This is a genomic window from Arthrobacter sp. Sr24, from assembly GCF_054511175.1.
Genome location: NZ_JBTNDB010000003.1, coordinates 115,343 through 172,841, shown reverse-complemented (window position 1 = coordinate 172,841; position 57,499 = coordinate 115,343). Strand labels below are relative to the sequence as shown.

The 57,499-nt window shown below is 59.2% G+C and carries 52 protein-coding genes, 3 tRNA genes and 1 riboswitch (2 of these 56 cut by a window edge); of the genes, 19 read left to right on the top strand and 36 right to left on the bottom strand.

Annotation, left to right across the window (positions count from 1 at the left end; genetic code table 11):
- Window positions 1-1,336 carry the 3' portion of a sodium/solute symporter gene (locus ACX80D_RS03765; protein ID WP_459321288.1) on the top strand. 152 nt of this gene lie to the left of the window's left edge, so 1,336 of the gene's 1,488 nt are visible here — the last part of the coding sequence; the start codon falls outside the window, past its left edge; its stop codon occupies window positions 1,334-1,336.
- A gap of 143 nt (window positions 1,337-1,479) precedes the next feature.
- On the opposite strand, the gene ACX80D_RS03760 is transcribed toward ACX80D_RS03765, so the two are convergent.
- The 6 genes from ACX80D_RS03760 to rpsB all read right to left on the bottom strand — a co-directional run bounded on the left by ACX80D_RS03760 (window position 1,480) and on the right by rpsB (window position 7,218).
- On the bottom strand, window positions 1,480-2,079 hold the full coding sequence (locus tag ACX80D_RS03760; protein WP_459321342.1) for a DivIVA domain-containing protein: 600 nt from the start codon (window positions 2,077-2,079) through the stop codon (window positions 1,480-1,482).
- A gap of 64 nt (window positions 2,080-2,143) precedes the next feature.
- Window positions 2,144-3,682: a phosphatidate cytidylyltransferase gene (locus ACX80D_RS03755; protein ID WP_459321287.1), complete on the bottom strand. Its 1,539-nt coding sequence runs from the start codon at window positions 3,680-3,682 to the stop codon at window positions 2,144-2,146.
- Window positions 3,682-4,239 carry a ribosome recycling factor gene (gene frr, locus ACX80D_RS03750; RefSeq protein WP_459321286.1) on the bottom strand — a complete coding sequence of 186 codons (558 nt, stop codon included), beginning with the start codon at window positions 4,237-4,239 and terminating at the stop codon, window positions 3,682-3,684. The genes ACX80D_RS03755 and frr overlap by 1 nt, the downstream gene beginning before the upstream one ends.
- Before the next feature lie 122 nt (window positions 4,240-4,361).
- Entirely contained in the window at window positions 4,362-5,123 is a 762-nt protein-coding gene (pyrH, locus tag ACX80D_RS03745) for a UMP kinase (RefSeq protein WP_459321285.1), read from the bottom strand.
- Between the two features lie 248 nt (window positions 5,124-5,371).
- Window positions 5,372-6,199 carry a translation elongation factor Ts gene (gene tsf, locus ACX80D_RS03740; protein ID WP_104108996.1) on the bottom strand — a complete coding sequence of 276 codons (828 nt, stop codon included), beginning with the start codon at window positions 6,197-6,199 and terminating at the stop codon, window positions 5,372-5,374.
- 164 nt (window positions 6,200-6,363) lie between these two features.
- Complete coding sequence (gene rpsB, locus ACX80D_RS03735) at window positions 6,364-7,218, bottom strand: 30S ribosomal protein S2 (protein ID WP_459321284.1); 855 nt, start codon at window positions 7,216-7,218, stop codon at window positions 6,364-6,366.
- A gap of 346 nt (window positions 7,219-7,564) precedes the next feature.
- Between rpsB and ACX80D_RS03730 the strand changes: the two genes are divergently transcribed.
- Window positions 7,565-8,131: a M23 family metallopeptidase gene (locus tag ACX80D_RS03730; protein ID WP_459321283.1), complete on the top strand. Its 567-nt coding sequence runs from the start codon at window positions 7,565-7,567 to the stop codon at window positions 8,129-8,131.
- Window positions 8,132-8,273: 142 nt separating this feature from the next.
- Here ACX80D_RS03730 and ACX80D_RS03725 read toward each other — a convergent pair whose 3' ends face one another.
- The 6 genes from ACX80D_RS03725 to ACX80D_RS03700 all read right to left on the bottom strand — a co-directional run bounded on the left by ACX80D_RS03725 (window position 8,274) and on the right by ACX80D_RS03700 (window position 13,530).
- A complete protein-coding gene (locus ACX80D_RS03725) occupies window positions 8,274-9,488 on the bottom strand; it encodes an acyl-CoA dehydrogenase family protein (protein ID WP_459321282.1) in 1,215 nt (404 codons plus the stop codon).
- Window positions 9,489-9,685: 197 nt separating this feature from the next.
- A tRNA-Ile gene (locus tag ACX80D_RS03720) sits at window positions 9,686-9,759 on the bottom strand.
- A 72-nt stretch (window positions 9,760-9,831) separates the two neighbouring features.
- Entirely contained in the window at window positions 9,832-11,037 is a 1,206-nt protein-coding gene (locus tag ACX80D_RS03715) for a glycosyltransferase (RefSeq protein WP_459321281.1), read from the bottom strand.
- 58 nt (window positions 11,038-11,095) lie between these two features.
- On the bottom strand, window positions 11,096-11,983 hold the full coding sequence (locus tag ACX80D_RS03710; RefSeq protein WP_459321280.1) for a DMT family transporter: 888 nt from the start codon (window positions 11,981-11,983) through the stop codon (window positions 11,096-11,098).
- The gene (locus ACX80D_RS03705) at window positions 11,980-12,600 is read right to left on the bottom strand and encodes a CDP-alcohol phosphatidyltransferase family protein (RefSeq protein WP_459321279.1); all 621 of its coding nucleotides are present in this window, start codon (window positions 12,598-12,600) and stop codon (window positions 11,980-11,982) included. The genes ACX80D_RS03710 and ACX80D_RS03705 overlap by 4 nt, the downstream gene beginning before the upstream one ends.
- A 90-nt stretch (window positions 12,601-12,690) precedes the next feature.
- The gene (locus ACX80D_RS03700) at window positions 12,691-13,530 is read right to left on the bottom strand and encodes a phage holin family protein (RefSeq protein ID WP_459321278.1); all 840 of its coding nucleotides are present in this window, start codon (window positions 13,528-13,530) and stop codon (window positions 12,691-12,693) included.
- Window positions 13,531-13,851: 321 nt separating this feature from the next.
- On the opposite strand from ACX80D_RS03700, the gene ACX80D_RS03695 reads away from it, so the two are divergent.
- Complete coding sequence (locus tag ACX80D_RS03695) at window positions 13,852-15,072, top strand: multidrug effflux MFS transporter (protein WP_459321277.1); 1,221 nt, start codon at window positions 13,852-13,854, stop codon at window positions 15,070-15,072.
- Window positions 15,073-15,138: 66 nt separating this feature from the next.
- On the opposite strand, the gene deoC is transcribed toward ACX80D_RS03695, so the two are convergent.
- The 9 genes from deoC to dnaG form a co-directional block, all read right to left on the bottom strand.
- Window positions 15,139-15,813: a deoxyribose-phosphate aldolase gene (deoC, locus tag ACX80D_RS03690; RefSeq protein WP_459321276.1), complete on the bottom strand. Its 675-nt coding sequence runs from the start codon at window positions 15,811-15,813 to the stop codon at window positions 15,139-15,141.
- Window positions 15,814-15,873: 60 nt separating this feature from the next.
- Complete coding sequence (locus ACX80D_RS03685) at window positions 15,874-17,874, bottom strand: ABC transporter permease/substrate-binding protein (protein ID WP_459321275.1); 2,001 nt, start codon at window positions 17,872-17,874, stop codon at window positions 15,874-15,876.
- Entirely contained in the window at window positions 17,874-19,361 is a 1,488-nt protein-coding gene (locus ACX80D_RS03680) for a sugar ABC transporter ATP-binding protein (RefSeq protein ID WP_459321274.1), read from the bottom strand. Before ACX80D_RS03680 ends, ACX80D_RS03685 begins: the two co-directional genes overlap by 1 nt.
- A gap of 37 nt (window positions 19,362-19,398) precedes the next feature.
- On the bottom strand, window positions 19,399-19,767 hold the full coding sequence (gene rbsD, locus ACX80D_RS03675) for a D-ribose pyranase (RefSeq protein ID WP_459321273.1): 369 nt from the start codon (window positions 19,765-19,767) through the stop codon (window positions 19,399-19,401).
- An 87-nt stretch (window positions 19,768-19,854) separates the two neighbouring features.
- The gene (locus tag ACX80D_RS03670) at window positions 19,855-20,823 is read right to left on the bottom strand and encodes a ribokinase (RefSeq protein WP_459321272.1); all 969 of its coding nucleotides are present in this window, start codon (window positions 20,821-20,823) and stop codon (window positions 19,855-19,857) included.
- A 49-nt stretch (window positions 20,824-20,872) separates the two neighbouring features.
- Window positions 20,873-21,883 carry a LacI family DNA-binding transcriptional regulator gene (locus ACX80D_RS03665; protein WP_459321271.1) on the bottom strand — a complete coding sequence of 337 codons (1,011 nt, stop codon included), beginning with the start codon at window positions 21,881-21,883 and terminating at the stop codon, window positions 20,873-20,875.
- A 471-nt stretch (window positions 21,884-22,354) separates the two neighbouring features.
- Window positions 22,355-22,427, bottom strand: a tRNA-Asn gene (locus tag ACX80D_RS03660).
- A gap of 126 nt (window positions 22,428-22,553) precedes the next feature.
- Window positions 22,554-22,629, bottom strand: a tRNA-Asn gene (locus ACX80D_RS03655).
- Between the two features lie 62 nt (window positions 22,630-22,691).
- Window positions 22,692-24,617 carry a DNA primase gene (gene dnaG / locus ACX80D_RS03650; protein WP_459321270.1) on the bottom strand — a complete coding sequence of 642 codons (1,926 nt, stop codon included), beginning with the start codon at window positions 24,615-24,617 and terminating at the stop codon, window positions 22,692-22,694.
- A gap of 200 nt (window positions 24,618-24,817) precedes the next feature.
- Here dnaG and ACX80D_RS03645 point away from each other — a divergent pair, with 200 nt between their 5' ends.
- The gene (locus tag ACX80D_RS03645) at window positions 24,818-25,048 is read left to right on the top strand and encodes a hypothetical protein (RefSeq protein WP_459321269.1); all 231 of its coding nucleotides are present in this window, start codon (window positions 24,818-24,820) and stop codon (window positions 25,046-25,048) included.
- 46 nt (window positions 25,049-25,094) lie between these two features.
- On the opposite strand, the gene ACX80D_RS03640 is transcribed toward ACX80D_RS03645, so the two are convergent.
- Both ACX80D_RS03640 and dusB read right to left on the bottom strand, forming a co-directional pair.
- The gene (locus ACX80D_RS03640; RefSeq protein ID WP_459321268.1) at window positions 25,095-26,369 is read right to left on the bottom strand and encodes a deoxyguanosinetriphosphate triphosphohydrolase; all 1,275 of its coding nucleotides are present in this window, start codon (window positions 26,367-26,369) and stop codon (window positions 25,095-25,097) included.
- Between the two features lie 281 nt (window positions 26,370-26,650).
- Entirely contained in the window at window positions 26,651-27,832 is a 1,182-nt protein-coding gene (gene dusB / locus ACX80D_RS03635) for a tRNA dihydrouridine synthase DusB (protein ID WP_459321267.1), read from the bottom strand.
- 263 nt (window positions 27,833-28,095) lie between these two features.
- Here dusB and ACX80D_RS03630 point away from each other — a divergent pair, with 263 nt between their 5' ends.
- Window positions 28,096-28,668: a TetR/AcrR family transcriptional regulator gene (locus tag ACX80D_RS03630; protein WP_459321266.1), complete on the top strand. Its 573-nt coding sequence runs from the start codon at window positions 28,096-28,098 to the stop codon at window positions 28,666-28,668.
- 131 nt (window positions 28,669-28,799) lie between these two features.
- Here the strand turns inward: ACX80D_RS03630 and mgtE are convergent, their stop codons facing one another.
- Entirely contained in the window at window positions 28,800-30,170 is a 1,371-nt protein-coding gene (gene mgtE / locus ACX80D_RS03625) for a magnesium transporter (RefSeq protein WP_459321265.1), read from the bottom strand.
- A 553-nt stretch (window positions 30,171-30,723) separates the two neighbouring features.
- On the opposite strand from mgtE, the gene ACX80D_RS03620 reads away from it, so the two are divergent.
- The 3 genes from ACX80D_RS03620 to ACX80D_RS03610 are packed head-to-tail and all read left to right on the top strand — an operon-like array spanning window position 30,724 to window position 33,890.
- Window positions 30,724-31,962 (top strand): type III polyketide synthase, encoded by a 1,239-nt coding sequence (locus ACX80D_RS03620; protein WP_459321264.1) that lies wholly within the window; start codon window positions 30,724-30,726, stop codon window positions 31,960-31,962.
- Window positions 31,955-32,725, top strand: a complete 771-nt coding sequence (locus ACX80D_RS03615; RefSeq protein ID WP_459321263.1) for a class I SAM-dependent methyltransferase — start codon at window positions 31,955-31,957, stop codon at window positions 32,723-32,725. Before ACX80D_RS03620 ends, ACX80D_RS03615 begins: the two co-directional genes overlap by 8 nt.
- Entirely contained in the window at window positions 32,718-33,890 is a 1,173-nt protein-coding gene (locus ACX80D_RS03610; protein WP_459321262.1) for an FAD-dependent oxidoreductase, read from the top strand. The genes ACX80D_RS03615 and ACX80D_RS03610 overlap by 8 nt, the downstream gene beginning before the upstream one ends.
- On the opposite strand, the gene ACX80D_RS03605 is transcribed toward ACX80D_RS03610, so the two are convergent.
- The 3 genes from ACX80D_RS03605 to ACX80D_RS03595 form a co-directional block, all read right to left on the bottom strand.
- Window positions 33,834-35,150: a YibE/F family protein gene (locus ACX80D_RS03605; protein ID WP_459321261.1), complete on the bottom strand. Its 1,317-nt coding sequence runs from the start codon at window positions 35,148-35,150 to the stop codon at window positions 33,834-33,836. The genes ACX80D_RS03610 and ACX80D_RS03605 overlap by 57 nt on opposite strands.
- 338 nt (window positions 35,151-35,488) lie before the next feature.
- On the bottom strand, window positions 35,489-36,478 hold the full coding sequence (locus ACX80D_RS03600; RefSeq protein ID WP_459321260.1) for a GNAT family N-acetyltransferase: 990 nt from the start codon (window positions 36,476-36,478) through the stop codon (window positions 35,489-35,491).
- 2 nt (window positions 36,479-36,480) lie between these two features.
- Window positions 36,481-37,866 (bottom strand): glycine--tRNA ligase, encoded by a 1,386-nt coding sequence (locus tag ACX80D_RS03595; RefSeq protein ID WP_459321259.1) that lies wholly within the window; start codon window positions 37,864-37,866, stop codon window positions 36,481-36,483.
- 643 nt (window positions 37,867-38,509) lie between these two features.
- On the opposite strand from ACX80D_RS03595, the gene ACX80D_RS03590 reads away from it, so the two are divergent.
- Entirely contained in the window at window positions 38,510-40,378 is a 1,869-nt protein-coding gene (locus ACX80D_RS03590) for an HNH endonuclease signature motif containing protein (RefSeq protein WP_459321258.1), read from the top strand.
- A 65-nt stretch (window positions 40,379-40,443) separates the two neighbouring features.
- Here ACX80D_RS03590 and ACX80D_RS03585 read toward each other — a convergent pair whose 3' ends face one another.
- On the bottom strand, window positions 40,444-41,565 hold the full coding sequence (locus ACX80D_RS03585) for a lactonase family protein (protein ID WP_459321257.1): 1,122 nt from the start codon (window positions 41,563-41,565) through the stop codon (window positions 40,444-40,446).
- Window positions 41,566-41,699: 134 nt separating this feature from the next.
- Between ACX80D_RS03585 and ACX80D_RS03580 the strand changes: the two genes are divergently transcribed.
- From ACX80D_RS03580 to ACX80D_RS03565, 4 genes are read left to right on the top strand one after another with little or no spacing between them, the layout of a single operon-like run.
- Window positions 41,700-42,047: a PadR family transcriptional regulator gene (locus ACX80D_RS03580; protein ID WP_459321256.1), complete on the top strand. Its 348-nt coding sequence runs from the start codon at window positions 41,700-41,702 to the stop codon at window positions 42,045-42,047.
- Complete coding sequence (locus ACX80D_RS03575) at window positions 42,044-42,532, top strand: HAAS signaling domain-containing protein (protein WP_459321255.1); 489 nt, start codon at window positions 42,044-42,046, stop codon at window positions 42,530-42,532. The genes ACX80D_RS03580 and ACX80D_RS03575 overlap by 4 nt, the downstream gene beginning before the upstream one ends.
- Window positions 42,517-42,711 (top strand): hypothetical protein, encoded by a 195-nt coding sequence (locus ACX80D_RS03570; protein ID WP_459321254.1) that lies wholly within the window; start codon window positions 42,517-42,519, stop codon window positions 42,709-42,711. Before ACX80D_RS03575 ends, ACX80D_RS03570 begins: the two co-directional genes overlap by 16 nt.
- Window positions 42,712-42,758: 47 nt before the next feature.
- Window positions 42,759-42,989, top strand: a complete 231-nt coding sequence (locus ACX80D_RS03565; protein WP_363878737.1) for an RNA-binding S4 domain-containing protein — start codon at window positions 42,759-42,761, stop codon at window positions 42,987-42,989.
- 101 nt (window positions 42,990-43,090) lie between these two features.
- On the opposite strand, the gene ACX80D_RS03560 is transcribed toward ACX80D_RS03565, so the two are convergent.
- Entirely contained in the window at window positions 43,091-43,726 is a 636-nt protein-coding gene (locus ACX80D_RS03560) for an alpha/beta hydrolase (protein ID WP_459321253.1), read from the bottom strand.
- Between the two features lie 103 nt (window positions 43,727-43,829).
- On the opposite strand from ACX80D_RS03560, the gene ACX80D_RS03555 reads away from it, so the two are divergent.
- Window positions 43,830-44,633 carry an SGNH/GDSL hydrolase family protein gene (locus ACX80D_RS03555; protein ID WP_459321252.1) on the top strand — a complete coding sequence of 268 codons (804 nt, stop codon included), beginning with the start codon at window positions 43,830-43,832 and terminating at the stop codon, window positions 44,631-44,633.
- 203 nt (window positions 44,634-44,836) lie between these two features.
- Window positions 44,837-45,259 carry a hypothetical protein gene (locus tag ACX80D_RS03550; RefSeq protein WP_459321251.1) on the top strand — a complete coding sequence of 141 codons (423 nt, stop codon included), beginning with the start codon at window positions 44,837-44,839 and terminating at the stop codon, window positions 45,257-45,259.
- 28 nt (window positions 45,260-45,287) lie between these two features.
- Here ACX80D_RS03550 and metX read toward each other — a convergent pair whose 3' ends face one another.
- The 3 genes from metX to ACX80D_RS03535 all read right to left on the bottom strand — a co-directional run bounded on the left by metX (window position 45,288) and on the right by ACX80D_RS03535 (window position 50,665).
- Window positions 45,288-46,448 carry a homoserine O-acetyltransferase MetX gene (metX, locus tag ACX80D_RS03545; RefSeq protein WP_459321341.1) on the bottom strand — a complete coding sequence of 387 codons (1,161 nt, stop codon included), beginning with the start codon at window positions 46,446-46,448 and terminating at the stop codon, window positions 45,288-45,290.
- 52 nt (window positions 46,449-46,500) lie between these two features.
- Entirely contained in the window at window positions 46,501-47,817 is a 1,317-nt protein-coding gene (locus ACX80D_RS03540) for a bifunctional o-acetylhomoserine/o-acetylserine sulfhydrylase (RefSeq protein WP_459321250.1), read from the bottom strand.
- A 77-nt stretch (window positions 47,818-47,894) separates the two neighbouring features.
- A riboswitch (SAM riboswitch) is annotated at window positions 47,895-48,011 on the bottom strand.
- Between the two features lie 158 nt (window positions 48,012-48,169).
- Window positions 48,170-50,665 carry a Tex family protein gene (locus tag ACX80D_RS03535; RefSeq protein ID WP_459321249.1) on the bottom strand — a complete coding sequence of 832 codons (2,496 nt, stop codon included), beginning with the start codon at window positions 50,663-50,665 and terminating at the stop codon, window positions 48,170-48,172.
- 114 nt (window positions 50,666-50,779) lie between these two features.
- On the opposite strand from ACX80D_RS03535, the gene ACX80D_RS03530 reads away from it, so the two are divergent.
- On the top strand, window positions 50,780-51,418 hold the full coding sequence (locus tag ACX80D_RS03530) for a VOC family protein (RefSeq protein WP_459321248.1): 639 nt from the start codon (window positions 50,780-50,782) through the stop codon (window positions 51,416-51,418).
- A 122-nt stretch (window positions 51,419-51,540) separates the two neighbouring features.
- Here ACX80D_RS03530 and ACX80D_RS03525 read toward each other — a convergent pair whose 3' ends face one another.
- Window positions 51,541-52,443: a CPBP family intramembrane glutamic endopeptidase gene (locus ACX80D_RS03525; protein WP_459321247.1), complete on the bottom strand. Its 903-nt coding sequence runs from the start codon at window positions 52,441-52,443 to the stop codon at window positions 51,541-51,543.
- Window positions 52,444-52,501: 58 nt separating this feature from the next.
- On the opposite strand from ACX80D_RS03525, the gene ACX80D_RS03520 reads away from it, so the two are divergent.
- Complete coding sequence (locus ACX80D_RS03520) at window positions 52,502-53,179, top strand: phosphoglycerate mutase family protein (protein WP_459321246.1); 678 nt, start codon at window positions 52,502-52,504, stop codon at window positions 53,177-53,179.
- Between the two features lie 69 nt (window positions 53,180-53,248).
- Here ACX80D_RS03520 and ACX80D_RS03515 read toward each other — a convergent pair whose 3' ends face one another.
- Together ACX80D_RS03515 and ACX80D_RS03510 are read right to left on the bottom strand one after the other, a co-directional pair.
- On the bottom strand, window positions 53,249-53,458 hold the full coding sequence (locus tag ACX80D_RS03515; protein WP_459321245.1) for a hypothetical protein: 210 nt from the start codon (window positions 53,456-53,458) through the stop codon (window positions 53,249-53,251).
- A gap of 125 nt (window positions 53,459-53,583) precedes the next feature.
- A complete protein-coding gene (locus ACX80D_RS03510; protein WP_459321244.1) occupies window positions 53,584-54,954 on the bottom strand; it encodes a cation:dicarboxylate symporter family transporter in 1,371 nt (456 codons plus the stop codon).
- Window positions 54,955-55,121: 167 nt separating this feature from the next.
- Here ACX80D_RS03510 and ACX80D_RS03505 point away from each other — a divergent pair, with 167 nt between their 5' ends.
- Window positions 55,122-56,777, top strand: a complete 1,656-nt coding sequence (locus ACX80D_RS03505; RefSeq protein ID WP_459321243.1) for an ATP-binding protein — start codon at window positions 55,122-55,124, stop codon at window positions 56,775-56,777.
- Window positions 56,774-57,475 (top strand): response regulator, encoded by a 702-nt coding sequence (locus ACX80D_RS03500; protein ID WP_459321242.1) that lies wholly within the window; start codon window positions 56,774-56,776, stop codon window positions 57,473-57,475. Before ACX80D_RS03505 ends, ACX80D_RS03500 begins: the two co-directional genes overlap by 4 nt.
- Here ACX80D_RS03500 and ACX80D_RS03495 read toward each other — a convergent pair.
- Window positions 57,472-57,499: the final stretch of a DeoR/GlpR family DNA-binding transcription regulator gene (locus ACX80D_RS03495; RefSeq protein ID WP_459321241.1), read on the bottom strand. It continues 767 nt past the right edge of the window; 28 of the gene's 795 nt are visible here — the last part of the coding sequence; the start codon falls outside the window, past its right edge — the gene reads right to left on this strand; its stop codon occupies window positions 57,472-57,474. The two genes, ACX80D_RS03500 and ACX80D_RS03495, sit on opposite strands and share 4 nt — an antisense overlap.

Below are 57,499 nucleotides of genomic sequence, written 5' to 3'. Positions count from 1 at the left end.
CGGGGAGTACCTCTCAGCCGCCAGCTTCCTTGGCATCGCCGGGCTGATCGTCATGACCGGGGTCGACGCCCTGTGGTTTCCCATCGGCTACACCGCAGGGTATCTGATGCTGCTGTTTTTCGTGGCCGCTCCGCTGCGCCGTTCGGGGGCTTACACCATCCCCGACTTTGCTGAGGCCAGGCTGGAATCCACCACTGCCCGCTACGTCACCAGCATTCTTGTGGTGACAGTGGGCTGGTTTTACATTGTTCCGCAGCTGCACGGGGCGGCTCTAACCATCCGCATCACCACGGGTCTGCCGTCATGGGTTGGGGCCGGAGCCGTTGTGGTGGTTGTGGTCCTGACAGTGGTCACCGGTGGCATGCGTTCCATCACTTTCGTCCAGGCCTTCCAATACTGGCTCAAGCTCACGGCTCTTGCCGTGCCTGCCATCTTCATCCTCCTGATGCTCAGCGGCGGCACGGGGCCCACCATTCCCGCTGGCACAGAGCTTTTTCCACCCACCAGCCCCATCACCGGGGACTCCACGTACCGCACCCTGTCCCTGCTGATCGCACTGCTTTTTGGCACGCTCGGGTTGCCGCACGTTTTGGTGCGCTTTTATACCAACCCCGACGGCGCTGCTGCTCGCCGAACGACCTTGATCGTTCTCGGGCTACTCTCCTTCTTTTACCTGTTCCCCACCATCTACGGAGTACTGGGACGGGTATTCCTACCTTCTCTGGCAGAGAGCGGCTCCCCCGACGCCACGGTGTTGCTGCTGCCGGGCACCTTGGTGGGCGGCGTGGCCGGTGACATGCTTTCCGCCTTAGTGGTGGCTGGCGCCTTCGCCGCGTTCTTATCCACCACCTCAGGATTGGTGGTTTCATTGGCTGGGGTCATCAGCCAGGACCTTCTCGGGGGAAGCGTCAGGGGATTCAGGCTTGCTGCGGTGCTGGCCGCCGTCGTACCTTTTGGTTTTGCCATGATGACCGAATCGCTGGCTCTGGCAGGCAGCGTTGGGCTTGTTTTTGCCTTCACAGCCTCCACTATTTGCCCTTTGCTGCTGCTGGGAATTTGGTGGCGAGGACTCACTGATGCTGGCGCAGTTGCAGGTATGGTCACAGGCGGAGTCCTGTGTGGTGCAGCGATTGTGGCTGGTGTCCGGGTAGCTCCGGACTCGCCGTGGCGCGATCAGCTGATCCAACCCGCTGCGTGGACGGTTCCGGCCGCTTTCCTAGTCACGATCATCGTGTCCAGAGCAACCAAGCACCGGCGCAGCGCATCGCTCTCACGTTTCATGACCAAGCTGCATGTGCCGGAACGTCCGCTGGCCCAGGAGAATCCCCGGGCGTAGGTGTATTGAGCGGCATGGCTAGCTATGGATAACTAAACGGTGCAGGCCGAACCGGGACCTTCTCGAGACCATGGGCCTGCGCATGCGGACGCGGTGGCCAGGCTAGTCGGGATTCTGGCTGGTGCGTTGGCCAGGCTGGTGCATTACTTTCCGGATACCGGGTCAATCGAAGCCATGAGCTCAACCACGCGGTCGAGGAACGCGTCTACTTGGCTCTCTTCGTACCCTTCGCCGCCCTTTGCTGTGGCAAATACTGCCCGGCGGACGACGTCCACGCTCAGCTCGCCGTTGTCTTCAATGTAAATAAGCAGTTCGCGGCACAGCAGGTCCACGTCTTCGATGCTGTAACTTTGTGCATTCCGTCTACTGGGGCGCCGGAAGCGTTCGCCATCGGGGCGGTGTAGCCGGGCGCGCAGCACTGACGCGGTCTTGCCGATCTTCATCATCCAGACTTTTTCGCCTTCGGCTGCGATGAGCAGTTCCTTTTCACGGAGCACAAATTCGTCTTCGATCCGGTCCATGGCCGCATCCACAGCTTGGGCACTGTAGCCGCCACGAGCCGGGTCAAAGGATGCAGTGCGCACGTCATAGCTGGTGATGGCTTTGCCGTGGGAGTCTGTGTTCAAGAAGTAGGCGCGGGCACGTTCTAAGAACACGTCCACTTGCTTGACGTTGTAGCCAACTTCCTTGGGACCTACCAATTTGAATTTGGAGGAGGTCCGGGGTTTTTCTTCCACAGTCACAGTCATTCCTTGAACTTTTCTCGCTACGAGGTGCAACTCACGCTGCATGGCACGGGGTCCAGTCTTAGAACCGGCCTAAAACAGTAAAGATGGCATACGCCACGGGGGCAGCAAACAAAATAGAATCCAGACGGTCCATGACGCCGCCATGGCCGGGCAGAAGATTACTCATATCCTTGACGCCGAGTTCACGCTTGACCATGGATTCGGCAAAGTCTCCACCGGTTCCGGCGAAGACCATGCCAATGGCCAGTGCCAAGCCTACCCACCAGTCCTGGTCCAGGAGGAACACCGTTGCGGGAATGGCTACCAAAGTGGCGCCGCCCAACGATCCGGCAAATCCTTCCCAAGACTTTTTGGGACTGATTTTTGGGGCCATGGGGTGCTTGCCAAACAACACACCCACAAGGTATCCGAAGGTGTCGTTGGCAACCACCAGCAAGAGCATGATGATCACCTGCACCACACCGGGGTTTATCTCTGAGAGCTCCAGTGTTAGTCCCAGCGTGGCGCCTTGGTCAGCACGCATCATCAGGAATACGAAACTCAGGAGGAACGGAATCCACATCAGAGAGAAGATGCCTGCCAGGATGCTTCTAATAGCGCCCGGCTCGGCGTCCAATGAGCGCCACAAGACTGTGGCGCCAGCACTGGCAACAAGGGCGAATAGCAGTCCCTCAGAACCGGCAAAGTACGCTGCCGCTGGCATCGACAAGGCCCCGACCATGACCGGAGTCAACGGGGCCTTGATCCCCTTACCGGCCACTGCGCGGGTCACTTCCCAAACACCGGCACAGGCAAAGGCCGTCGCGAGCACAACAAACGCCACCGGGTAGAACAACAGCGAGCCGATAACTAGCACCAACAAGATGATGCCGACAGTGATGGCGGCCGGCAGATCACGCCCGGCTTTGGGGGTCCTCGGCGCTTTCAATGCCGTGGCCCCTGCTGGCATACCAGCTATGGGGGACCCTGGAACAGGTATGAGTGGAATGCCAGTCACTTGCAAAGCGGACACGGGCTCGGGAGAGGTGGCTGCCAAGGTGGGCGCGATCTCATCCGGGGCTGTTGCCTCGGCTTGACCTTCCTGAGTGTCATCATCGATGACATCAGGAACGGAGACCTTTGAAATAGGCACCTTTGAAACGGAGGTCTTGGGGACAGCTACCTTTGTCGCAGCGGGGTTGGCCGTACCGGGATCTCCGGCCTCGGGCTGAATCACGCTGTCAGACTTATCAGCTCTGTTACTGGCAGTGCCGTTACTGGCAATGCTGGATTCCGAGTTGCCATCATTGCTGGCCTGGGCGTCTCCAGCTGCTGCCGGTTCCACCTGCTCTTGCGATGACGACGTCACAGTTTCCTGCGCCGCGGTTTCCTGCGCGTTAGTTTTCCGGCCGGTAGATTCCGCTTCTGCAACCACAGGAGCCTTGGGCGCACTATCTTTGGGCACAATGATAGGAATCATGCCAGTCAATTCAGCGTGACGGCGCGCTTTCCGCGTGGGAAATTGATAGTCGGTTGGTGCTGGCACCAGCCGTACGTCCTCATGTGCCGCGGCAGGCTCCTGATCGGAGCCTGCCGGCGTGCGCTTTGGGTCCTTCATTAGACCTCGAGAAGCTCGACTTCCTTGCGTTTGAGCAGCTCGTCGATGTTATCCGTGTGGGACTTGGTCAGCGCGTCCAATTCCTTTTCGGCGCGGTTTCCCTCGTCTTCACCGGCGTCGCCATCTTTGACAAGTCTATCCAGCTGCTCTTTGGCCTTGCGGCGGATGTTGCGGACCGAAATCTTGGCATCCTCACTCTTGGTACGCACCAGCTTGACGTATTCCTTGCGGCGTTCCTGCGTCAGTTCCGGCATCATGATGCGGATGACGTTGCCGTCGTTGGAGGGGTTTGCGCCAACCTCAGACGAACTCAGTGCGCGCTCAATGTCATGCATCGCCGTCTTATCGAACGGTGTGATGAGCAAGGTGCGAGCTTCCGGCACAGCGAATGAGGCCAGCTGCTGCAAGGGTGTGGGTGAACCGTAGTAGTCCACCATGACCTTGTGGAACATGGCGGGGTTGGCCCGGCCGGTGCGAACCGCGGAGAAATCCTCCTTGGCTACCTCAACGGCCTTGTCCATCTTTTCCTCAGCCTCGAGCAAGGTATCTTCAATCACGCGTCTCTCCCTCAATAAGTGTCTCTACTACTTTCCGCGGCACATGCCCACGGCAATTCTGAACCCATCCTACCGTGACGGGCGCGCCGCAGCGCCCCGCCACTAGGTAGGTCAAGAGTTATTTACGGGGTGACCATGGTGCCGAGTTTTTCGCCAAGGATTGCGCGGGCCACATTGCCCTCACCTTCCATGCCGAAGACCAGCATGCTCACGTTGTTATCCTTGCAAAGACTAAATGCTGTCTGGTCCATGACACGGATGTCGCGGGCCATGGCTTCGTCGTAGCTGAGCTTGTCCAGCTTCACGGCGGTGGGGTCCTTCTTCGGATCGGCGGTGTAGACACCGTCAACTCCGTTCTTGGCCATCAGCACTACGTCAGCGTGAACTTCCAATGCACGTTGTGCCGCAACGGTGTCAGTGGAGAAGTACGGTAAACCGGCGCCGGCACCAAAGATGACCACGCGGCTCTTTTCCAGGTGGCGGATGGCACGCCGCGGGATGTAGGCCTCGGCGACCTGACCCATCGTAATGGCGCTCTGCACGCGGGTATCCACGCCAGCTTGTTCGAGGAAGTCCTGCAATGCCAGGCAGTTCATCACAGTGCCGAGCATGCCCATGTAGTCCGCGCGTGAGCGGTCCATGCCTGAGGCGGAGAGTTCAGCGCCGCGGAAGAAGTTACCACCACCGACCACAATAGCCACTTCTACAGTGTCCACGGTGCTGGCGATCTGCTTGGCAATATCGCGGATGGTGTCCGGGTCAACGCCCAGCTTGCCTGCGCCAAAGACCTCACCTGAGAGCTTCAGCAATACACGACGGCGTTTGACGGCGCCTGCTGTGGGCGCTGTGCTGCTCTGCTCTGTCTTGGAAATGTTCGTGGTCATGTTGCCTTCCGTGGGTACAGATTCTTGGCTGCCGGTGCAAGTGTTCACTTCACACCAACGGCTGCGTGCCGTTGTGCTTTGGTTGTTTGGTACAAATGCACTCAGCCGGAGCTGTGCCGACTGAAGGGGTGCGTCTAAGATCATATCCGATGCTTGAGCACAAAAAAGGGGCAACCGCAGTTTGCGGCCACCCCTTCTTCGTCACATCTTAGATGCTGCACGGAGTCGTGCAACTTAGAAGCGTGGAATTATGCTCCGACGCGGAAGCGTGCGAAGGCAACAGGCTTGACGCCAGCTTCGGACAGAACAGCGGCAACGCTCTTCTTGGAATCCTTAGCGAAGGGCTGGTCAACCAGAACGATTTCCTTGAAGAAGCCGGTCAGGCGGCCTTCAACGATCTTTGTCATGGCAGCCTCAGGCTTGCCTTCTGCCTGTGCAGTTTCTGCAGCAATGCGGCGTTCGCTTTCGACGACGTCAGCAGCAACTTCGTCGCGGGTCAGGAACGTCGGGGACATTGCAGCAATGTGCACGGCTACGTCGTGAGCGACTTCCTGGTTGTCACCGTCAATAGCGAACAGGACGCCGACCTGGGCCGGGAGGTCCTTGGAAGTCTTGTGCAGGTATGCATCAACAGTTGCACCCTCAATGCGGGCCAGGCGCCGGATGGCAACCTTTTCGCCCAGCAGTGCGCCTGCTGCAATGACAGCCTCAGACATGGGCTTTCCATCAACGTCAACAGCCAGGAGGGTCTCAACATCGGCTGCACCGGAGGCGACAGCCGTGGCCAGAACCGTGTTGGCGAATTCGATGAAGGGGGCAGCCTTGGCAACGAAGTCAGTTTCGCAAGCGACCTCAACCATGACACCAACGCCACCTTCAACAGCTGCGGCAACGAGGCCTTCAGCAGTTGAACGGCCTTCGCGCTTGGTGGCACCCTTGAGGCCCTTGATGCGAATGAGCTCCATGGCCTTGTCGGCGTCGCCGTTTGCCTCGTCGAGAGCCTTCTTGACGTCCATCATGCCTGCGCCCGTGCGCTCGCGCAGAGCCTTAATATCAGCGGCGGTGTAGTTCGCCATATGAACTCCTCAGAATAAATGTTTGAGTTTGAGTATGTAAATCGGTTTTAGGCCAGTTCTGGCAGGACCACTTTGCCTTGTGAGCGGTGCGATCCTGCCAGCGTCTGGTTCCTCAGGTGGCAGCTAAGACGGATGAATCCATCAGAGTTGCCGGGAAAAGATTCTTACTTCTCGGTTGCAGCTTCGGCGGGCGCTTCAACAGCAGCTTCGGCGGCAGCGTCAGCGGCGGGAGCTTCAACAGCAGCTTCAGCGGCGGGTGCCTCGAGGAGTTCGCGCTCCCACTCAGCCAAGGGCTCAGCCGGTGCTTCGGTGTTGCCGGTTGCCTTGTTGTGGCGAACCATCAAGCCTTCTGCAACAGCATCAGCGATAACGCGGGTCAACAGTGCAACGGAGCGGATGGCGTCATCGTTACCCGGGATCGGGAAATCAACTTCGTCAGGGTTGCAGTTGGAGTCCAAGATGGCAACAACGGGGATGTTCAGCTTGTGAGCCTCGTCAATGGCGAGGTGTTCCTTCGGGGTGTCAACGATCCAGAGCAAGGACGGTGCCTTGGTCAGGTTGCGGATTCCACCGAGGTTGGTCTGCAGCTTAGTCAGTTCACGCTTGAGGAGCAGGAGCTCCTTCTTGGTGTGGCCCGAGGAAGCAACGTCTTCGAAGTTGATCTCTTCGAGTTCCTTCATGCGAGCAATACGCTTGGAAACCGTCTGGAAGTTGGTGAGCATACCGCCCAACCAGCGCTGGTTTACGTAAGGCATGCCAACACGGGTGGCCTGCTCTGCGATGGCTTCCTGAGCCTGCTTCTTGGTACCAACGAAGAGTACGGTTCCGCCGTGTGCAACGGTGGACTTCGTGAACTCGTATGCGCGGTCAATGAAAGACAGTGACTGCTGCAGGTCGATGATGTAGATGCCGTTGCGCTCCGTCAGGATGAATCGCTTCATCTTCGGGTTCCAACGACGGGTCTGGTGTCCAAAGTGGACGCCGCTGTCAAGCAGCTGGCGCATTGTTACGACGGGCATGCCGACGCTCCTTTTTGATAATTTACGGTTATTTTAGCCTTGGTTCCGCCGGTTTCCCGGACAAGTCCCTTGCTCCTGGCACCCATCGTGCATTCCATGAACCGCCGTGAGGCGGACCGTATGGGCACAATCCATCAGCAGGATCCAAGATCATTCTTGGATACCTCGTCAGGGTGGGGTGCGCGTAGTCAGTGCACAATCAGCACACTGCTCTGTCAATGTTACTACAAGGCGCCCCTAACCACTTACCACGTCCACTCCCCCACAGGCCCACTTTTACGGTGCACCTTCCACATTTGGCCGGACCCCTCTCGCGGGCAGCCCGACCTCGGCGCATGCTAAGAAAATGAACCTCGTCTTTAGCCGCTTGCCACTCGTATTCAGCGTGTTGTTGGGGCTGGTCTTTTTGCCGGGATCCGCGCCAGTCACCATGGCCGCTTCAATCAGTCCCCTATCAAGTACGACGTCGGCCGCTCCCCTACCAGCTAACCTCGCCTGGGGTTGGCCCCTAGTTGGAAAGCCGTTGGTGGTGCGCGCTTTCGATCCGCCCGCCCAGCCATGGTTGGCGGGACACCGTGGTGTGGACTTGGCCGCGGCCCAGGGCTCAACGGTACTGGCGCCCGCCTCGGCAGTGGTGACTTTCTCCGGCGTCGTGGTTAATAGGTCGGTGGTGACCATCGCGGTGGACAACGGTTTGCGACTGAGCTTCGAACCTGCGACCTCGCCACTTAAAGCCGGCGACTCCGTGATGCGCGGGCAGGAGATTGGCACAGTGGAGGGGCCTACACATTGCGACGGGTCCGCGACTGCGTCTTGTCTGCATTGGGGTGTCAGGCGAGGGGATGAATACCTCGATCCCCTACAGTTCATTCTCGACTTGCGCCCGTCAGTGCTGCTGCCATTGATCGACTGAGTTTCGCCCTACGGATCATCGTCGGGAAGTTGCTTGCACCGAGGATCGCAGATGGGTATGGCGCCAGTTGTCCACTGGCGCCATACCCATCTGGGTTCTCGTTGCTTCGCGCTAGTTCCTTCGCATAAACATTGCGGCGGAACTACACAATGGCCGAGATTCCGGTGATGGCGCGTCCAACAACGAGGGTATTGATCTCGTAAGTACCTTCATAGGAGTAGATGGCCTCGGAGTCTGCGAAGATCTTGGCAATTTCATAGTCGGTGACAATGCCGTTGCCGCCGAAAAGGCTCCGACCCATCGCGACCGTCTCGCGCATACGTGCCGTGGTGAAAGCCTTAGCCAGCGCGGATTGCTCATCCTTGGCCTGACCAAGGTCTTCCAGCTGTGAGAGCCGGACCATCATGCCCATAGAAGCAACCGTGTTGCCCAGCATCTTCACGAGCTGGTCCTGGACCATTTGGAAGGAGGCGATGGGACGGCCAAATTGTTCGCGCTCAATGGCGTAGCGGCGGGTGACGTCGAAGGCCGCCATTTGCTGGCCAACTGCCTGCCACGCAACGGCGAGACGGGTGACCTTGAGAACCTTGTTGGTGTCACGGAAGCTGTTGCCGCCGGCCAACTTGTGATCATGCGGGACCACCACATTCTCCAGAACAATGTCGGCGTTCTGGACGGTACGCAACGCAGTCTTATTTTCAATCTTGGTGGCGCTGTAGCCCGGCAAAGTGGTGTCCACCATGAACGCCTTGACCTGATTGTCGGCAACATCGCGAGCGTAAATAACTACCCAGTCTGAGAAGGTGGCGTTGCCGATCCAGCGCTTGGCGCCGTTGAGGATCCAATTGTCACCATCACGGACAGCGGTGGTGCGGGTGCCGCCAGCCACATCAGATCCACCCAGTGGTTCGGTCAGCCCGAATGCGCCGATTTTCTTGAGTGCGTAAATACCCGGCAGCCACGCGGCTTTTTGCTCTTCAGAAGCCAGCGCTTCAATGGAGCCAGTGAACAATCCGTCATGGACTCCCATGAACGTGGCAATGGAGGCGTCCGCGCGGGTGAATTCAGCATGGGCCAGTCCGGCAAAGAGGTTGGAATATCCCTGTCGATGAACGGGGCTCATCATGTCAAACTCGGCGAGCTTGGGGATGATCTCCATCGGGAATTCGCCGCGGTTCCAGAAGTCTGTGGCGATCGGCTTGACTTCCTTGGCTAAGAATTCACGCAGTTCCTGCAAGCGTCCGAGTTCCTTCTCGGAGAGCATCTGCTCGAATCCATAGAAGTCACCATCGGCGTAAGGGAGGTTGTTAATATCTACTGCAGCCTTGGGCACGGAAATTCCTTTGCTTGTTCTCATCGGTCAACACCAGCTGTTCGGCGGAAAACCAAACATGTTACTCATCAGTAACATACCGTAAATGATGTGGCGCAGGCAACACGACGGGCGCACGGGGGCGGGCGCTACGGGAGCAAAAAAAGAAGATAACCCCCTCCAAAGCAAAAAGAGCCGCAGGCCGGACATCCCAAAGGGTGTCTGACCTGCGGCTTTACATGTAGGGCCACTCGGACTTGAACCGAGGACCTTAGGATTATGAGTCCCGCGCTCTAACCAGCTGAGCTATGGCCCCATGCAAGGTGCCCAACCCGAAGACTAGATGGTCCAAGGGAAAAGCACTCTTACGATCTTAGATGATGCGGAGCTAATCCGCGTGATCCTCGTACGTTCCGCCACGATAAAGGTCCTCGAAAGTGTCAAGAGTCTTGGTCAGACCATGACGGGCCACCATGGAGTGGCTCGCCGCACCCATAGCGGCGCGATCTTCCGGTGACAGACGCATGATGGTGGTGATCTTTTCTTTCAGGTCATCGCTGTCGTTGGGCCTAAACAAGTAGCCGTTGACACCGTCTTCAACCAAGTGCGGAAGGGCCATGGCGTTGGCTAGAACCACCGGAGTGGAGGCGCTCATGGCTTCCAGAGTCACGAGTGACTGCAGTTCAGCGGTCCCTGGCATGACGAAGAGATCGGCTTTAAGGTAGACCTCGCGCAATTCTTCATCGCTGATCAAGCCTGTGAACGAGACCCGCGCAGACAATCCCAGCTTGGCGGTCTGAGCCTTGAGCGCGTTCTTGACTTCGCCGCCACCCACCACCACGAGGTGTAGGTTCAGATCGGCAGGCGTCTTAGCCAAAGCGTCAATGAGCACGTCAATGTGTTTTTCCTCAGCCAAGCGGCCCACGAAGGCGATGGTCGGGTATGGGTTGCGAGGAATGGTTTCACCCGCGGCTAATTCATAGTTGCCTGATTCAATGCCATTGGACAATGGCAACACCTTGCGCAGGAACGCGTGTTCATGCATGGCTTTGGCGGCCAGCGGCGTCGGAGTTGTGACAACGTCAGCACGGCTCATGACCTTGCCCATGTCCCGCCAGGAAACTTTGCCAACAATGTTCTTGAACCATTGCGGAAACGGGAGGAACGGGTTGAGGTTTTCCGGCATGAAGTGATTGGTGGCAACAATTCGAATGCCTCGTCGCGCAGCTTCATAAACGACGTGCTCGCCCACCATGTAATGGCTCTGCACATGCACCACGTCAGGGTTGATCTCATCAAAGAGCGCCTTGATGTCTTTCTTGATTTCCCATGGAAGGCTAATCCGGAAGTACTCATGAGTGGGAACGGATCGAGACCGGAGCCTGTGCACCGTGGCCTCGGCACGCTTTTCGGTAAACATGGGGCCACTGTCGGCGCGGCATGCCATGACATGAACCTGATGGCCTCTGGCCGTCATCCCCGTCGCTAAGCGGAAACAGAACTGCGCTGCCCCGTTGATGTGGGGCGGATAGGTATCTGCCGCAATCAAGATGGTAAGCGGCTTTTGGGCGCTTTCACTCGGGGTTGATGACACGGATAAAACTCCTGGTGGATTCTTTGCTGCCCAACGGGCAGGCTCATTATTAACGTTGTTAGTTCTTTGCAGCTCGACGCCGCTTCACCACATCCGGATGATGCCTTGACAACGCGATTACACCAACGATAGCAAGGATCGCTGCCCCGGCCATGGCAATCGCCAGGACGGCGGGTACATCGTCGTGAAGCTCACCCAAAATAGCAATTCCAATGGCAATTCCCACAATGGGATCGATGACCGTCAAGCCTGCAATCACCAAATCGGGGGGTCCGCTCGCGTATGCACTCTGGACGAACCAGCTACCCAGCCCGCCCGCTGCAGCGATGGCGATCACCGAATACCACTGCACATTCAGGAAGTATAAACCGTTGGGATCGAAGATCTGTTTGGAGATGATGCGCGTCAATACGGCGACAAAACCGAAGAGCACGCCGGAGCCAACAATGTAGAAAAACGATTTCAGGCGCCGTTTGAACAGGATGAAGGCACCACCGAAAATTGTGACAGCCAAAGCCAGCAACATCACCACCGTCAGTTCTTCAGTGGGAGTAACTTGAGTATTTTCCTTGACCGCATTGACGGCCAGGAGTACGAACAGCGCACTACCGGCAACACACGCGGTGATTGAAACCACGGTGGCCCGGTTAAGCCGAATCCCTTCATCGCGCGAATTCACGATGGTGGTAATCACCAGAGCTATTGCACCGATGGGTTGCACCACCGTCAAAGTCCCCAGCGTCAGGGCCACCACGTTCAGCGCTGTTCCAATACCCAGCAGCGTCAGGCCCAACACCCAACGAGGGTTGGTCAGTAAACGCACAAAACCGGACCCGCCCAGTGCGAGCCCGCCCGTGTTGTTTTTCACAGCGCTACCTTGGCGTTGTGCACCAAAGGCGAGGAAAAAAGCCCCTGCTACAGCGCACACAACGGCAACCCACATCATGGGCGGCCCTCATCAGCGCCATTCGTCCCAGCTGGCAGGTGCAGGTGGCGGTGTTTGGCCAGCACCGCCACCATGTACTGGCTGAAGGCGATCACATGCATGAGCATTGCGGCGGCGAGGATCACCCACGCCAACACAAAGGTGAAATCGGAATCCAAGGCTTCAGCCAGCAGCAACATGGGCGTACCCACCATGAGCGCGGCCGTCCGTGTTTTGCCCAACATAGTGACCTTGAGGTCCGCGTCTCCGCGGAAGAAGTACAGCGTTACCGCCAGAAGAACGACGTCGGGAATTACCAGGAGCAATAACAGCCATAAGGGGAGGATTTTAGCCAGCACCAAGGTGATGGTGACGGCCACCAGCGCCACGCGGTCAGCTAACGGATCCATGATCCGGCCCAGCTGCGAGGTCTGATTGAGCTTGCGGGCAACAAACCCGTCGATCCAGTCGGTGCAGCCCATCAGGGCCAGGACGAAAACGCCCCATCCATATTCCTGCTTGCTGAGGACTAGCCAGACAAATAAGGGCGTGCCCAGGAATCTGACCACTGTGATGATGTTGGGGATGGTGACAATGGCATTGGACGTATCAATGTTCGTTGCTGAGTTGTCGGCCATCTCATTCACTTTCCCCAGAAAAAGCATCACGGGCTGCCTGCGCAGCACCGATTCTGCCTGTCCCGTGACTCGTTGTACTTTGGTCGCGGATTATTTCTTCAACAACTTTCGCAGCAGCAGCCCACAAACGGCGGCAGACACGGCGAAGACAGCCAAGGGCTTCCAGCGCTCTTTCGCTGTTTCCACTGCATGGCCGACCGCACCAGATGCGGCCTTGTTGACGGTTTCCCGTACACGAATCTTGGCGCTATCCACTAAGTACGTGGCCTGCTTCTTCACATCGGCCTCTGAAACAAGTTCTTCACGCAAGCCCAACAGGTGTTCGCGTCGCGCGGCAGTGCGTGCCAAGAGTTCAGTCTCGCTAGCCTTGGGCCCGTGCTCTGCTTCCTTAGCGGCGCGTTCTGCCTTAGCCTTCGCTGCGGCTGCGTCGGCTTCTGCGGCGGCGACCTTTTTCTCTTCCTTGGTTAGCTCCTCTGGCTCCAAAGTAGCTGGGTCAAACTCGCGGCCCTCTTTAATGATGCCGATATCGTGGCGGATCCCACGCCAGGCATGCTTGGGAAGCAACGGCAGTAGCGACTTGAACTTCAAGTAGCCAATGAGGGCACTGACGCCAAGAACCACCAGGAGTGCTCCGCAGATGATCAGAGCCGAGAGCCAAAGCGGGATGACGGTAGCCAAACCAGCGACGGCGGCCACCACGAGGGCTATAACCAGCAACACTGTGAACACCAAAGCCAGGGCGGCAAAGACCGCCACCCCGCCCACCTTGGCCTTCTTGTGTTCAAGTTCCAGCTTCGCCAAAGCAATTTCATCGTTGATTTGTCGTGGCAGCAGCCGGGAGGCCGTCTTCGCTGCATCAATCAGCGCAGAACCATGGTTCTTCGAGTTTTCGTCCGCCGCGATATGCAGATCCTTATCCACAACCGTCACTGAGACCGCCTCCATCGTGTGTGTTCGTGTCGAAAGGTTGAAACCGTCACGAACCCGAAATCTTTGTAGTGCCACCTTCGCGGGAGCACTTCCGTAATGACAAAATTACCATCCATCAACCCAGCCGTGGGCCCTCACTTGCCGTGGAGCCGATGCGGAATAGGAAAGGTCCCTGTTCAGTTGCCCACAGGGGAGTGAAACTTATACGACTTGGACCCTAGTTGCACCGTTTTACAGGGGCACTACATAATTCAGGAAGTGGCACTCTTTCACCACAAGACCTAAACAACGCGAACGCCCCCATTTTTGAGGATTCTTTACTTGACCACCACCGTTCACCCCGGCGATTCCTTATCCCGCCGCCAAAAGCTGATCTATATTCTCGTACTAGGACTACTCACCGCTCTTGGCCCGTTCACGATTGATCTCTACCTCCCCGCATTTCCCGTCATCGGCGAGGAGTTCGGCGTCAGCGCCACCGCCGTGCAGCTGACCCTGACCGCAACGACAATCGGCTTCGCAGCCGGCCAGCTGGTGGTAGGCCCTTTTAGCGACAAATTCGGACGCCGGATGCCGTTGATCCTGGCCACAGCGTTGCATGTCGGCGCGTCCGTTGGCGCGGCCATGTCCACAGACATCACCATGTTGGGCGTGTTCCGAGTGCTGCAGGGCATCGGCGCCGCCGGTGGCGGTGTTGTGGCGATGGCCATGGTCCGCGACCTCTTCGGCGGCTACCAGTTGGTACGAATGCTCTCCCGCATGGCATTAGTCAACGGTATGGCTCCAATTCTGGCCCCCGTTGTTGGGTCCCAGCTCTTGGGTATCATGGATTGGCCGGGCATCTTCTGGTTCTTGGCCGCATACGGCGCACTCGTCGTCGTGGCAGCCTCTGTCTTCATCATTGAGACCCTGCCACCTGAGAAGCGGAAGTCCGACGGCGTAAGTGTCGCCGACCGCTATAGAGCGTTGTTCAGCGACAGAATCTTTGTCGGCACACTCTTTGTGGGCGGATTTAACTTCGCCGCACTGTTTACCTATCTCTCTGCCTCAACGTTCCTTTTCCAAAACACCTTTGGTTTCACTCCGCAAGAATATGGATATCTTTTCGCTGTGAACTCGGTAGGCGTGGTGGCTGGCGTCCAAGTCGCTTCACGGATCATGCGCCACACCGGCCCGCAGTGGGTCATCGCAGGGGCCACGGTAGCCCAAGTACTTGCAGCTGCGGCCATGATTATCTGTGACCAGATGGGCCTTGGCCTCTGGGGTGTGATTGTGCCGCTGTGGTTCTTTATTTGCGCCACAGGGTTCATGTTCCCGTCCGTACAGGTCTTGGGCCTGGCACGCAATGGCAAACAGGCCGGAACTGCCGCATCACTCTTGGGCGCAGTAACCTTTGGTTTCGCTGGCCTGATCACCCCGGTGGTGGGATTCATCGGGGTATCCTCCGCCACCCCCATGGCCGTCATTATGGGCGGCTCCATTCTGCTCGCGATGGCCGCCCTGTGGCTCATTGTGCGGCCACGAATGGTCCCAGCGATCTAGCCGAATGCAGAAGGACCCGTTATCCCTGGCCTAGCAGGGATAACGGGTCCTTTGTTCTTTATTGAGCTAGTAACCTTCGGAGGTGCTGCCACTCAGGACAGCCTCGGTGCCGGACAACCCCAACCGCGTGGCTCCGGCGTCGACCATGGCTTGGGCCGTGGCCCAGTCACGAATTCCGCCAGAGGCCTTAACTCCGAGCCGGCCACCCACAGTTTTGGCCATCAGTTCAACGGCGTGAACGCTAGCACCGCCGGCGGGGTGGAAGCCTGTGGAGGTCTTGACAAAATCAGCGCCGCAGCTCTCTGCGATCTCACAGCAACGAACAATTTGTTCATCGGTCAGCGCAGCCGTCTCCAAAATCACTTTCAGAACGGTGGGCGCAGGGACCGCTGCGCGAACTGCTGCAATGTCGCTGTGGACACTGTCGAAGTCTCCGGCCAAGGCCGCTCCTACGTCAATGACCATGTCAATCTCATGCGCACCATTTTCTACTGCCAAGTGGGCTTCCGCTGCTTTGATCTGGCTGTGGTGTTTGCCGGAGGGAAAACTACACACTGCAGCGATCTTGGACGTGGCAGTTGCCAGTGGCAACATGGACGGCGAGACGCACACGGAGTAAGCTCCCAGTCGCCCAGCTTCCGCTGCAGCCGACTCGGCTTCGGCCTGTGTCCCTGTGGACTGCAAAAACGTGTGGTCGACCATCTGGGCCAAGATTTCCGGGGTCAGGTTCATTGTTTTCATCCTTTTATAGTCGTTCTATATCTTCTCAGGCCGGGCTTTGTCAGGCACGGCCTGACATTTCTACTTGCAGGTGTCTACGTCGCCTAGGTCGCGAAGGTAGCCACAGAATTCGCTGACGCTGGAACCGGTGACAAGCTTTCCTTGCAGTACCAGGGACTCCTCAACGGTTTCCCCTGTTGCTACTGCGTGGCTGGTTTTGATGACGGCCTGGCCCAAAGCAAACGGGGATTCTGCGTTAGTTGCATACATTTCACCGTTCTTGATCGCATCGAGTGCGTCTCCGATGCCATCGTTTCCAACGATCTTGATCGAAGCCAGCAACCCACGAGACTTCACGGCTGCCACGGCACCGAGCGCCATTTCATCGTTAGCCCCATAAATTCCGGTGATGCCGGGATTAGCCTGAAGCATGTTTGTTGTAACGTCCAAGGACTTGCCGCGATCAAAGTCTCCTGACTGCACCGCTACCAGTTCAACTCCAGGGCATTCCTTCATGCCCGCTTGGAACCCGTTAGAGCGGTCACGAGCCACGCTGGTGCCTAGAATTCCCTGAAGCTCGGCTGCTTTTCCAGTTCCGCCCATTGCTTCGCACAGTGCTTGTGCGCCATTACGGCCAGCCTGTACTGCGTCATAGCCAATGAAAGCTGCCAGTTTGCCCTGATCCGGCATGCGGTCAAAGGCTACAACCGGTACGTTGGCTTCATTTGCCTGCACGGTAATGGACCCGCCGGCCTCACTGGACGTGGGGTCCAGAACTAGCACATCAGGCTTTTTCACTAACGCGGTGGTGGCCTGGTTCAAGGATTGAGTGTCATTGTTGTTCGCGTTTTGCACGTCCAGGGCCAGCCCCAATTTTGCTGCCTCATTCTTGGCACCATCGGCCACTGAGACAAAGAACGGGTTGTTGAGAGTGGAAATGACCAGCGTGGCCGATTTGTCGGAGCCGATAGCGTCATTGTCATTATTGTTGCGAACAATGGTGGTCACACCGGCGCCTGCCACCAGCAACGCCAGAATGGTCACAGCTGCAATCTGAGGTGTGCGTGCCCGCGCACCCATTTCCAAGGCTCCGGAAGCGGAGGAGCCGGCGGATGATTTCCGGCCAGATGGCGGTGGCTGGCGGAAGATCCGCATCAGAACACCCGAGTTGCGATCGATGTAGACAGCGAACAGGATCACTGCACCCTTAACTACTCCCTGCAAGAACGGCGAAACATTCAAGAGGTTCAGCCCATTGTCAATCATGGACAGCAAGACGGCACCAACCACGGTGCCCAGAAGTGCACCACGACCGCCAGCCAAACTGGTACCGCCAATGATGACAGCTGCAATGGCAGAGAGCTCAAGACCGGTGCCAGCGGTGGGCTGGGCGGTGCCCAGCCGAGCTGTGAGGATGAACCCGGCAACGGCTGCCAGCACACCGGAAATCATGAATGCCATGATCTTCACACGAGCGGTGTTGACTCCGGCAAGACGCGCAGCGTCTTCGTTGTCACCGGTGGCGTACAGCTCACGGCCGTACCGCGTCCGGGCAAGGATGTAACCGAACAGTACGGTAGCGCCAACCATGATCCAAATCGGGGTGGGGATCCCTAATATATGTCCCTGACCAAGGAAGAGAAATGACTCGCTGGTGACTTTGACCGGGTTACCTTGGGAGAACTGCAGGGTAAGACCAGCAAAAATGGACATGGTGGCCAAGGTTGCGATGAATGAAGGCATCCTTGTTTTGGTTACCAACAGTCCGTTGATGGCTCCTGCTAAAGCTCCCACGAGCAGACCAGCGGCCAGGCCGGCTACGGGTCCATGGGTGCTCATCACAGAGGCAGTGATGATGGCACTGAACCCCAACACCGCACCTACGGACAGGTCGATTTCGGCCAGAATAATGACGTACGTCTGGCCCGCGGCGATCAGTGCCACCACTGCGGCTGTCAACAAAATGTTGAGCATATTCGAGGATTGCAAAAACAACGGCGTGGCGAAGACCAGGGCGATGGCCACCAACGCCAACATCCAAACAGCACGCAGCTGATCGCTGAAGATTGATATTTTTTTCATTAGCTTAGGGTCTCCATTGCGTATTCAAGGACAGCCTGCTGGGTCAATGCGGGTGCGGACAGTTCAGCATTGACGCTGCCTTCTCGCATGACCAGTACTCGGTCTGACATTTCGACTAATTCGGGAAGATCGGATGAAACAAGGACCACTGCTACGCCTTGGGCGGCAACGTCATTGATGATGGAGTAGATTTCGGCTTTAGCTCCTACATCTACGCCGCGTGTAGGTTCTTCCATCAGTAAGATGGCGGGGTTGCTCAACAGGCACCTGGCCAGCAGCACTTTCTGCTGGTTTCCACCAGAGAGTGTTCCGACGGCGTCTTCGATGCTGTTGCACTTGATACTGAGCCGGGTTGAAATTTCCTGGCACCGTTCCCATTCAGCTTTTCGAGATACCACGCCGTTGCGTGTGATATCTGCCAAAGTTGCCAGTGATTCGTTATGGGGGATGGGCTGAGCGAGAGTCAGTCCTTCTGCTTGCCGATCCGGTGTCAGGTAGGCGATTCCTGAATTGATAGCGCGCTTCGGGGAGGAAAGGCTGACAGTTTCGCCGTCCAATTTAACGGATCCGCTGTGAGCGTTCAGACCGAAAAGTGCTCGGAGAACATCGCCTTTTCCGCTTCCCATGACACCACCGATCCCCAGAACTTCGCCTGCGTGAACCTGAAAGGAGACACCGTTGACGCCGTCGGCCTGCAGATTCGCAACGTCCAACCGGACCCGGTCTGTAGCGTGGTGTTCCTTCGGATAGAAGTTCTCAACGTCGCCACCCACCATCGCGGCAACCACCACTTTCTCGCTCAGTTCCGCAGGCGTTCCACTCAGAGAAACCTGGCCGTCTCGCATCACTACGATCCGGTCCGAGAGCGCAAATACCTCGGGTAGCCGGTGGCTGATGTAAATAATGGATACGCCAGACGCTTGCAGTTTCCGCACCTGGCTAAAGAGCATCTCTGACTCCCTGTCATCCAGGGCAGCCGTTGGCTCATCCAAGATCAACAACCGCACAGAGTGGTTCAGGCATCGAGCGATCTGGACCAACTGCTGTTCGCCGAAACTTAATTTCTCAACGGCCAAGCGTGTATCGACGTTGATTCCTACCTGAGCGAGTAGCTCAGCGGCACGCCGATGCATCTTGTCCTTATTGACAAAGAAGCGGCCAAACTCGCCAGTTCCATCGTGGGCGAAGATGTTTGAGGCGACATCAAGCTGAGGGAAGAGATTGTTTCTCAACTCTTGGTAGATCACTTGAACGCCGTCGGCCATGGCGTCTTGCGGGACGCTGTAATGACGCGGTTCGCCGTCGATCATGATCTGGCCGGAATCGGGTTGGTATGCACCGGCAATGATTCGGGTAAGGGTGGATTTCCCTGCGCCGTTCTCACCGACCAGGGACACGATTTCGCCGGGCTCGATACTGAGGTCAATGCCGCGCAAAACATGGTTGGGGCCAAAAGACTTGGTGATGCCCTTGAGGGAAATTGTCATCTCAGTACACCACCCCAGCAATGAGAATCACGTTGGCTTATGAAGTGAATTCACCGGACCGAACGGCAGCCTTGGATTGTGAGGTACGGGCTTTGAACTCCGTGTGGGGCACGAGTTCAAGGGGGATCATGTGCTCCTCGAGCCGTTCACGCAATGCAGTGTAAAGCGCAGGGCTGTGGGTGGTGATCTCGCTTGCCGCAATGGCTCCTTCGAATTCTGCTTCTGCCAGAACCACGTCGAGGCATTGCAGAAACTCTGGAACATTGGCCGTGAGCGCCAGGTCGATCCGCTCCACGCCGTGAGGGATGGGCAGACCGGCGTCGGTCACGACAATTTCGTCGGTGTGACCGAGTTCGGAAATGACCCGGGACAAGACCGGGTTGAGGGTACCGCTGTTTTTTCGCATTATTACTCCACCGCTTTGTAGAGGGATTGTAGAGGGGTTATAGAAGTTCTGGCGCTTGTTGAAAACAGATCTAGATGTGCAACGCGCCTAGTTGGCTGCCAGAAATTGGTCGACGCTTTCGCGCTGCGGAAGGCTGGGGCTGGCCCCGGCAACAGTGACAGCCAGGGCGCCGCCAGCCATGGCCCGACGCAATGCGTCCTCCCAGGAGAGCCCTTGGGCCAGGGCACTGCCCAAGGTGCCAGAGAAGGCATCCCCTGCCGCTGTGGTGTCAACGGCAGTTACTTTAAAGGGCTCTTGCAAGCTGATCTGCGTTGAGGTGTCACCTTGGCCACCCGTTCGTTCGACGACGACTGCGCCTGCCCCCGCCAGCGTCACCACTGCGCGGGTGACGCCCCGATCCTTGAACCAACGTCCGGCTTCGATGGCAGAATCCTGGTCAAAAACCTTGATGCCCGTCATGACCTGAGCTTCAGTCTCGTTGGGCGTAACGATGTCCACGTACTGCCAAAATTCCTCATTCAGCGGCTGCTCTGGTGCAGGTGCAGGATCAAGAATGACGGTAATTCCGCGTGCTTTGCAGCCTCTAGCAGCTTCCAGGGCGGAATCGTGCGGGATTTCAAGCTGAATCAGTGCCACAGTGGCATCCATGGTGGGTGCAGTGAGTGCTTCCCGGACGTGTTGGGGGCTCAAGAGTGAATTGGCCAGTGGAATCATCACAATGTCGTTTTCAGCTGAGGAATCAACCCTGATATGGGCAATGCCGGTAGCTCCTTTGCTCCGGAGCACGTGATCGGTATTGATCTGCTCTTGCGCCAAGGTGCCCAGCACGAGCTCGCTAAATGAGTCGTCCCCGACGCTGCCGATCAGTGAGACGCTGCTGCCTGCTCGCGCAGCAGCCAACGCCTGGTTGGCGCCCTTTCCGCCTAGGACCATAGTGAATGAGTCACCAAGCACGGTTTCACCGGGCTGGGGCAGTCTCTCACTGAAGCTGGTGAGGTCACAGGTGATACTGCCGATCATCAAAACACTGCCATATTTGGGCACAGTAAACGTCATGGGGGTTCCTTTGGGATTGAAAGTGTTGTGTTGAAGCCTGTTGTTTAGTTCAGGGCGTTGCGGGTGCGGCGCACGATTGCCGGACAGTCAGTGCCACGGGTAGAACCTTGTGCCTGAAATCCCGTTGTCTTCCGGTGTCCATATCTTCGATGCGCGCAAGTAACAGATCTGCTGCTGCATGACCTTCAACCATGGCGGGACGTGAAATGACGGTCACAGGAGAGGGCAGCAGTTCCGCCAGATCGAAATCATCAAAACAGAGAAAAGAAAGTTGCTCAGGAATGGAAATTCCAGCCGCATGCAATGACAACAGAGCACCTTGGGCCATGGTGTTGTTCCCAACAAAGACAGCAGTAATTCCGGTATTGGCAGCTATGATTTCCTGCGCAGCACGCTGGCCAAATGCTCTGGTGAACTCTCCGATTTTTGTATCTTCAGGCTGTATTTCAATGCCGGCTGCCCGAAGAGTCTTCAAGAACTCCGTGTGCCTAACTTGCCCAGGCAACGTTTCCTGACGGCCACTAATGATGCCAATACGGCGGTGTCCCAGTGCAATCAAGTGTTCCGCCGCCATCCGGGCTCCCCCGGCGTTGTCAACGTGGACCAGATCAAATTCTGGGTTCGCACCGACGGTGCGGTCGATCAGGACCACTGGTTTACCAAGTTCCTTCAGCATTTTGTGCGTCCGGTCGCTGGCCTCAGCGGGAACAATGGCTACTGCGTCCACGGCATCGATGAGACCACCCAAGACTTCGCGTTCAGCGGTGAACTGCTCATCGCTGCTTACAACGATGATGCGGAACCCCTTGGTGATGACTCGTTCTTCGATGCCGCGGACCAGCCGCGCAAAGTAGGGGTTGCCTATATCTGGGACGATGACGGCAATGGTGTGGTGGCGCCCCAGTCGAAGTCCGCGTGCACTCGCATTAGGCCGGTAGCCCAGTTCAGCGATAGCGCCTTCCACTGCCGCCCGGTTGCGTATGTTCTCGCCTGAGAGCATGCGCGAGACGGTGGCAATGGAAACACCAGCACGTTGCGCAACATCGTGGATGTTTGCCATGTGTGCGCTCTCCTTCTAGTCTTTGCGAATGATTCGTGCGCAAAATTCCTAGGTACTGGAAAGCGCATCCGGCTGATATCTGACGAGCAAATGATCGCGTGTCACTGATCTAGTGTAAACGTTTTCAGTTGCTTAGATCACTGTAAACGTTTTCAGATGTGAGTGCAACCCCACACTCCACAATTAAATACTCCGCATCCGGAGGGGTGGGTTGGCGGCGGGTTGGCGGCGGAGCGGTGGACTGGTTAATAATGGGGGCACCCCTAAACCTCTCACCGCGAGACCTCAGGTTTGGCCCCCTAAAACGCTTTTAGGGGGCCAGATCTGAGGACTCGAGGAGCCTAACCCGCGATTCCGGACTCGAGGAGGCCACTAGCTAACCCCTAACCACCAGTAAGCGAAACGCCTCAGTGGTTAAATGCAAAAAATCCCCGCACTCACATGGAGTACGGGGATTCTTTATATATAAAGCTCCCCCACCTGGACTTGAACCAGGAACCTTTCGATTAACAGTCGAACGCTCTGCCAATTGAGCTATAGGGGAATGCGGCAAGTAAATCTTAGCAGTAATTCACAGTTGAAATCAAATTAGATCAAACCCGATCATTTCCGCACACTCAACACAATAATTGCCTCCGGCCCACGTTGGGACCGGAGACAATTTTTGTTTTGGCTCCCCCACCTGGACTTGAACCAGGAACCTTTCGATTAACAGTCGAACGCTCTGCCAATTGAGCTATAGGGGATCGTGCAGGAACAACAATAACAAAGGGTTGCCCAGTTGTGAAATCGGGCCGTTCCAGGCTCGCTACCCGTCCCCGCGCAGCTGTCTGCGAGCCGTTTCCAGCTCCATTAATTCGCGCTGGAGCAGGTTGTAGCTCTCTGGATCAACGGACGGATCCATGCGCTGTAAGGCCCCCAAGCGTTCCTCTTTGAGCCGTGTGATTTGCAACTCAAAAAGCCTGCGCAGAATGTCCCGACAATACCGTATCAACGTCTCTTCACGCGTGGCTGGCAATGGACTCAGCGCCAGCTCAGCCACCAGAGATCCCAGCTCCGGCGGAACGTGCTCCCGAACGGCCTCTAGCCACTGCGACGACGCCACCTGCGACTCCCCCGCCTGATAGATCCCCTGCTGCACAGCCTTGTACGCCGGCACTACGAACTCCGTCGCGGCAAAATGCTGCCAGTTCCCCGCCGATAAGTACCCAGGATGCTGCAGAACAACCTCCAACGCCTCCCGCTCCATCCGGCCCTGCGGATCGCGCGGATCAGGACGGGCTACTGTGGGCGGCGCCTGCTCCACCTCTGCTGAGGCGGCCGCAACCTGCTGAGGACGAACGACGTCGTTCCTCATGTTCTGCTGCCCCGTCCCTGTCCGCTGGTGACCGGGCTGGGTGTGGGCACGCCGCTCGGCACCCTTGACCGCACGCAGAACCTCATTGGGATCTGCCATGCCCAACCAACCGGCGAGTTCTTGGCTGTAGCCCATCCGGGTGGAAGCGTCGCGGATTGCAGCTACCACGGGGGCCGAGGCACGCAGGCCACTGACACGGCCCTCAACGGTGCTCAGATCGAACTTGGCCAAGGTGGTGCGAATAGCGAATTCGAAGAGCGGCCGCCGTGAACGGATGAGCCCGTGAACAGCCTCATCACCCTTGCGCTGACGCAGCTCGCAGGGGTCGGCACCGGAGGGTTCAACGGCCACGAACGTCTGCGCCGTGAAGCGCTGGTCCTCATCGAAGGCCTTCAGCGCAGCTTTCTGGCCGGCTGCATCGCCGTCGAAAGTGAACACCACTTCCCCTCCAGTGCCATCATCGGAGAGTAGGCGTCTGGCGACCTTGATGTGATCGGTTCCAAAGGCCGTGCCGCACGTAGCGACGGCGGTATCCACACCCGCCAGGTGACAGGCCATGACGTCCGTGTAGCCTTCCACCACCACGAGTTGGCGTTTGGAGGCAATGGCCTTCTTGGCCAAGTCGATGCCGTAGAGCACCTGCGACTTCTTATAGAGGCTGGTCTCCGGGGTGTTCAGGTACTTGGGCCCTTGGTCATCGTCGAAGAGTTTGCGGGCACCGAAGCCCACAGTGTCCCCGGCAATATCGCGGATGGGCCAGATGAGTCGTCCACGAAACCTGTCATAAATGCCACGTTGGCCCTCGGAAAACATGCCGGTCAGCTTCAACTCATCCTGTGTGAAGCCCTTCCCCGTCAGGTGTTTCAGGAGGGCATCCCAGCCTTGCGGAGCAAAGCCCACGCCGAAGCGTTCAGCGGCCTCACGGTCAAAGCCGCGCTCATCCAGAAATTGCCGGCCAGCGGCTGCGGCGGGGGTGAGAAGCTGTGCGCGGAAGAATTCGCTGGCGATTTTGTGGGCGTCGAGCAGGCGCTGACGCTTGCCTACATCTTCGCGACGCGGACCAGTTCCGCCATCCTCATAGCGCAGCTCGTAGCCAATGCGACCGGCTAGTTTCTCCACTGCCTCAGAGAATGAAATGTGATCCATTTTCTGAATGAAAGAGATAGCATCGCCGCTCTCCTGGCAGCCGAAGCAATGAAAGTAGCCCATTTGCGGGCGGACGTGAAAGGAGGGGCTGCGCTCATCGTGAAAGGGGCACAGGCCCTTGAAGGAACCAATCCCCGCTGATTTCAAGGTGACGTAAGAGTCAACAATTTCCTTGAGGTCGGTGCGAGTCCGCACCTCATCTATATCTTCACGTTTAATCAGGCCAGCCACTGGGCCAGTTTACGTGAGATCCAGCCAGCGCGATTCCCACCATGCGCATCCCTGTGGAGAACTCTCGGGTGGCTAGAATCACCCACAATTTCGACTTTGCCGCGGTTATTCGTGCCTAGACTGGAAGGGCCCCAATGGCGTGGAAGTCGATTCCTTCAAGAGTCGCAAACCACATCAAATATCAAGCCAAAGGGAATCCTATGACCACGGCAATCAGCCACACCACATCCACGCAGCAGGGGCCGGACACGAGCCTCGCCGCCCGCCCGGGCATGGACCATGACAGCAAGGTTATTGCCATTTTCTTCGCCGCTGCCATTGCACTCTCAGTCATTCTTTCGGCAGTGGCAATCCTGATCTACAACACGGCCAGCCCCGAACAACTGGACCAGATCTCCACCATGATGAGCGGTTACACCCCGGCCCTGTAGCGGCAGCACAGTACCTCCCTCAAGTGCTGGTCCCCAAGTACCGGCCTTAGAGCAGTGTCCGTTCGTTACCCACGAGCCGCTCGTGCAGCGCAAGTGCCGATACATCCGTCAGTGACGCGATCTGGTCGATGACCACCCGGAGCCGGGACGCGTCGTCGTGCGCGTCACGCCAATCGGCGGCAAACATGGTTTCCAAATGCGCATCCCCGGTGACACTGAGCACGGCAACCAGTTCGCTGAGGATGTCCTGCTGGCGCTGGTAAATAGGCTGGCGGTGATCGGTGGTCATGACGAAGGTGGTGGCCAGGCCCTTCATGACGGCAATTTCCTGCAGGGTCTCGTGCGGCACTACCACCTCGCCTGCGTAGCGCGCCAAGGGTCCAGTGCCATGCACGGCACGGGTCGCGGCGACGGCACTCTGGCAGAAGCGGCCAATGAGTTGGCTGGTCATATCCTTCAGCGCGGCCATGGATCGGCGGCTGCCATCGGCGCGCAGCACCCACACGTCCGTGGCTTCGAGCCGCTTGAGCGCGGCATCAATATCGGCCACATCTACGTTCGGCAGGTACCACTGCTGGGTGTAGCCCAAAACCCGATTGCGCTGATCTTGATTGCTTAGCCACTTGAGCTGGACGTGCCCGGCGACGATGGCATCTTCGACGTCGTGGACCGAGTAGGAGATGTCATCGGCGAGGTCCATGACCTGGGCTTCGATGCAGGTTCTGCCAGCCGGGGCGCCTTCGCGCAGCCAGTTGAACACGGGAAGATCGTCGGCATAGGCGCCAAATTTGCCTGTGCGCAGACCGTTGATGAGGGGTGCACCGACCGCCAGCCAGGGGTATTTTGCGGAAGCGTCGAGGGAGGCGCGGGTCAGGTTTAGGCCAGCCGAACCGCCGTCGAGCGTGAAAACCTTGGACTCAAGGCGGGTCAACAGCCGCAGGGTTTGAGCGTTGCCTTCGAAGCCGCCAATGGCATGGGCCAGATCATTGAGGACGGACTCTCCATTGTGGCCAAAAGGCGGGTGGCCGAGGTCGTGAGCCAGGCAGGCCGTGTCCACAACGTCACGATCGCAGCCCAGTGTGCCGCCCAGCTCGCGGCCAATCTGGGCCACTTCCAGGCTGTGAGTCAGGCGGGTGCGGACGAAGTCATCGGTGTCCGGGGCCACCACTTGAGTTTTGGCCCCCAGCCGGCGTAGCGCCGAGGAATGCAGAACACGTGCCCTGTCACGCTCAAAGACTGTGCGGAAACTAGTTTTCGGAGCTTCCTGCACCCAGCGCTGTTGATCATGGGGAAGGTACACGGATTGCAATTCATTGGACATATTTCCCAGTTTAGGGCCAATGCAGCGCGCTACTGGGACGTTCTCCACAGCCCGGCATGCTCTGCGCCTCGCTGCCGCCGATCGACCCGTCAGATAATGACGCTTAGAAATTTCTAAGCGTTATTATCTGACGGGTCGATCGGGGTAGTGCCGGTGGGTTCTGGGCCGGGCGGGCCGGGTCGATGTGGGGTAGTGCCGGTGCCGGGTGCGGCTGGGTGGGCCCACGCTCGTCAGGTTCCCAAGAAATCGCGCCAGCGATTTATTGGGCCGGCGAGTGGGGCCTAGCCGCCGGAGACGTCCGATTCAGCGCCGACCAGCTCCACCTTTTGCGATCCGCTGAGAGTACGCTCATCCAGCCATCCTGCAGGAAGGGCGGTGCGCTTGGGTGTGCCAGCACGGCCGCGGGGACCCTCAGCGTCGACGCCCGGGTACTCCCCCGACATGTCCAGCTGATCCAGCAGTTCGCGAAGCGCCTCGAGAGTGGGCACGCTGGACAGTTTGGCGCGCAAATCTCCGCCGACCACGTAGCCCTTGAAATACCAGGCCATGTGCTTGCGGATATCCCGCAGGGCCTTATTTTCGTCGTCAAAGGTGTCCACCAGCAGCTCGGCGTGGCGGTATACGGCAGCAGAAACTTCAGCCATTCCGGGCTTGTGGCGGGCATCGCTGCCTTCAAAAGCGTTCATCAGATCTCCGAACAACCACGGGCGGCCCTGGCAACCACGGCCTACAACTACGCCGTCGACGCCGGTCTGACGCACCATGGAGATGGCGTCTTCGGCACTCCAGATATCGCCGTTACCCAGGACAGGAACGTCTGGGAGTGCTTCACGCAGACGGGCGATGGCGTCCCAGTCGGCCTGGCCGGAGTAGAACTGGTTCGCGGTGCGGCCGTGCAGCGCTACCGCAGCAACACCGGCGTCGCGCGCAATACGGCCAGCTTCAAGGTAGGTGAGGTGGTCCTCGTCAATACCCTTACGCATCTTGATGGTCAGCGGCAACCCGCCCTTGGAGGCTTCCCGCACGGCGGTCTGAACAATGGAGGTGAAGAGGTCCAGCTTCCACGGCAATGCAGCACCGCCACCACGGCGGGTCACCTTGGCGACGGGGCAACCAAAGTTCAGGTCAATATGGTCCGCGTGGTCTTCTTCGACCAGCATGCGCACGGCCTTGCCCACAGTTTCGGGGTCCACGCCGTAGAGCTGGACGGAACGGATCTGCTCGTCGTCGTCGTGGCTGATGAGGCGCATGGATTCCGGGGTACGCTCCACAAGAGCGCGGGAGGTCACCATTTCGGACACGAAAACGCCGCCACCGTGCTCGCGGCACAGCCGACGGAATGCGGTGTTGGTGATCCCGGCCATGGGGGCAAGAATCACGGGGGTGTCCACCGTAATGTTGCCGAGCTTCAGGGGCGGGAGGTCCAGTTTGGTATCGCTGGTGGGGATGTCTGTAACAGTCACAAAGCTATTCTCTCAAATCCTGCCAACTTCTGCGCAGTGTTCCTGGCCGGCAGGTAGGCTCGCGGTGCTGCTCGCGTTCTGCCGGTGGCGGATCTGCGGACAGTCAGCGGCCCACCCCGTGAACAAGATCACCGAAATCCTGGCCGAGAAAGTGATGAGAATAGCTATTTTCCTTGGCTACCTGTGCCGCAAATGGACTTAGGGAGTTGATCGCTGGTGAAATGGATACACGATCTCTCTTTCCCTCAGCATCAAGGAATCCTTTGCCCCGCATCTCCCCCACCAAGACGGCCATCCTGGCTGCCGCACTGGAACTCGGTGCGCTCCACGGGATTTCCGGGACCACCATGGATGAGGTGGCCGAGCGAGCTGGCGTGGCCAAGGGCAGCGTCTATTACAACTTTGCGTCCAAGGACAAGCTCTTCGAGGAATTGCTGACGGCGGGTGTTTGCTCGCTGGCCGAGAATTTGGCGGCGGCGCGCGCGCGTGCATCTGGGTTTGCCGCGATTGAAGCCATGGTTTCTGACATGTTGACCTTAATTGCCAACAACCGCTCGCTGGCCAAGCTCATGGCGGCCGAGATTTTCCGCACCGACAGAACCTGGCAGACCGCCGTGTCGGTGCTGCGCCGTGAGGCTGTCGCTGAATTTGGGGCAGCGTTACTGCCACTGGTTCCAACCGATACATCTGAGAGCAGCCGCCTGCTCATGGCCGGAGGCATCTTCGGAGCCACATTGGTAGGCGGACTGGAATGGCTCCTGTTCAGCCCCGATACACCGGTGGAAGAAGTCTCCGCGGCCATCCTGTTCACGTTCTCGGGAAAGCTCGCATCCTAGCGATATTAGGGAACGACGACGGTGGGCCCACGCCCGCGAGGGCCCCGCTGTGAGCGTGCGAACAGTGGGAGCGGGTGGGGAGGTCACCGTCGCGCTCAAGGGTGACCTCCCGTCGTCGTACTTCCTTAGGGTTATAGGCCCAGAATGCTGGTGGCGATCAGGAAGTAAATGATCAGCCCGGCCGCGTCCACAAACGTGGAGATGAACGGGTTGGAGAATACGGCCGGATCAGCCTTGAGCGCTTTGCCTAGTAGCGGCATGAGACCGCCAATGCTGGCCGCCATGGTGCACACGCCCAGTAGCGTCAACCCGATGACCCAGCCCAGCGCCACTGTGAAGGCGAGAGAGGCGATCACAAACCCCAAGGTGCCCAGCAGTAGACCTAGGGATGCGCCGACGCGCACCTCGCGGGCAAAGACTTTCAGGAAATCGCGCGGGCGAACATCGCCTAAGGCCAGCGCCCGGGTGATGGTGGTGGCCGCCTGATTGCCGGTGTTGCCGCCGGTGCCAATCAACAGTGGGATGAACAGCGAGAGCACCACTTGCTCGGCCAGGGTGGCCTCAAACGCGCCAATGACCTGAACTGTCAGCGTGGCACCGACTGCCAAGACCAGCAACCACACCACCCGGGCGCGAACTATCGTGCCCACAGGTGTGGCCAGATACGGCCGGCGCAGCGGCTCGGTACCGCCAGAACGTGCGGCGTCCTCGGATTCGGCGTCCTCTAGGATCGCTAGGGCGTCGTCGACGGTCAGTATTCCTACCAAGCGATCTTCGGCGTCGACGATGGGCAGCACCAGAACCTTGGCGTCGGCACAATAGCGCGCCGCTTCCTCGGCATCTGCGGTGGCCGGAAAGCTCAGCGGGGACTTCATGATGCTCGCTACCAAGGCGGAATCATCCGCCCGCAACACATCGCGCAGCGAGATCACACCTACCAAATGGCGTCCGGCATCTGTGACCGGAATGGTGTAGACACTCTCGGCATCATCGAGCTGAGCGCGCACGCGAGCGAACGTCTGTGCCACGCTCAGATGCGGATGAGTGGTCACAAACTCGGGGCTCATGTACCGGCCAACGGCACAATGAGGGTAGCCCAGCACCATGCTGGTCAGCGCTCGCTCCTTCTCATCCAGGCCAGAAATGAGCCTGTTCGCCACGGAGGCCGGAAGCTCATCCAGCAGCGCCACCCTGTCATCCGGGCTCAACTGGGCAAAAACGTCGGCAACTTCAGCGTCCTTCAGCCCTGCCACAAGATCGGCCTGGAGCGCCGCATCTAGGCGTTCAAAGACCTCAATGGCACGGCCTTTGGGCAGCGTGCGGTAGGCCAATGCCCGTTCAAGGGTATTCAGCCGTTCCAATTGCTCCAACGTTTCTGCTGTGTTCAACGGCAAGAGCGCACCGGCAATGGCGGCCACATCGTGTTGGCTCAAGGCGCGGCCGAGCAGCTCTGCGCTGTCCTCAAAAGTCTGAACTGGGTACTTGGCTGGGTACTTAGTCATGATCCGAATCCCTCCGGTAAAAACACGCGCGTTCATGACGCGACGCCGGCCGCGTTCATGGCGCGGCGCCGGCCGCGGGCGTGTGCAGAAAATGGTTGTGTGGCGGTGTGCCGGGTGGTGCTTTGCTGGGTTGTCACCTGCTACCGCACGAACCCGATGCCGGTGGAATACTCCATCACCACCTGAACCACCTGAACCGCCTGAAACGCCTGAACGATGCCAGGGAATTGCGCCATGGCGTGGATAAGAATCCCCACGGAATGAATTTCCGTGGGGTGCCACGAGCAAGGAGAACTAGGAGGAGGGGGAATTCCGTTGGAACCGGCGAGGCTCGCGCGGTGACGTAGATCGACTATGTCCGTCGTCCATGTGCGGCTCACCTCCAACATTTCAAGGCCCCTCTAAGGGCGTATGTACAGCCCTCACAGCGGATTGACGCAGAATCCGGGCCTCATTGTAATCCTAGGTCACCAGCCCAATGTTCAACGAATCAAGGGTTCAGCTGATAGCCCGACCCATTGCATTCTCAGCCCGGAGACCCTAAGAATGGACTATGACGGTCACCCTGAGGTCTCTCGAAACAGCGGTTCCACCCACCATCCTTATCCAAGAACAGGCACGCGATGTCTTTGCCGCCCAGCCCGGCCTCACCCGGCTGGGGCAGCGGCTGGTGCGGACATGCTTCGATTCGGCGGCGATTGATACCCGCCACACGGCTGTTGAGGAAATGAGCTTAGACTTCCGGGGCCCTGATCCCCTGTTTTACGACGGCGAATCCGGCCTGTTGCTGAACCCGACCACCAAAGAACGCAACGATCTCTTTGCCACGGCTGCAACCGCACTTTTCATCGAGTCCGCAAGCAAAGCCGTAGCTGCCTGCGATGGCGTGGCTGCAGCAGATATCACGCACGTCATCACCGTCTCGTGCACCGGTTTTTTCAACCCAGGGCCCGACTACAAGATTGTCCGTGCCCTCGGCCTGAACCCATCGGTGCAGCGCTATCATCTGGGTTTCATGGGATGCTATGCCGCTTTCCCGGCGCTGCGGGCAGCTAAATCTTTCTGCGAGGCTGATCCCAATGCGGTGGTATTGGTGGTGAGTGTGGAACTGTGTTCGCTGCACGTGCGCACTTCCAACAATCCAGACACCATTATGGGCTCCTCCCTCTTTGCCGACGGAGCAGCTGCTGCAGTGATTTCGGCGAGGGATTTGCCCGCTGGTGCAATGGCCCTTGAACTAGACTACTTTGAAACGGTCCTGACGCCCGTGGGTGAGGATTCCATGGCTTGGAACATTGGCGATCACGGCTTTGAAATGGTGCTGGACAGCTACGTTCCCAAGATCATCGACGAACACATTGTGGGTGCTTTGGAACCCTTGCTAGCCTCAGCTCCAGAACTCCAGGGACTGCCTTATTCCGATATCCGCCACTGGGCCATTCACCCTGGCGGACGCAGCATTTTGGATAAAGTACAGAACAAGTTGCAGCTCAGCGACGAGCAGCTCATCCCAGCGCGGGACACCTTGCGGAACTTTGGCAATATGAGCAGCGCAACTGTCATGTTCGTGCTCAAACACATCTTGGAACAGCCGGCAGAATCGGAGCGTGAGAGCATCTGCGCCATGGCTTTTGGTCCTGGTCTCACGGTGGAAACCGGGCTGTTCACCAAGGTCTCCGCGGCGGTCTCGGCTGCGTCATCCGCGGATGCTGAAGCTGCTTCGTTTGCCGAGGCAACTGAACCTACTTCGTTTGCCGAGCCTGTTCTGCTTGGAACTGACAGCCATGCCTAAACACCCGATTCAGGCCAGTACGGGGCGGTTAAAGAACGGCCAGATGTACCCCAACGGCCACCAATTCTTAGCAGTTCGCGACGAGCACGCCATTGAGGAGATGGATAAGGCCGATTGTGATCTGGCCACCTTGGAGCGTACCTACGCCCAGTTTCCACTGATCAATAGCGTGGTCGCTCGGTGGCACGGCGTCTACAGACAACGCATCCGCCCGCTGCTCTCATCAACACGCAGCAACACCCTCTTAGACATTGGCTGCGGCGGCGGAGATATCCCCGCGGCCCTAGCCAAGTGGGCAGCACGCGACCACCTGTCCCTGACGATCACAGCTATCGATCCCGATCCCCGGGCCATCACCTATGCCCGGACCCACTTCGCCGGCTCTGGCGTTCAGTTTCGTCAAGCCCACAGTACCGAGCTGGTCTCAGAGGGCGCCGTGTTCGACGTGGTCATTTCCAACCACATGCTGCACCATCTAACTCCATCAGAATTGAAGCTCCTCCTCGCGGATTCTGCGGCGTTGGCCGAGTATTTGGTGGTGCATAGCGACATTGCTCGCAGCCGCCTGGGCTACGCACTATTCGCTGTTGGGACGCTGCCACTTATCAAGGGATCGTTCATCCGGCGTGATGGCTTGACCTCCATTCGCCGCAGCTACACGCCCGCCGAGTTGCGCGCCAATCTGCCCGCTGGGTGGAGAGTTGAGTCCGCGCGGCCGTACCGGAATCTGTTGCTCTACACACCCGGAGAGCGGCATGTTTGACGTTGCTGTGGTCGGCGCCGGGCCCGTGGGATTGTTCCTCGGCGCACTCCTGCTCCAAGAGGGCCTCACCGTGCGGATCCTGGAACAACGCACTGGCCCGAGCACACGGTCCCGCGCCATTGGCATCCACCCACCAGCGCTGGCGGCCCTGGAGCAGGTGGGTGTCGCCGCTGACATGGTGGCCGAAGGCGTGCAGATCGGCCTGGGCATCGCCCGCAGCGCCGGCGCCGAAGTGGCACGGTTGTCCTTCGCGAATCTCCCCGGCCAGTACCCCTTTGTGCTGGCCCTCCCCCAAACACGAACCGAAGCGCTTTTGGAGGCGCGAGTTCGCGCTCTCGATCCAGCAGCCTTGGTGCGCGGCTTTTGCGTCAATTCCATGCACGACGCCGGAACTTTCGTGACGCTGTCCGGCTCGGCTTCCGCTTCTGGTTCCGCTTCTGGTTCCGAGGGGGCATCTTCTACTCATATCCAGGCCCGGCTGGTGGTAGGTGCCGACGGGGCCCGATCCGCCGTTCGCAGATTGGCCGGGATTCCTACGAGTGGACGCGACTACCCCGACACGTATTTGATGGGCGATTTTCCAGACACCGGAACGGATGGTTCAACTGCTGTTCTGTATTTGGAACCGGGTGGAATTCTCGAGTCATTTCCACTGCCGGGCGGTCTGCGCCGCTGGGTGGCACATACGGATTCTGTGCAAGATGCCGCCACTGCCGCTGACCTGGTCCGCCTTGTCAATGAACGCAGCGGAGTATCGCTAGATGCCGGCGCCAACAGCATGCTCAGTGCCTTTGCTGTCCGCACCCGGGTGGCCCGGCAGATGGTTGCCGGAAGAGTCGCTTTGGTGGGCGACGCCGCGCATGAGATTAGCCCCATTGGCGGGCAAGGCATGAATCTGGGCTGGCTGGATGCCGCAGATGTGGCTCCCCTAATGGTGGCGGCCCTCCGCGGCCAGCAAACAGGGCAACGGCTGCTCACCTTTGAGAAAAAACGACTCAGGGCCGCCCGCACTGCGGCACGCCAAGCGCAACTGAATATGATGCTGGGACGCAAGGCCCCGGCGTCGTACCTTCACAAGCGCAACGCGGTGCTGGGCACCATGGTGGGCCTAGACGCCGTCCACAACCTTGTGGCCAGGCGCTTCACCATGCACAGCATCCGTTGATTCCAGGGCCGATCGAGCGGCGGGCCGCCCCGTGGCCTTGACTACGGCAACAGCCACCGCCGTGGTGACCGGGATGGCCAGAACCAGGCCGATGGAGCCGACCAGAATACGGACAATTTCCTCGGCGAGCTCCGATCCGGTGAGGGCCAGGAGGAGTTCTTGGTCGAACAGCGAGACCATGAGGAGCACCGGAATGGCGCTTCCGGCGTAGGCAAAGGCGATGGTGTAGACCGTGGAGGCGATGTGGTCGCGGCCAATGCGCATGGCCGAGGTGAACAATTCGCGGGTGCTGGTGTTGGGGGCGAGTTCGTAGAGTTCCCAGACGGCGGAGGATTGCGTGATGGTGACGTCGTTGAGTACGCCGAGGCCGGAAATCACCAGTCCGCACAAGATCATGCCGGAGAGGGACATGCCCTGGGTCATGTTCAGGAGCTGATAGCCGTATTCGCCTGAGTGACCCGCCAAGGCTGCGGCATCCACCGCCCACCAGGCCAATCCGGCGGTGACGCCGAGCCCGAACAGGGTGCCCAATAGAGCTGTGGAGGTTCGGGCTGAGAAACCGTGGGCAAAATACAGCACCCCAAACATGATGGCCGAAGATCCCACCAGCGCCACCAACATGGGTGGCTGGCCCTGTGCAAGCGCTGGCAAAATGAACCAGGACAACAAGCCGAAGGCACCCGCGAGGCCGACCATGGCCCGGAATCCGCGCCATCGTGCCACTGCTACCACCACCACCGCGTACAGCACTGCCAGCAAGCCCATGGGGAAGGTCCGGACGAAGTCCATAAACACGTACTGGGGGCCGTTGGCTTCGACGCCAGTGACCGCGGCTAATCCGGAAAGGTCCAGGTAGCGGATGGTGTCGCCAACGTGGACGCCGCGCGTTTGGACGATGTCGGGGCTGATGAGGACCGGCACTTCTGCTTGGCTCTCCCCTGCAGTGAAGGCCACAAAGCAGCTGGTCCCCGCGCTACCGCCGGTGTTCAGGGAGCAGTCTTCTGTGGCTGTGCGCAGCACTTTTCCGGAGTCGATACTGGCGCCAGGCGCTGCCGCATAGGGGTTGCCAGCCTGATTGGGACCACTACCGGCGGTGTCCGCACTGGGCCACATGAGCGCCATAGCCACAATGGTCAATACCGCTAGAGGCACCAGAATCCAGCTCAACAGCACCATGGCCCGGCGCCGCATGGCCCGTAGACGCCGCAACTCCGGCCGGCTCAAAGTCGAATCATCAACGTGCGAATGTGAATGGCCCATGGGCTGTGTTCAGTCCTTGTGGTTGAGTCTGGCAGTGCGTGCGGGCTGGGGTGCGGGCTGGTTGTACGGTTGCTGGTACCGGAGGCGGGCTGGGCTCCCTCACGGCCAGTAAGATTTCCGCGGTCGCTGGGCGACCTTGAAAATCCATCCCCGCTCCGGGAGTCCAGCCCGCCTCCTTGGCCAGTCCGCCGCGCTGAAAGCCGCTGCGGGTGACCGGAGAAAACGCGAGGCGGCAGACGGCGGGTCCAGAAAGCGAGCACGGATTTTTTCGGCGACGTAGGAGCCCTAAAAAATCTTTCTGCGAGCGGTGGACCCGGCGTCTGCCGCCGGTCAAACGGTTACTCTCCGAGCACCAGAGTTTCGGTACCGCGAACCTTGGCTGCTCCCACGGCGATCATGGGATTGACCACGGCGGAAAGTGCTTCCATGGAATCGTCCAATTCCAGGAGTACCGGGTACTGGTGAGTGATGAGCGCCAACAGGTCATAAACGGCCTGCACTGCTTCATCATTTCCCAGTGCGGGTTCAACGCCGAGGAACACCTCAGAGGCAGCCGCGGCAACCTCTTCGGAGGTCTCGATGCTGCCCTGCGAGTAGCTGAGCGCAAAAGCTTGGATCTTGCCCTTTTTACTCGGCGCTACCCCCGCACCGAAGGCGCTGGCAGGCTCGGCCCGCAGCACCAAGGCACCGTGGGCCCCGGTCAGATCATCCAAGAACATGCGCTGAACAAGTCCGGGGCTCAGCGGACCGGTGGGGTCCCACTGGTTGACGGACTCGTAGTAGCGGCCCACAATATCAGTCAATTCAACCGATCCCGTGGCCAGATCCTGCACGCGGGCAGTGGCTTCTTCTTCGCTACCCTCACCGAACATGGGCAGCTTCAGTGCGCCGGGGCCAACTTCCACAACCCTGTTGCGCTGGAGCACAGCCAGGCCCATCGTCTCTGCGAAAGCCGCGCCCGAGGTGCCGGGGGCAACTTTGGTGCGCAACGCCGTCGTGCTTACCAGGCCGGCGGCAAGCGCGCCATCAGCTTCGCGGCGCAACATGGTCAGCAAGGTGGCGCCAACGCCTGCGCGCCGGTGATCCTTGGCAACTTCCACGAAGACCCACAGGCGTGCCGGATGCAATTTCGTCGAATAAACGGTGCCGGCCGCAACCGGGATGCCTTGGTCTTCGGCGACGATGGTGCGTCTCCATGGACCGGAATCCGAGGCCGGTGCCAGCGCGGCACGGAATGCTCCAGCCGGGGCAGAATCGGCGTCTCCCCAGATTTCCAGAAGGGTCAGGTCATCGCCGTCGCGCCACGGCCGGTAGGAAAGTTCAGCCATTCCTAGGCACCCAGGAGGCGGGTGGCGAGGTACGCCTGGACCTGATCCAAGGGCACGCGCTCCTGGCTCATCGTGTCGCGTTCGCGGATGGTCACGGCGTTGTCTTCGAGGGTGTCGAAGTCGATCGTGATGCAGAACGGGGTGCCGATCTCATCCTGGCGACGGTAACGGCGGCCAATGGCACCGGCGTCGTCGAACTCAATGTTCCAGTGCTTGCGCAGCGTGTTGGCGAGTTCCTTGGCCTTGGGCGAAAGGTCCTCGTTGCGGCTCAGCGGCAGGACCGCGGCCTTGACCGGAGCCAACCGCGGATCCAGCTTCAAAACGGTGCGCTTGTCCACACCACCCTTGGCATTGGGTGCCTCGTCTTCGACGAATGCATCCACCAAGAACGCCATCATGGAACGGGTCAGACCAAAGGACGGCTCGATCACGTACGGGGTAAAACGCTCGCCCGTGGTCTGGTTGAAGTAGCTCAGATCGGTGCCGGAGCCCTTGGTGTGAGAGCTGAGATCGTAGTCGGTGCGGTTGGCGACACCCATGAGCTCGCCCCATTTGGAACCCTGGAAACCGAAGTTGTACTCAAAGTCGATGGTGCCGGCAGAGTAGTGGGCGCGCTCGTCTTCGGGGACGTCAAAGCGGCGCATGTTCTCCGGGTCGATGCCCAAATCAATGAACCAATCCCAGCACAGTTCAACCCATTCCTTGAACCACTTATCGGCGTCTTCGCCGGGAACAAAGAACTCGATTTCCATCTGCTCGAACTCACGCGTGCGGAAAATAAAGTTTCCTGGTGTGATCTCGTTGCGGAACGCCTTGCCGATCTGGCCGATGCCGAACGGGGGCTTCTTACGGCTAGTGGTCAGCACGTTGTTGAAGTTCACAAAGATGCCCTGAGCGGTTTCCGGGCGCATGTAAGCCAGGCCGGCCTCGCTATCCACGGGGCCCAGGAAGGTCTTCATCAGGCCGGAGAACAGCTGCGGTTCCGTGAACTGGCCCTTGGTGCCGCAATCGGGGCAGACGATCTCTTCCATGCCGTTTTCGGGATCGCGCTTCTTCTTCGCCACGAAAGCCTCGATGAGGTGGTCCTGACGGTGACGCTTGTGGCACTGGGTGCACTCGACGAGAGGGTCGGTGAAGGTGGCGACGTGCCCTGAAGCTTCCCAGACAGCCTTGGGCAAGATGATGGAGGAATCCAGTCCCACCATGTCTTCGCGGCCGCGGACAAATGACTGCCACCACACACGCTTGATGTTTTCCTTCAGCTCCACGCCGAGGGGGCCATAATCCCAGGCCGACCGTGAACCGCCGTAAATCTCACCGGCCTGGAACACAAAGCCGCGACGTTTCGCGAGTGAAATGACCTGGTCAAGCTTGGACTGAGGCGCCACTGTATTACTCCTATTACTTACGAGGCCGCTGGGTGCGGTCCGTCCCGCGCTCAACATTACCTGCGGTGGCCCCTTTGCGGGCAATTGTTCCCTCCATACGCTGAACTGGGGGCGAGTTCGGCGCATGCACTTCTATGCGCCCCGCCCGCGACCAGTTTGGTGCATATGCAATCCTCTGAAGCACGACGCCGGTCACTTGGCTTCTGCGTTTCCCTCCCCTGACGCTTCTGCTACTTTCTCAGCGTCCTTCGCTGTGGTGTGTCACCTCCTGCATCTGCGTCCCCGGGATCCCCAGGGCCTCAAAGTTAATAGAACATTTCTTCTAGAATCTATTGCGGTTACATTACGGTTAGTATATTCTGAAGGTATGAGTATTCGGGAGCCTTTCCCCGGGGACCGGGGCGCTGAAGTCATACAGGATATGGCTTCAATCCTCGATGCAATTGCTCGTCTTTCTATTGAACCCTTTGGGTCTGACAGTCCAGAGCTTGCTGGGCTTCCTGAACGTCCGTCGTATCCGGTTCCGGATCCGCTACCCATAACTCAGCTCTTCATGGCGCAATGCGCATACAACTCGGGACTGGACGTTCTTGGGTTTTTCAAAGTTATTGAAAGTGCCGTTGCGGGGTCTAAAGCGCGGTGGGTGGCACGAGTATCCGGAGCAGCCGCAGTTGAGGCGCAATTACTCACTCTCCATCCTTGGCAAAATGGGATCTCGTCGTCCTCGGCTACGACCGAAATAGCCATGCGGCTGGGAATTCCTGAACCCACGGCAGCTGCGTTGGAGCATCACAGCACGGCTCTGGTGCAGGAGCGGCCAGATGTGTTGGAAGCCTTGGATGCAGGGGGCATCTCATGGCGCCACGCCACGATCATCAACGATGAACTCCACACACTTCAAGAAACCACTAGCACCACCGTCGAAGATACAGCAGCACTTCAGGCCCACCTGCTGAAACTTTCCGAAAACACCACCGCGGCCTCTTTCGCTGGGAAAGCTAGGCGTGCGCGGGAGAGAATGCACCCTGAAACCATCACGACCCGGACCAAGGAAGCCTTTACCAAGCGCTACCTCAAGTGCGAGCCTGGCAAAGACGGGATGTCGTGGCTGACACTGCATCTACCCACCGTGAGTGCATCCGCCATCTTCACCCGCTGCACTCGGCTGTCCCGCAGTATCAAGGCTGACGCCAATGCCGCCCAGCATGCCGCGGACATAGAAGGCTCCGGCAAGGATTGCCGAGAATATAGAACTCTTCAGCAGCTCCGGGCCGACGTTGCCTCCATCCTGCTGCTGGGCCAAGATCTCCCCACGAATATCTTCGGCGGTAATGACGCCACCGCTGACAGTGGCACGGCAGAGCGCGGGAGTGCTGAACCACATGGCCCAGATGGGCCAGGCGGCCCAGATGGCAATGACTCCGGGGACAAAAACGACTCTCAACGTCACACCCAGCACGAGTCTCAACAATCTGGAGAAGCTGGCCATGCCACCAGGGAACATGCCAGCACGGAAGCGGGCACAGAGATCCCAGCTACCAGCGGCAACGTCGCCGAGGATCCTCCAAGGACAAACGAGTTCGAGAAGTCTCCCCACGGCGCACTTGATGACAACCCATTTGCAGCCACAGCTCACGGTTCTGGCCCCGCTAACAACGGACGCGCCACCGCTGGGCTCACTTCACCAGACTTCCCCCAAACGAACGGGACAGCCCTGCCTCGGCCCGAAAAATTGGCCGAGCTAGTAGGATCGCTTGACCCGCAATGGCGCGGAGACGGGTCCGGACTAGTGGGTTGGATCGTGGATGGGATTTCCGAGGATCCCGAGGGCGAATACCTCCAGCAACTCAATGACTTGGCACAATCGAAGACCATGGCTGATCCTCCAATGCCAGAGGCCCTCATTATGGTGACGGTTCCATTCTTGGGGTTACTGGGTCTGACCGATGAGCCGGCAGAGCTAGTCGGACGGGACGGCGGGCCAGTCCCGGACGTAGTCGCTCAGAAACTACTGAAGAACTCCAACTCGTTCCTTCGGATATTGACCGACCCCATCACCGGTGAAGCTTTACCGCTGGAACCGCAGCGGTACACTCTCCGAGCTGCGGAGAAAGCTGTTCTACAGGCTCTGACGGGCGGCTGTTACGTGCCGAATTGCCCGAACCCAGTCATGGATACAGAATTGGACCATTTGCGGGCTTTTGAGTTTGGCGGACCATCAACCTGGGCGAATTTACGGGGTGCGTGCAAACGACATCATTTGATGAAGCACTTCAAAGATGACAAAGATCGGAACGGCCGGCGACGCAGCATCGACGAACCAGAAAGAAACCAACTCAAGCTGCGAGGATGGACTCCCCAACTCACCGAGGACGGTCGGGTCGGCTGGATCATGCCCAGTGGCAAGTATCAGGCTCCCCAGAACCGTGATCGGCAACGGCCGCAGTACCCGAAATGGCTCAAGAAGCTGATCAATGGATCCATCAAGGGCACCAAAGAGACTCGGGAATGACTCCCATGGGACATCTGGCGTAATTCCTAGGAAGCTGCATGATTGGCGCTTTCCTCGACCCTGGACTAACTCCTCAAAACAATGCAGGCAGGGCTACCGAATTCCACCCTCTGTACCGGTTCGGTTCCGGGCAAGCCCTGCTCATCCAGATCAAAAACAGCAATGTGGTCCGAATGCTGGTTGGCCACATAAAGTTTCTTGACGTTGGACTCGGAAGAAGACAGTGCGAAGTGCCGTGGCCACTGTCCGCCACTGGGCACTTGGTGCAGAAACTTTGGAGCACTGGCAATGCTCCGCACACTCTGATCGTTCGGCAGGCCTGTCACGTCCAACACCACTACAGTGTTAGGTCCCCGAACCGCCGCATAGAGCAATGTGCCGTCGGCCGATAGCTCAATATGGGAGGGGAAGAATTCCTCTGCCTCGGTGATTTCCTGTGCAGTTTCAGCCAACGGAACCTTGAATAGCCAGCGCCAGAAATGATCACCAGACGCCAGCGCGTCCCCGGACCTTGCCACCAGAGCCCGTTGCAAAACGTGCACATGGCCATCTAGTTCACCAGCCACTATCAAGTACTGGTCCTTGATGGCTATATGACGGGGGCCCGTTCCGGGCGGTAGTTCCGCTGACCCGATCCGGATGTGCGAGTCTGCGGAATATTCATCAACCCTGTCGGCCCCTAAATCAGAGACCAGAACGGTCCCCCACATCGTGGCCGTTGCCTGGTGAGCATGGGACTCACCTTGGCGATCGGGTACGGGGCCACTTCCCGGATGATAAAGGATCACGGGTTCTACCGGAGCTGCCTCCGCTACCAAGTTGGCCCCAGCACCCATAATCCCTGCGGCGGAAAGCACTCCTGCCGTTCCCGAAGAGTAATTGGCAACCCAGACCGAATCATCCACAACCGCTACGTGACAGCTATCAGCACCTCCGCTGGAAGCTCTGCCTACCACTTCAAGTGACTGCGGATCCAGGGCCACCACGTTGCCGTTTTTCAGCTCTTCAACAGCGAACAGGACTTCTCCGGCGTCGGCCATAAAGGATGGATTTGTGACGGCTATGCTGTGGGCAAGCTGTTCCCCCACTGCGCCGTCGGCCAACAGCTCAAAACGGACTACCCCCGGTCCGGCACCATAGCCTTCACGGGTATAACCGCTGACAAACAGTGCGGGGGTGGTGGGCATGGCTGGTTCTCCTCATCAGTGGCTGCCAATCTCTTTGACTGCCATTCCTTATTACAAAGTCCTCGGTCCACGTTATCGTGCTCACAGTTCAAAAACCGTTGCATGACTGCGTGACACAAGGTACTGTGCAATGCATGGTACCCAATGAGGCAGTCAGCACTAACCTCCGAAAAGGGGTTCTGGAACACTGCGTTCTGGCTATGATCGGCGATGGGGAAATGTACGGGCTGGACATTGCCAATGGACTCCAACGGCGTGGCCTGCTCACCAGCGAAGGAACGCTGTACCCTCTGCTGGCGCGGCTGCGGCGCAACGGATTAGTGGAGACTAGCTGGCGTGAATCCACCCAAGGCGCACCGCGGCGATACTACTCACTCACGGCCGCTGGAGCTGATTCGCTTGCCGTCTTTGCAAGTATTTGGACAACCTTCAGCGCCGCAGTTACCGAAACGATCTCATCTTCAACCGGGAGAACGCCATGAAACGCACCGTCGAGGCTCCTGAAGTTCGCAACTATCTTGCCGCCTTGGAAGCTAGGCTGGCCCATCTGCCCGCCGATCAGTCTGACGAAATTCTCTTCGGCGTCCGCGAGCACATCACCGAAGCCCTGGCCCGAGGAGAGCAATCGGTCACTGAGGTATTGACTTCGCTGGGCAGTCCGGATGACGTACTCGCCGAGCCGACAGGCGCCGGCTACCCAGCCATAGCGCCCAATTCAGCACCAGCACTCGGTTCAGCACCAGCGCCGGCAGGACTGCCAGCACCGTTAAGAAGCCCGGGCCACCGTAATTCGACGCCGTGGGTGGTGTTGACAGCTGCACTTCTGCCGTTCGGCGGGTTCCTTTGGGGCTTTGGCTGGCTGCTAGGAGTCGCCGGGCTGTGGATGGGCACCCGCTGGAAAGTGTGGGAAAAAATTGTTGGCACCTTGCTTTTCCCGGTGGAATTCTGGGCGTGCTCTACTCTCTGAGCTGGGGTGCCTGGGAAAGCGACAGCAGCCCCGTTGAAGTTACGACCGACACCGGAGCGGGCGAGCCTGTCCTTCCCGGCATCCCCTTGAGTGGAACATTGCTGGCTATGACCATTCCCCTCGTGGTCGCCATCTATCTGTTGGTCGTGGGGCTAATCCGCCGACCACGTCAGCAATAACCCGGCACTGTAAATCACTCAACTCAGGATGCGGCACAATTAACACCATGAGTGCACACGAGATCATTGACATCCCCATCCGAGACGACATGATCCGCCTAGGCCAGCTGCTCAAGCTTGCCAGCCTGGTCGAGGACGGCGTTGAAGCCACCGAACTCATCAAGAACGGCCTCGTTAAGGTCAACGGTGAGATCGATGACCGCCGCGGCCGCCAGCTCCACCCCGGCGACACCGTCACGGTCAACGGTGAAACCGTTCGCATCGCCACCGGCGGTTAATGTCTAACCACAGCGAACGCTGCTGCGCCGAGCGAACGCGACGGCGGCACCCAGCTCGGGTGCCGCCGTCGTACTTTAAACGCTGTGTCTACTTCAGCTAGCTACTTAAGGACCTTGTACTGCAGGAACTCGCCCACGTGCGCGATTTCCTGCGCATTGATACCGTGCAAAATGCCCGTGTAGAGAACCTTGGTGAGCTTGGCGTGGCCATGCATCCACGTGTTCGTGGCCTCGATGGCCGCCTGCGGAATGACCGGATCAGCCTGATCACGACCCCAGAAAATCTCCGGCTTCACGGCAGCCACAGCGGCGTCATCGAAGTACGGATCACCATCGGCGTCCACCACGAAACCTGACAGGCCCACCACGGCAGCGTAATCGGCCGGTCGGTGGCGCAGCAGCGACGTAGCCATGCACATGCCCTGCGAGAAACCCAGCAAACTCACAGACGTGTGATTCTCACGGACACTGTCAATCCAATGTTCGACGGCGGCTGCGGACTCGGTCACGGTCGTCACCGAGTAGCCCAGATCGTTGCGCAACGGGAACCAGGAATAGCCCGGACCTGCCTGTAACGGCGCGCGGACCGAGGCCACTGTGAACTCTGCAGGGAGCTGCGCTGCCAGGGAAAACAGGTCAGCCTCATCGGCGCCATAGCCGTGGAAAATAACCAAAAGAGGAGTTCCGGCGCGCTCATTTTCTTCACGTGACCAAAGGACTGTGGGGGTTGTATTCATGACTCCATCTTTCCACGGCGGGTGCGTCACCCAAAAAGGCCGTCCACGAGACAGACTCGTAAACAGGTAGCGAAAATGACATGTTACCGGGCAGTATGGAGAGGTGAATGAATCAACGCTTGCCCACCCTTGGACCCGCTACGTTGCTTTGGGCGACTCCTTTACCGAAGGAATCGGCGATCCAGAGCCCTCCAGCCCAGGCGGCTACCGCGGGTGGGCCGACCGCGTGGCAGAGGAATTAAGCCACGGTACCGACGACTTCAAATACGCCAACTTGGCCATCCGGGGCCGTCTGCTGGGCCAAATCCTCTCCGAGCAAATAGACCCGGCGCTGGCCCTGAAACCGGACCTGATCAGTATCTCCGCTGGTGGCAATGATTTGATTCGCCCAGGCTCTGACCCTGATGCCTTGGCCGCACAACTCGATGCAGCCGTGGCCACCATGGCAGCGACCGGAGCGACCGTCTTGCTCTTCAACGGTCCTGACGTCCGTGACACCCCGGTGCTAGGAATCGTGCGCGGACGAATCGCCATCTTCAATGAGAACCTGCGCACCATCGCCGCCCGGCACGACGCCATTGTTGCCGATATGTGGTCGCTACACCAGCCCGCAGGAACACGAATGTGGGACGTGGACAGGCTTCATTTCTCCCCGCTGGGGCACCACACCATCGCCATGATGGCGCTCGATGCTCTGAATGTTAAACACTCGCTGGTCCCCCTCGAGCCCTCTCCTCTGCCGGCGCAAAAGTGGCAGGCTGCCCGGGCTGAGGATTTGGTCTGGGCTAGGGAGTTCTTGTTCCCCTGGGTGCTGCGGCGTTTGCGGCACCAGTCCTCCGGTGACGGGATCACCGCCAAACGCCCCACGCCAGGGCCTGTGTTCAATCAGGTGCTGGATTCTGAGTAGGTGGGATCCCGACGGCTTCTGACGGACCCGACGGCGTCCGAATGTACTCGGCACTTTGGTGTTTCGTTGCGCCACTCCGAGGCTTTTATGGCGGCGCTCTGATCTTTCGCGGCCTCGGGTTCCGTCGCAGTTTTCACGACTAGGATGGGGTTTGGCGCAGTGTGCAATTGCGTCCTATCAAGAAGAGGTGCATTGTGATGCTCATGTTCGAGCCACTAGCTACTAGCACTGTTGCCGAAACATCTAGCAGCAGCTTCAGCGCCCAACCGTTTTTGGTGCTGATCATCATTGGCGTGGTGCTTCTAACCTCCTTCATCAAGGCAGCAACGCGCAAGAAACGTGAACAGCGCGCCGACCCCTACACGCAGGCGAAACCATCGGCTCGGACCGGCATCGCCCACCAGCCCGACAATGTCCCCTACGTAGGAACACTCCTCAATGGTGTTCCCCTAGCTAACTACGACACCTCCCACGGCCACCAGACCACCGGATTCGCCAACGAGCGGATGCGCGCCGAGGCTGAGCTGAAGCGTCAGCTCGATGCGCTGGATGTTGCTCGTCGCAATAGCCAAGTGACCGCGGACCAGTACGCTGTGCACCGCGAAGCAATCTTCAAGAACTTCTAAACTCGATATCTCCTCAAACAGTGGATTGCTATTTCGCGAAAAAGGCGTCTTCCAAGAGCGCACCCACTGCGGCGACCTCTGTCAGAAAGCCGTCGTGCCCGATGCTCGAATCAATGATTCCCACCGCAACCTCACCGGGAAGTGCCGCTGCCAGCTCCTGCGACTGAGCCGGGAAATACAAGCGGTCGCTGTTCACCGCCGCAACTAGGAACTGGACCTTCTCTGTCACTACCAGCGCCTCAGTCAAGGTGCCGCGGCCACGCGTGACGTCGTGGCTCATGAGCGCCTCGGTGATCGCAATGTAACTATTGGCGTCGAAGCGACCCACCAATTTGCGCGCTTGGTGGTCCAGATAGCTTTCGATCGCGAACTGACCACCCGTGGCGGGTTCTAGGCGCACATGAGTGATGGTGCCGCCGTCGTCCTGTGCCTTTCGACCAAAGCGGTGACCCATATCAGCCTCAGAGCGGTAGGTGATGTGGGCAATGCGACGGGCCAGCCCCAGCCCGGTGGTGGGGGCGGCGCCGTCGTAATAATCCCCGCCAGCGAAGTCTGGGTCCTGCCGGATGGCCAGCACCTGAGCCTGGGCAAAGGCGATTTGTTCGGCAGTGCTGGCAGCGCAGGAAGCCACCACGGCGCAGCGCTGGACACGGTCAGGGTAAGTAACAGCCCATTCCAAGGCCCTCGCCCCGCCCATGGATCCGCCAATGACGGCATACCAGACGGTGACACCCAATTTCTCGGCTAGGAGCGCTTCTGCATGGACGGAGTCTCGGATGGTGATGAACGGAAAACGGGAACCATAAGGCTTGCCGTCGGCGGCAATGCTGGAGGGACCGGTGGTGCCATAGCAACCACCAATCATATTGGCGCAGACCACAAAGTACTTGTTGGTGTCGATGACCCCGCCGGGACCCACCAAGCCTTCCCACCAGCCATCTTCCTCGGAATCACCGCGGCTGACATGTGTGCTGCCGGTCAGGGCATGCTGGATCAGCACGGCGTTGTCGCCGGCTGCATTTAGCTTGCCCCAGCATTCAAAAGCCATGGTCACGGAAGGCAGCTCGCCCCCAGCTTCCAGCGGCAGTGCGCCGATCTCAATGGAGCGCAACACACCACCGCCCTGACCCACGGCTGCGCAGAAGTCCTCGCCGACGGGTTCAGCGGCAGCGGCTGAAAGCCCCAACATATCTTTATTCACCGCATCGTCCACTACTTTGTCCACCGCGTGTTCCATGGCATTAGGCCGATTTTGCGGCGCGGAATCCGGCTTCCAGATCGGCGATTATATCGGCGACGTTTTCCAAACCGACCGAGAGGCGAACCAGCCCGGGGCGCACACCGGCGGCAAGCTGCTGCTCGGGCGAGAGTTGAGCATGCGTGGTGGAAGCGGGGTGAATGACCAAGGAGCGGACATCACCTAAGTTGGCAACGTGCGAGTGCAGTTCCAAGCCATCAACAAAGCGCTTGCCAGCTTCGGCACCGCCCACAATGTCGAAGGCGATGATGGCACCGGTGCCGTTGGGGCTGTACTTGCGTCCGCGCTCGAACCAGGGGCTGGAGGGAATACCGGCATACGCGACGGCCTCAACGTTTTCATTGCTCTCGAGCCACTGTGCGACGGTGACGGCGTTGCTGACGTGGCGCTCGATGCGCAAGCTCAGCGTCTCGATGCCCTGAGCAATCAGGAACGCGTTGAACGGCGAGATGGCCGAGCCCAGATCACGCAGCAGCTGAACACGAGCCTTGAGGATGTAGGCCAAGTTGGCTCCGAGAGCACTGCCCACACCCAAATCACGGGCATACACCAGCCCGTTGTAGGTCTCATCCGGGGTGTTGAAGCCGGGGAACTTCTCCGGGTTAGCCGCGAAATCGAACTTGCCGCCATCCACAATGACGCCACCAATGGCGGTGCCGTGCCCACCGAGGTATTTGGTGGCCGAATGGATCACAATATCGGCACCCCATTCGAGGGGGCGGATCAAGTACGGGGTGGCCAAGGTGTTGTCCACAATCAACGGCACGCCAGCCTCGTGGGCAATAGCGCTGATGTTTTCCAGGTCCAACACGTCCTGGCGCGGGTTCGATACCGTCTCACCGAAAAAGGCTTTGGTGTTCGGGCGAACGGCTGCACGCCACTGATCCAGGTTATCGGGATCATCGACGAAAGTGACCTCAATGCCTAGCTTCTTCAGCGTGTGAGCCAGCAGGTTGAATGTGCCCCCATAAACACTAGGACTGGAAACGATGTGGTCGCCTGCTTCGGCGAGGTTCAAGATGGCAAAGGTGGTAGCTGCCTGACCGGAGGCGAGCAAGAGCGCGGCAACACCGCCTTCCAAACTTGCTACACGCTGCTCGACGGCGTCCGTGGTGGGGTTGCCAATACGGGTGTAGATCGGCTCTAGCTCAGCTAGGGCGAACCGTGCTGCTGCACTCTCGGCCGAAGGGAACACGAAGGATGTGGTCTGGTAGATCGGGAGTGCACGGGCGCCTGTGGTGGCGTCGGGCTCCTGACCTACATGGATCTGACGGGTTTCAAATGACCAACCGTTACTCATGGGTGGGTTCCTTCACACTAGTGGCCTACAGCAAAAGCCCTTCACCGCGCACTGCGGGAAGGGCCTTGAACAGATACGGCCCGCGCTTGCACCGGAACCGGATGGTTCGATGCCAGGTCTTCACCCGGGGCACCCCACCGCGGAAGGAGGGTTGCCGGTCAGCAAGCCGGGGCTATTCGCTGACACTCATGACCTAACTTCCAGTGTGGAAGATCCCCCGCGAACCCGCAACAATATGACGACTTTATGACTATTGGCGAACATCTGTTTGAAAACCCGCCAAAAAGATGCCAGAGGATGAATTAGTGAACGATGAGCGACTTTCACCCTCTTCTTTCGGTGGTGCCGGGCGCTACTTGCCCAACCCCGCACGCCGCAGCGCCTCGGCCATGGCTGTATTGGCCTGCGGCGCAGCACTTGTCCGCCCCTGCTGCGCACCCTTCTGATTCCCGCCAGGCTGAGCTGCGCGCTGCGGGCGCGAAGGTGATGGACGCCCGGAAGTGCGGGAGCCGACGTCGGACGTCCTAGTGGGCTCCTCGGCGGAACCTCTGGAACCGGAACCTCTGGAAGCAGCACCCTTGGAATTAGCGTGGGCCCCGACACCCACTTCATCGTCCAAGCGCAGCGTGAGTGAAATTCGTTTGCGTTCGGGCGCCACTTCCAGCACCTTCACGCGCACCACCTGGCCGGATTTAACCACCGTGTGCGGATCCGACACGAAGCTGTTGCTCATGGCCGAGACGTGCACCAGCCCGTCCTGATGCACACCGATGTCCACGAAGGCGCCGAACGCTGCCACATTTGAGACCGTGCCTTCCAAAATCATGCCGGGGCGCAGATCCGTGATCTTCTCGATGCCATCGGTGAACGTGGCGGTTTCAAAGCGCGGCCGCGGGTCACGCCCTGGCTTTTGCAGCTCGGCAATGATGTCCCTGACAGTGGGCAGACCGAACTCTCCCTCAATAAAATCGGCCGGATTCACCGAAGCCACGGCCCCCACTCCGCCGGCGATCTCATGCGCTCCAGCGCCGGCCGCGACGAGAATTTTGCGCGCTACTCCGTACGCTTCGGGGTGCACACTAGAGGCGTCCAGCGGCTCCGCTCCCCCGGTAATCCGCAGGAATCCAGCGCATTGTTCGAACGCCTTCGGGCCCAGCCGTGCCACCTTAAGCAGCTCGCGGCGCTTCTTGAAGGGGCCGTTCTCATTGCGGTGAGCCACAATGTTCTCACTCAAAAGAGGGCCGACGCCGGCCACCCTCGCCAAGAGTGCTGGCGAGGCCGTGTTCAGATCCACGCCCACCGCATTGACGCAGTCTTCCACCACGGCATCTAGGGAACGGTCCAGTTTGGCCGGGGTGAGATCGTGCTGGTATTGGCCAACGCCAATGGACTTGGGCTCAATTTTGACGAGCTCGGCCAGCGGGTCCTGCAGGCGGCGCGCAATCGAGACGGCACCGCGCAGAGAGACATCCATGCCGGGCAGTTCGGCGCTCGCCAACGCCGAGGCGGAATACACGGAAGCGCCGGCCTCGGAGACCACCAGCTTGGTGACCGAACGCTCAGGATTGAGCCGTTTGAGTTCAGCCACAAGTTCAGCAGCCAGCTTGTCGGTCTCGCGACTGGCCGTCCCGTTGCCAATGGCAATCAGCTCAACGTCATGCCGCTGGCTCAGTGAGACCAAGGTTGCCAGGGCTTCATTCCAGCGCTTTGCCGGTGCGTGCGGATAGATGGTCTCGGTAGCGGCAACCTTTCCCGTGCCGTCCACCACCGCTACTTTGGTGCCAGTGCGCAGCCCGGGATCCAGTCCCAGAGTGGAACGGTTTCCAGCCGGTGCGGCAAGGAGGACATCGCGCAGATTGGCGGCAAACACGCGAACAGATTCCTCTTCGGCGCTTTGGAACAACCGGACGCGCAAATCCACAGACAGCCGGGTCAGAATACGTGTGCGCCAGGCCAACCTGGCTCCGGTCATGAGCCACGTATCGGCAGCACGGCCGGATTCGGTAATACCCAAAGAGTGTCCAACAGCATTCTCATACACCGCACGGGCCTGAGCTGTTGCTTCCTTATCCCGGGGGTCAGCCTCGGCCAGATCCAGCGACAGCACGCCTTCCTTCTCGCCACGCAGCAAGGCCAAGACTCGGTGACTGGGCAGGGTGTGGGGTGGCTGAGCGAAGTCAAAGTAGTCCTTGAACTTCTCACCGTCATTGTCCTTGCCAGTTTTGACAGCGGAACGCAGGCGCCCAGTTTTCCATAGCCGTTCCCGCAATTCACCGACCAATGCCGCATCTTGGCCTGCACGTTCAATCAAGATGGCCCGGGCGCCAGCCAAGGCGTCGTCCGCTGTGGCAACGTCGCGCTCTGAACTGACGAAGGCGTCCGCCTCAGCGGCCGGGAACTTCGATGGATCGGCCAACAGTGCATCAAGCAAGGGCTCCAGTCCAGCCTCGCGAGCTGTATCAGCCTTGGTCTTCCGCGTGGATTTGTACGGTAGGTACAGATCTTCCAATTCCGATTTAGTGGCTGCAGCTTCCACCGAGCGGCGCAAGGAATCACTGAGCTTGCCGAGTCCGTGAATGGTTTCCAGCACCACCACACGCCTGGCTTCCAAGTCACGCAGGTACCGCAGACGTTCTTCGAGTTCGCGCAACTGGGTGTCGTCAAGGGTGCCGGTAACTTCTTTTCTGTACCGGGCAATAAAGGGGACACTGGCGCCGTCGTCCATCAGGCCAATAGCAGCACGGACCTGAGCCGGGCGCACACCCAGCTCAGCGGCAATGGCGGCGATAATGCGCTCGGCCTGGGCGGATGCGGTGGGCAGATTCAGGGGTACGGCTCTCTCATTCACCCTTCAATTCTGCCCCACAACAGACGCTTGCTGCGACCTGCCCACATCACACGTCCCATGTGCCTTAGGTAACACTAAGTCGAGAGCCTGATCACAAAGTGCCAAGATGAAGCTATGCGAATGGATCATGTTTCTTACGCCAGTGAATCAGATGGATTGGCTGCCACTTCGGAGCGAATCGCAACAGCCCTTGGGGTCAAGGCGGTCAAGGGCGGAGTGCATCCGCGCTTCGGTACCCGCAATATGATCATCCCCCTCACGGACCACCATTACCTTGAAATCGTGGAGTGCCTCAACCACCCGGCTTCCGACAAAGCTCCGTTCGGGCAAGCCGTGCAGGCCCGCTCCGCTGCCGGTGGCGGTTGGATGGGTTGGTGCGTTGCGGTAGACGATCTCGCCCCCTTCGAAGAGCGCCTCGGCAGAAGTGCGGTTCCCGGAAACCGCAAGTTCCCGGACGGGCAGGAGCTGATCTGGCAGCAGATCGGCATCAAGGGCCTGATCGCGGATCCGCAGGTCCCGTACATGCTCAAGTGGGAGGGCGATCCCACGCTGCACCCCTCACAAGCCCGCCCGTCCACGGTGCGCTTGTCCTCGCTAACCATTGCCGGCAGCGCTGAACGCGTCACCGAATGGTTGGGTGAGCCCGTGGAGGCACCGTTGAACGATGTGGCCGTGGAATGGGTCGCCCCGCGTGGTACCCCAGGCATCATGAGCGTCACCTTTGAAACAGCCAATGGCATGGTGACGATCTAGTTTTTGAGTTCAGGGGGTAGTTGTTACCTTTCGCCCACGGTCTGCCGGGGGGCGAAAGGTAACAACTACCCCCTCGTTTGCCGTTAAGCTCTCTTGCCGTTGTTTTTTGCCCCATAGGCGACTCAGCCACCGAAGCCCAGTGCCGGACCCAGCGTGAACGCCGCAATGTCTATCAGCGCGTGCGCCACCACGAGCGGCGCCACGCGGCCCCACTTCTTGTACACCCAGCCGAACAGCAACCCCATGGCGACGTTTCCAATGAACGGGCCGAACCCCTGATACAGGTGGTAGCTGCCGCGGAGTAGGGCCACCAGGACAATCGCCGTCCACGGGCCGAGCCCAATCTTCGCCAGCCGGCCCAGCAGGTAGCCATTGAGGATCACTTCCTCCAGAACGCCTGCCCGAATGGCCGACAGCACCAAGACCGGCACCGTCCACCAATACTGGTTCAAGGCGCTGGGAATGATCTCGGTGGTGATCCCCATGGCTCGCCCGGCCGCATACAGCCCCAGCGACGGCACCCCAATAACCACCAACAGACCCAGCGCACCCAGCCCGTCGCGCAGCGGATGCCGCCAATCCAGCCCTATGCTCCGAAATACGGATTTCCCGGGCTCAGCCAGCAGATAAAACACCAGCATCACCGGCACCAGCGCAAAGAAGATATCCAGGATTTGGTAGGTGAAATCAAAGAATTCACGATTATTGCGCACCGCGTTTAGCGTGGAAGTCCCCTGAGAAATGGGCGCTCGGCTCATCTTATCCAGCAGCGAAACCACCGAATACACGGCCGACTGACCGATCGAAACCCCCAACACCAGCAGCACTTCAGTGATCAGCCGCCGCCGGGACTTGGTCCCCCATCCTTGATGGTCGAGGCCTTGATGGTCGACGCCGGACCCCTCGCCGGCGGTTGTTGGCGCCGCGCCGGTGGTGACAGAGGCTGGGACGGAAACAACGCCGTCGTGCGTGGAGCTCGTGGAATGCGTGGAGCGCTGCGGAATAGCTGGCACAGATTCAGTCATACACGCAATCATGCCGCCCCTGGCGCGATTGTGCATGCGGGGTCGGTAAACTCGGGGAATGGGATCCCCTGAACAGATCATCATGGTGCGGCATGGACAGTCGGCCGCCAATGCTGACCAGACTATTTATAACCGAATTCCGGATTATCGGATCCCGCTGACGGCGCTCGGCGTTCTGCAGGCGAAGGCCGCCGGAGAAAAAGTGCGTCGGCAGCTCAATGGCAAGAAAGTGCGGGTCTACGTTTCCCCCTATCTGCGGGCCTACCAGACGCTGGAGGCCATGGATTTGGGCGATCTGGTCGAGTCCACCATGGAGGAACCGCGGCTGCGCGAGCAAGACTGGGCGAACTTCCAGAACCCGGCGGAGATCGCCGACCAAAAGGAATTACGCAACGCCTACGGACACTTTTTCTACCGGTTCAGAGAGGGCGAATCCGGCTCCGATGTGTATGACAGGGTTTCCTCGTTCATGGAGACCCTGCACCGCCAATGGGCCAAGCCCGACGCCGCACCCAATGCGCTGTTCGTGACGCACGGGCTGACCATGCGACTGTTTTGTATGCGCTGGTTCCACTGGTCGGTGGAGTACTTCGAATCGCTGAACAACCCGGAGAACGCCGAGACCCGGACTTTGATCAAGACCGGAGACCGCTACGTTTTGGACACCCCCTTCCTGCAGTGGACCCAGGCCGATCCCAGCACCACCGTCCTGGACGCCCCCGAACGCATCTGGTGATTCGTGCTCCCTAGGTTCTCCGGAGCGAACGCGCGATGCTTGGTGGGCCGGCCCTTATTTTCCGAGTGTTTATTGGGCTGGATCAGTCCCAGTGGTCCGTCCGCGGCTGGCAGCTCCCTCAGCTAGGAGTTCTTCGCCCAGAAGACGCTTCGGCACAGCCAAACCGACGCCGGCTGAGCCCGCATCCACCAGACCCGCACCGACTGAACCCACACCGACTAAACCCGCACCGACTGAACCCACACCGACCCGCCGACTAAACCCCCATCGACCCGTCACATAATGACGCTTAGAAATTTCTAAGCGTCATTATGTGTCGGGTCGATGCGCAGGGGCCGGCGCGGCGGCGGCACCGGCAACCCCGGCAACCCCGGCAACCCCAGCGCGTAACTACCGGTCAGGAACTAGACGCCGACGGGGACGCGGTCTTTTTGTGCGGGGGCGCCAGCGTCAGCAGCATCTGCACCACCACCGAAACCGTGGTCGTCCTCTTCCATATTGGCTTCATCGAAGGGATCACGCCCTGCTAGAACTTCGCGGGCCTTGTCCATATCCAGTTCGCGGGTCCATTTGCCAATCAGCAAGGTAGCCACAGCGTTACCGGTGAAGTTGGTGAGTGCGCGGCACTCGGACATGAACTTGTCGATGCCTACAATCACGCCCATACCGTCAAGCAGGACCGGCTTATGGGCGGCCAGACCAGCAGCCAGGGTTGCCAGGCCGGCACCGGTGACGCCGGCAGCGCCCTTGGAGGCAATGACCATGAAGATCAGCAAACCAATCTGCTCGCCAAGGTTCATCGGCAGGCCCATGGCGGTGGAGATGAACAGGGCACTCATGGTCAGGTAGATGGCGGTGCCGTCTAGGTTGAAGGAGTAACCGGTGGGAACAGTGATGCCCACAACGGGCTTAGAAACACCGGCATGTTCCATCTTCGCCATCAGGCGCGGCAGCGCAGATTCAGAGGAAGACGTCGCGAAGATCAGCAGGTATTCGCGGCCTAGGTAGCGCATCAGGGTGAAAATGTTCAGGCCGGTCACCAGACGCAGAATGGAACCCAAAATGACCACGATAAACAGTGCACACGTGAGGTAGAAGGCGCCCATGAGGATGGCCATGGAACCAATTGCGGCCCACCCCGTGGCACCTACTACGGCGGCGATAGCACCGAAGGCACCCACCGGAGCAAGCCACATGATCATGGTCATCAACTTGAACACAACCTTTTGAATGTGCTTGACACCAACCAGGACCGGCTCGCCAGCCTTGCCCAGGGACTGGACAGCAAACCCAACCATGAGCGCCAGCACCAATGTGGGCAGGACGGGAATGTCACCAGGGATCATTTCCATCAAGAACTTCACCGTGGAGTTCTCCTCGGCGCCGCCACCGGCCTTGTAGGGTTCAAGCTTCAATCCGGAGCCCGGGTGGATGATATTACCCACCAACAACCCAATGGCCAGCGCCACGGTGGACATGGTCATAAAGTACAGTAACGCCAGGCCACCCACCTTACCGACGGTGGCGGCCTTGGCAATGGATCCAACACCAATCACGAGGGTGCAGAAGATGATGGGAGCAATGACCATCTTGATCAGCGCGATGAACATGGTGCCCAGCGGCTTCAGCGACTTGCCCACTTCAGGAGCCAGCAGACCGATCGCTGCGCCGAACACCACAGCAGCTATGACAGCAATGTAGAGCCAGTGGGTCTTATCCAACCTGCGTTTTGCGGGTTTGGCCGCACTGAGTGTCCCTCGTCCTTGAGAGCTCATGATGACTCCTTGCTGTTGGTCTGTTGGCTTTGCTGGTGTGCTTTGCTGGTGTGCTCGGCTGGTGACTAGCATTGGTTAGTGGGCGTGCGATCCGCCTCACATAAGATTGCCCTGCAACGTGACTCAGCTCACCGTTGTGTTCATATTGGTCGCACGAAAGGTTCCTCATGTTGTGGCGCGGCTGGAGTATTGCCCGCAGGTTGTTCGTTGCCAACCTGATTTTTGTGGTGCTCTTAGCTGCCGGACTGACCACCTACATGGCGTACGACGCCGGCTCCCGCACTTATGAGCAGACCAGCCAGCGAATGCTTGCCGTCGCCACCGCGATCGCCGATTCGCCTGCCGTGCTAGCTGCTGCCAAGGAAGCTGACCCGAGTACAACCCTGCAGCCCTATGCAGAATCGGTCATGGCCGATGCCCACGTCGACTTCATCACGATGATGTCGCCGCAGGGCGTGCGCTGGACGCACCCCAACCCGGAAGAAATTGGCAATCAATACGCCGGCTCCATCACCGAGGCACAGGCCGGGAACACGCACTCTGAAACGACGCTGGGGACCTTGGGTCCTTCGGTCCGTGTGATTGTCCCCATCCAGGACAATGACGGGACGGTATTCGGCATGGTGGCCGCGGGCATGACCGTGAGTAACGTCCGAATCCTCGTGGCGAGCCAGCTTCCTGCCGTACTTGGTTTGGCGGCGGCGCTCTTGCTGGCTGGTTCCTTGGCTGCTTGGGTGTTGGGACGTTACCTCAAACGCGTTACCTTTGGTTGGGGGCCCGAAGAGCTGGGCCAGCTCTTTACCTACTACGAATCGGTGCTGCATTCGGTGCGTGAGGGACTGGTTCTGGTGGATACTCGCGGCGCCATGGTGCTCTACAACGATCACGCCGCACTGCTCCTGGGGATCAACGCGCCCCTTGCCGGGCAGACATCAGCAGCGCCGCCCAGTCTGGATTCCCTCGGGCTGCCCGATTCGCTCAGGGAGCTGTTGAAGAGTGGCCGGATAGCCACGGATGAGGTCCATCTCGCCGGGGACCGCCTCCTGGTGGTGAGCCAGCGCCCGGCCCAAACCCCCGGGAGCAACACTCCGGCTGGAATAGTGGCGACCCTGCGCGATCACACCGAGCTGACGGCGCTGGCCAGTAGTCTGAGCAGCACCCAGACTTTAGTGGAGGCTTTGCGTTCGCAGACCCATGAGCATGCCAACCGTCTGCACGCCATCATTTCCTTGATCGAATTGGACCGACCCCGCGAAGCATTGGACTTCGCCACCGTGGAACATCGTGAGAGTGTTCTGCTGGGAGGAGAGTTCATCGAAGTCCTCGATGAACCGTTCCTCGCCGCTCTTCTGCTGGGCAAACGTGCCCAGGCCGATGAGCGCGGCGTGACACTGGAGCTGACAGCAGCCGGAACCTTGCCGCCCAACACCTTGGATCCGCGCGAACTGGTGACACTGCTGGGCAACCTCGTAGACAACGCCATTGAAGCCGCCGCTGGCATCGCCCAACAGCCAACCGTGTGGGTGGACCTCCTAGTGGCCGACGGCGAACTGAGCATTACCGTGGCAGATAACGGCCCCGGTTTGCCCACCACTGATCTGGATATTCTGGGCAGACTTGGCACCACCGATAAATCCTCCGTGGCTCCGGGTGGGCGTGGTTTTGGCATGGCCTTGATCCGCCGCGCGACCGCCGCACTCGGTGGCACCATCACGGCAGAGAACGACGGCGGTGCCCTTATGACCGCGGTCTTCCCCGTGGACGCACTGGCTGCCCACGCTCCAACACCAACAACACCAACAACTACCGAGGGCACACCATGAGTAATTCTTCGCCCATCCGGGTGCTCGTCGTGGACGATGAACCCATTGCCCTCGCTGCGCACGCAGATTATGTGCGCCGATTGAACGGCTTCGAGGTGGTAGCCGAAGCGCACGGCATGCAGGCGGCGCTGGCTGCACTAAATGATCCCGCCATCCCTGCCGTGCAGCTGATTCTGCTGGACATGAACCTCACCGACGGGCACGGCTTGGACCTGCTCCGGCGCATCCATGGGCTGGGGCTGGTCCCGGACGTCGTGGCGATCACTGCGGTGCGCGATGTCCATGTGGTCCGTTCTGCCATTGCGCTGGGAATCACGGCCTACCTCATTAAGCCCTTCACCTTCGCTGCGTTCCGGGAGAAGTTGGAGAACTACCTCAACTACCACGCGGTCTTGAGGGACAGATCGCAAACATCTCAGGACGCCATTGATCGGGCCTTGTCACAACTGCGACCAACCGGAAAAATGGCGCTGCCCAAGGGCATGCTGCCGGAGACCCTGCGCAGCGTTTCTGACTGGCTACGCGCCCACGGACAACCAGCCTCAGCGACCGAGGCCGCCGCCGAACTGGCGATGTCTCGCGTGACGGCGCGGCGCTATCTGGACCACCTGGTGGAAACCGGAACAGCTCTTAAGGCGCCCCGGCATGGTTCCCCTGGCCGGCCCGAGCTGGAATATCACTGGCCGCTCCCCCGCTAATGCAGCGGGGGAGCCACGATCACA

Bases quoted from the DNA above. Each gene is read 5' to 3' on its own strand.
- ACX80D_RS03685 (WP_459321275.1), bottom strand. From the start codon at position 17,874: ATGAAAAAAATATCAATCTTCAGCGATCAGCTGCGTGCTGTTTGGATG.
- ACX80D_RS03725 (WP_459321282.1), bottom strand. From the start codon at position 9,488: ATGAGAACAAGCAAAGGAATTTCCGTGCCCAAGGCTGCAGTAGATATT.
- deoC (WP_459321276.1), bottom strand. From the start codon at position 15,813: ATGAAAACAATGAACCTGACCCCGGAAATCTTGGCCCAGATGGTCGAC.
- ACX80D_RS03755 (WP_459321287.1), bottom strand. From the start codon at position 3,682: ATGAAGGACCCAAAGCGCACGCCGGCAGGCTCCGATCAGGAGCCTGCC.
- ACX80D_RS03665 (WP_459321271.1), bottom strand. From the start codon at position 21,883: ATGGCAAACATCCACGATGTTGCGCAACGTGCTGGTGTTTCCATTGCC.
- rpsB (WP_459321284.1), bottom strand. From the start codon at position 7,218: ATGCCCGTCGTAACAATGCGCCAGCTGCTTGACAGCGGCGTCCACTTT.
- ACX80D_RS03530 (WP_459321248.1), top strand. From the start codon at position 50,780: ATGCGAATGGATCATGTTTCTTACGCCAGTGAATCAGATGGATTGGCT.
- ACX80D_RS03620 (WP_459321264.1), top strand. From the start codon at position 30,724: ATGACGGTCACCCTGAGGTCTCTCGAAACAGCGGTTCCACCCACCATC.
- ACX80D_RS03710 (WP_459321280.1), bottom strand. From the start codon at position 11,983: ATGATGTGGGTTGCCGTTGTGTGCGCTGTAGCAGGGGCTTTTTTCCTC.
- tsf (WP_104108996.1), bottom strand. From the start codon at position 6,199: ATGGCGAACTACACCGCCGCTGATATTAAGGCTCTGCGCGAGCGCACG.
- ACX80D_RS03510 (WP_459321244.1), bottom strand. From the start codon at position 54,954: ATGAGCTCTCAAGGACGAGGGACACTCAGTGCGGCCAAACCCGCAAAA.
- ACX80D_RS03560 (WP_459321253.1), bottom strand. From the start codon at position 43,726: ATGAATACAACCCCCACAGTCCTTTGGTCACGTGAAGAAAATGAGCGC.
- ACX80D_RS03585 (WP_459321257.1), bottom strand. From the start codon at position 41,565: ATGCCCACCACCCCCGCACTGTTTGTCAGCGGTTATACCCGTGAAGGC.
- pyrH (WP_459321285.1), bottom strand. From the start codon at position 5,123: ATGACCACGAACATTTCCAAGACAGAGCAGAGCAGCACAGCGCCCACA.
- ACX80D_RS03605 (WP_459321261.1), bottom strand. From the start codon at position 35,150: ATGGGCCATTCACATTCGCACGTTGATGATTCGACTTTGAGCCGGCCG.
- ACX80D_RS03645 (WP_459321269.1), top strand. From the start codon at position 24,818: ATGACCACGGCAATCAGCCACACCACATCCACGCAGCAGGGGCCGGAC.
- mgtE (WP_459321265.1), bottom strand. From the start codon at position 30,170: ATGACTAAGTACCCAGCCAAGTACCCAGTTCAGACTTTTGAGGACAGC.
- ACX80D_RS03580 (WP_459321256.1), top strand. From the start codon at position 41,700: ATGGTACCCAATGAGGCAGTCAGCACTAACCTCCGAAAAGGGGTTCTG.
- ACX80D_RS03575 (WP_459321255.1), top strand. From the start codon at position 42,044: ATGAAACGCACCGTCGAGGCTCCTGAAGTTCGCAACTATCTTGCCGCC.
- ACX80D_RS03600 (WP_459321260.1), bottom strand. From the start codon at position 36,478: ATGGCTGAACTTTCCTACCGGCCGTGGCGCGACGGCGATGACCTGACC.
- ACX80D_RS03670 (WP_459321272.1), bottom strand. From the start codon at position 20,823: ATGACGTTTACTGTGCCCAAATATGGCAGTGTTTTGATGATCGGCAGT.
- ACX80D_RS03640 (WP_459321268.1), bottom strand. From the start codon at position 26,369: ATGTCCAATGAATTGCAATCCGTGTACCTTCCCCATGATCAACAGCGC.
- ACX80D_RS03520 (WP_459321246.1), top strand. From the start codon at position 52,502: ATGGGATCCCCTGAACAGATCATCATGGTGCGGCATGGACAGTCGGCC.
- metX (WP_459321341.1), bottom strand. From the start codon at position 46,448: ATGTTGGGGCTTTCAGCCGCTGCCGCTGAACCCGTCGGCGAGGACTTC.
- ACX80D_RS03680 (WP_459321274.1), bottom strand. From the start codon at position 19,361: ATGACAATTTCCCTCAAGGGCATCACCAAGTCTTTTGGCCCCAACCAT.
- ACX80D_RS03505 (WP_459321243.1), top strand. From the start codon at position 55,122: ATGTTGTGGCGCGGCTGGAGTATTGCCCGCAGGTTGTTCGTTGCCAAC.
- ACX80D_RS03540 (WP_459321250.1), bottom strand. From the start codon at position 47,817: ATGAGTAACGGTTGGTCATTTGAAACCCGTCAGATCCATGTAGGTCAG.
- ACX80D_RS03565 (WP_363878737.1), top strand. From the start codon at position 42,759: ATGAGTGCACACGAGATCATTGACATCCCCATCCGAGACGACATGATC.
- ACX80D_RS03525 (WP_459321247.1), bottom strand. From the start codon at position 52,443: ATGACTGAATCTGTGCCAGCTATTCCGCAGCGCTCCACGCATTCCACG.
- ACX80D_RS03705 (WP_459321279.1), bottom strand. From the start codon at position 12,600: ATGGCCGACAACTCAGCAACGAACATTGATACGTCCAATGCCATTGTC.
- ACX80D_RS03610 (WP_459321262.1), top strand. From the start codon at position 32,718: ATGTTTGACGTTGCTGTGGTCGGCGCCGGGCCCGTGGGATTGTTCCTC.
- ACX80D_RS03500 (WP_459321242.1), top strand. From the start codon at position 56,774: ATGAGTAATTCTTCGCCCATCCGGGTGCTCGTCGTGGACGATGAACCC.
- ACX80D_RS03615 (WP_459321263.1), top strand. From the start codon at position 31,955: ATGCCTAAACACCCGATTCAGGCCAGTACGGGGCGGTTAAAGAACGGC.
- rbsD (WP_459321273.1), bottom strand. From the start codon at position 19,767: ATGCGAAAAAACAGCGGTACCCTCAACCCGGTCTTGTCCCGGGTCATT.
- ACX80D_RS03730 (WP_459321283.1), top strand. From the start codon at position 7,565: ATGAACCTCGTCTTTAGCCGCTTGCCACTCGTATTCAGCGTGTTGTTG.
- ACX80D_RS03550 (WP_459321251.1), top strand. From the start codon at position 44,837: ATGTTCGAGCCACTAGCTACTAGCACTGTTGCCGAAACATCTAGCAGC.